At 64.4% G+C, this 54,604-nt stretch carries 55 protein-coding genes and 1 pseudogene (2 of these 56 running past the window's edge); 19 read left to right on the top strand and 37 right to left on the bottom strand.

Going from position 1 to position 54,604, the window contains the following annotated elements:
• The 3 genes in view from prpC to ACL9RJ_RS30165 are tightly spaced (at most 56 nt apart) and all read right to left on the bottom strand, a layout consistent with a single transcriptional unit that may run on beyond the window.
• A protein-coding gene (gene prpC / locus ACL9RJ_RS30155; RefSeq protein WP_017128042.1) for a bifunctional 2-methylcitrate synthase/citrate synthase crosses the window boundary here: on the bottom strand, positions 1–474 show its 5' portion. The gene continues 654 nt to the left of window position 1, outside the view; 474 of the gene's 1,128 nt are visible here — the first part of the coding sequence; it begins with the start codon at positions 472–474; its stop codon lies beyond the left edge, outside the window.
• Between the two features lie 56 nt (positions 475–530).
• Entirely contained in the window at positions 531–1,421 is an 891-nt protein-coding gene (gene prpB, locus ACL9RJ_RS30160) for a methylisocitrate lyase (protein ID WP_017128041.1), read from the bottom strand.
• A complete protein-coding gene (locus ACL9RJ_RS30165; protein WP_017128040.1) occupies positions 1,418–2,140 on the bottom strand; it encodes a GntR family transcriptional regulator in 723 nt (240 codons plus the stop codon). The genes prpB and ACL9RJ_RS30165 overlap by 4 nt, the downstream gene beginning before the upstream one ends.
• 294 nt (positions 2,141–2,434) lie before the next feature.
• Between ACL9RJ_RS30165 and ACL9RJ_RS30170 the strand changes: the two genes are divergently transcribed.
• The 4 genes from ACL9RJ_RS30170 (at position 2,435) to pabB (ending at position 7,016) form a co-directional block, all read left to right on the top strand.
• Entirely contained in the window at positions 2,435–2,974 is a 540-nt protein-coding gene (locus tag ACL9RJ_RS30170; RefSeq protein ID WP_177085218.1) for an ATP-dependent zinc protease, read from the top strand.
• A 5-nt stretch (positions 2,975–2,979) separates the two neighbouring features.
• Complete coding sequence (locus tag ACL9RJ_RS30175) at positions 2,980–4,512, top strand: inactive transglutaminase family protein (protein ID WP_422765939.1); 1,533 nt, start codon at positions 2,980–2,982, stop codon at positions 4,510–4,512.
• Positions 4,512–5,498: an alpha-L-glutamate ligase-like protein gene (locus tag ACL9RJ_RS30180; RefSeq protein ID WP_017128037.1), complete on the top strand. Its 987-nt coding sequence runs from the start codon at positions 4,512–4,514 to the stop codon at positions 5,496–5,498. The genes ACL9RJ_RS30175 and ACL9RJ_RS30180 overlap by 1 nt, the downstream gene beginning before the upstream one ends.
• A gap of 174 nt (positions 5,499–5,672) precedes the next feature.
• Complete coding sequence (pabB, locus tag ACL9RJ_RS30185; RefSeq protein WP_017128036.1) at positions 5,673–7,016, top strand: aminodeoxychorismate synthase component I; 1,344 nt, start codon at positions 5,673–5,675, stop codon at positions 7,014–7,016.
• A 4-nt stretch (positions 7,017–7,020) separates the two neighbouring features.
• Here pabB and thrH read toward each other — a convergent pair whose 3' ends face one another.
• Complete coding sequence (gene thrH, locus ACL9RJ_RS30190; RefSeq protein WP_017128035.1) at positions 7,021–7,638, bottom strand: bifunctional phosphoserine phosphatase/homoserine phosphotransferase ThrH; 618 nt, start codon at positions 7,636–7,638, stop codon at positions 7,021–7,023.
• A 174-nt stretch (positions 7,639–7,812) separates the two neighbouring features.
• Between thrH and ACL9RJ_RS30195 the strand changes: the two genes are divergently transcribed.
• Entirely contained in the window at positions 7,813–8,547 is a 735-nt protein-coding gene (locus ACL9RJ_RS30195; RefSeq protein WP_212810674.1) for a phosphoadenylyl-sulfate reductase, read from the top strand.
• A 76-nt stretch (positions 8,548–8,623) separates the two neighbouring features.
• Here the strand turns inward: ACL9RJ_RS30195 and cysB are convergent, their stop codons facing one another.
• The 6 genes from cysB to ACL9RJ_RS30225 all read right to left on the bottom strand — a co-directional run bounded on the left by cysB (position 8,624) and on the right by ACL9RJ_RS30225 (position 13,539).
• Entirely contained in the window at positions 8,624–9,598 is a 975-nt protein-coding gene (cysB, locus tag ACL9RJ_RS30200; RefSeq protein ID WP_017128033.1) for an HTH-type transcriptional regulator CysB, read from the bottom strand.
• A 112-nt stretch (positions 9,599–9,710) separates the two neighbouring features.
• On the bottom strand, positions 9,711–10,211 hold the full coding sequence (locus tag ACL9RJ_RS30205) for a universal stress protein (RefSeq protein WP_017128032.1): 501 nt from the start codon (positions 10,209–10,211) through the stop codon (positions 9,711–9,713).
• Between the two features lie 82 nt (positions 10,212–10,293).
• Positions 10,294–11,205, bottom strand: coding sequence for a 5'-nucleotidase (locus tag ACL9RJ_RS30210; protein ID WP_017128031.1), 912 nt, complete (start codon positions 11,203–11,205; stop codon positions 10,294–10,296).
• A 19-nt stretch (positions 11,206–11,224) separates the two neighbouring features.
• Positions 11,225–12,184 (bottom strand): putative 2-dehydropantoate 2-reductase, encoded by a 960-nt coding sequence (locus ACL9RJ_RS30215; RefSeq protein WP_017128030.1) that lies wholly within the window; start codon positions 12,182–12,184, stop codon positions 11,225–11,227.
• Positions 12,185–12,193: 9 nt separating this feature from the next.
• Entirely contained in the window at positions 12,194–13,156 is a 963-nt protein-coding gene (locus ACL9RJ_RS30220) for a putative 2-dehydropantoate 2-reductase (protein ID WP_212810672.1), read from the bottom strand.
• Complete coding sequence (locus tag ACL9RJ_RS30225) at positions 13,153–13,539, bottom strand: thioredoxin family protein (RefSeq protein WP_042936157.1); 387 nt, start codon at positions 13,537–13,539, stop codon at positions 13,153–13,155. Before ACL9RJ_RS30225 ends, ACL9RJ_RS30220 begins: the two co-directional genes overlap by 4 nt.
• Here ACL9RJ_RS30225 and ACL9RJ_RS30230 point away from each other — a divergent pair.
• Together ACL9RJ_RS30230 and ACL9RJ_RS30235 are read left to right on the top strand one after the other, a co-directional pair.
• The gene (locus ACL9RJ_RS30230) at positions 13,538–13,984 is read left to right on the top strand and encodes a PilZ domain-containing protein (protein ID WP_042936155.1); all 447 of its coding nucleotides are present in this window, start codon (positions 13,538–13,540) and stop codon (positions 13,982–13,984) included. The genes ACL9RJ_RS30225 and ACL9RJ_RS30230 overlap by 2 nt on opposite strands.
• Positions 13,985–14,109: 125 nt before the next feature.
• Positions 14,110–15,186, top strand: coding sequence for a 3-deoxy-7-phosphoheptulonate synthase (locus ACL9RJ_RS30235; RefSeq protein WP_017128026.1), 1,077 nt, complete (start codon positions 14,110–14,112; stop codon positions 15,184–15,186).
• Positions 15,187–15,255: 69 nt separating this feature from the next.
• Here the strand turns inward: ACL9RJ_RS30235 and ACL9RJ_RS30240 are convergent, their stop codons facing one another.
• A complete protein-coding gene (locus tag ACL9RJ_RS30240; protein ID WP_017128025.1) occupies positions 15,256–15,537 on the bottom strand; it encodes a GNAT family N-acetyltransferase in 282 nt (93 codons plus the stop codon).
• A 644-nt stretch (positions 15,538–16,181) separates the two neighbouring features.
• Between ACL9RJ_RS30240 and oprI the strand changes: the two genes are divergently transcribed.
• Positions 16,182–16,433 carry an outer membrane lipoprotei OprI gene (gene oprI / locus ACL9RJ_RS30245; RefSeq protein ID WP_003448337.1) on the top strand — a complete coding sequence of 84 codons (252 nt, stop codon included), beginning with the start codon at positions 16,182–16,184 and terminating at the stop codon, positions 16,431–16,433.
• 124 nt (positions 16,434–16,557) lie between these two features.
• Here the strand turns inward: oprI and ACL9RJ_RS30250 are convergent, their stop codons facing one another.
• The 3 genes from ACL9RJ_RS30250 to ACL9RJ_RS30260 form a co-directional block, all read right to left on the bottom strand.
• Positions 16,558–17,526 carry a L,D-transpeptidase family protein gene (locus tag ACL9RJ_RS30250; protein WP_017128024.1) on the bottom strand — a complete coding sequence of 323 codons (969 nt, stop codon included), beginning with the start codon at positions 17,524–17,526 and terminating at the stop codon, positions 16,558–16,560.
• Between the two features lie 121 nt (positions 17,527–17,647).
• A complete protein-coding gene (locus ACL9RJ_RS30255; protein WP_017128023.1) occupies positions 17,648–17,941 on the bottom strand; it encodes a hypothetical protein in 294 nt (97 codons plus the stop codon).
• Between the two features lie 55 nt (positions 17,942–17,996).
• Positions 17,997–18,602 carry an arylesterase gene (locus tag ACL9RJ_RS30260; protein ID WP_017128022.1) on the bottom strand — a complete coding sequence of 202 codons (606 nt, stop codon included), beginning with the start codon at positions 18,600–18,602 and terminating at the stop codon, positions 17,997–17,999.
• Positions 18,603–18,612: 10 nt separating this feature from the next.
• Between ACL9RJ_RS30260 and ACL9RJ_RS30265 the strand changes: the two genes are divergently transcribed.
• From ACL9RJ_RS30265 to greB, 3 genes are read left to right on the top strand one after another with little or no spacing between them, the layout of a single operon-like run.
• Positions 18,613–19,296, top strand: a complete 684-nt coding sequence (locus ACL9RJ_RS30265; protein WP_017128021.1) for an ABC transporter ATP-binding protein — start codon at positions 18,613–18,615, stop codon at positions 19,294–19,296.
• The gene (locus ACL9RJ_RS30270; RefSeq protein WP_103032961.1) at positions 19,296–21,800 is read left to right on the top strand and encodes an ABC transporter permease; all 2,505 of its coding nucleotides are present in this window, start codon (positions 19,296–19,298) and stop codon (positions 21,798–21,800) included. Before ACL9RJ_RS30265 ends, ACL9RJ_RS30270 begins: the two co-directional genes overlap by 1 nt.
• A gap of 35 nt (positions 21,801–21,835) precedes the next feature.
• On the top strand, positions 21,836–22,333 hold the full coding sequence (greB, locus tag ACL9RJ_RS30275; RefSeq protein WP_017128020.1) for a transcription elongation factor GreB: 498 nt from the start codon (positions 21,836–21,838) through the stop codon (positions 22,331–22,333).
• Between the two features lie 158 nt (positions 22,334–22,491).
• Here greB and ACL9RJ_RS30280 read toward each other — a convergent pair whose 3' ends face one another.
• From ACL9RJ_RS30280 to ACL9RJ_RS30290, 3 genes are all read right to left on the bottom strand, one after another.
• Complete coding sequence (locus ACL9RJ_RS30280; protein ID WP_017128019.1) at positions 22,492–22,800, bottom strand: class I SAM-dependent methyltransferase; 309 nt, start codon at positions 22,798–22,800, stop codon at positions 22,492–22,494.
• Positions 22,801–23,046: 246 nt separating this feature from the next.
• Positions 23,047–23,481, bottom strand: a complete 435-nt coding sequence (locus tag ACL9RJ_RS30285) for a DoxX family protein (protein WP_017128018.1) — start codon at positions 23,479–23,481, stop codon at positions 23,047–23,049.
• A gap of 103 nt (positions 23,482–23,584) precedes the next feature.
• Positions 23,585–25,021: a transglycosylase SLT domain-containing protein gene (locus ACL9RJ_RS30290; protein ID WP_103032962.1), complete on the bottom strand. Its 1,437-nt coding sequence runs from the start codon at positions 25,019–25,021 to the stop codon at positions 23,585–23,587.
• A 249-nt stretch (positions 25,022–25,270) separates the two neighbouring features.
• Between ACL9RJ_RS30290 and ACL9RJ_RS30295 the strand changes: the two genes are divergently transcribed.
• From ACL9RJ_RS30295 to ACL9RJ_RS30305, 3 genes are all read left to right on the top strand, one after another.
• A complete protein-coding gene (locus tag ACL9RJ_RS30295; RefSeq protein WP_017128017.1) occupies positions 25,271–26,077 on the top strand; it encodes a TatD family hydrolase in 807 nt (268 codons plus the stop codon).
• Between the two features lie 86 nt (positions 26,078–26,163).
• Positions 26,164–27,642, top strand: a complete 1,479-nt coding sequence (locus ACL9RJ_RS30300; RefSeq protein WP_017128016.1) for a methyl-accepting chemotaxis protein — start codon at positions 26,164–26,166, stop codon at positions 27,640–27,642.
• A gap of 84 nt (positions 27,643–27,726) precedes the next feature.
• Complete coding sequence (locus ACL9RJ_RS30305) at positions 27,727–27,960, top strand: hypothetical protein (RefSeq protein WP_017128015.1); 234 nt, start codon at positions 27,727–27,729, stop codon at positions 27,958–27,960.
• 327 nt (positions 27,961–28,287) lie between these two features.
• Here ACL9RJ_RS30305 and ACL9RJ_RS30310 read toward each other — a convergent pair whose 3' ends face one another.
• The 6 genes from ACL9RJ_RS30310 to ACL9RJ_RS30335 all read right to left on the bottom strand — a co-directional run bounded on the left by ACL9RJ_RS30310 (position 28,288) and on the right by ACL9RJ_RS30335 (position 34,278).
• Positions 28,288–29,085 carry an acyl-CoA thioesterase gene (locus tag ACL9RJ_RS30310; protein WP_017128014.1) on the bottom strand — a complete coding sequence of 266 codons (798 nt, stop codon included), beginning with the start codon at positions 29,083–29,085 and terminating at the stop codon, positions 28,288–28,290.
• A 149-nt stretch (positions 29,086–29,234) separates the two neighbouring features.
• Positions 29,235–29,999 carry a CHAD domain-containing protein gene (locus tag ACL9RJ_RS30315; RefSeq protein WP_017128013.1) on the bottom strand — a complete coding sequence of 255 codons (765 nt, stop codon included), beginning with the start codon at positions 29,997–29,999 and terminating at the stop codon, positions 29,235–29,237.
• A 6-nt stretch (positions 30,000–30,005) separates the two neighbouring features.
• The gene (locus ACL9RJ_RS30320) at positions 30,006–31,976 is read right to left on the bottom strand and encodes a transglutaminase TgpA family protein (RefSeq protein ID WP_422765940.1); all 1,971 of its coding nucleotides are present in this window, start codon (positions 31,974–31,976) and stop codon (positions 30,006–30,008) included.
• A complete protein-coding gene (locus ACL9RJ_RS30325; protein WP_422765941.1) occupies positions 31,973–32,956 on the bottom strand; it encodes a DUF58 domain-containing protein in 984 nt (327 codons plus the stop codon). Before ACL9RJ_RS30325 ends, ACL9RJ_RS30320 begins: the two co-directional genes overlap by 4 nt.
• Positions 32,926–33,843 carry an AAA family ATPase gene (locus ACL9RJ_RS30330; protein ID WP_017128010.1) on the bottom strand — a complete coding sequence of 306 codons (918 nt, stop codon included), beginning with the start codon at positions 33,841–33,843 and terminating at the stop codon, positions 32,926–32,928. The genes ACL9RJ_RS30325 and ACL9RJ_RS30330 overlap by 31 nt, the downstream gene beginning before the upstream one ends.
• A gap of 156 nt (positions 33,844–33,999) precedes the next feature.
• Positions 34,000–34,278, bottom strand: a complete 279-nt coding sequence (locus ACL9RJ_RS30335) for a hypothetical protein (RefSeq protein ID WP_017128009.1) — start codon at positions 34,276–34,278, stop codon at positions 34,000–34,002.
• Between the two features lie 195 nt (positions 34,279–34,473).
• Between ACL9RJ_RS30335 and ACL9RJ_RS30340 the strand changes: the two genes are divergently transcribed.
• On the top strand, positions 34,474–35,514 hold the full coding sequence (locus ACL9RJ_RS30340) for a patatin-like phospholipase family protein (protein ID WP_017128008.1): 1,041 nt from the start codon (positions 34,474–34,476) through the stop codon (positions 35,512–35,514).
• Between the two features lie 169 nt (positions 35,515–35,683).
• On the opposite strand, the gene ACL9RJ_RS30345 is transcribed toward ACL9RJ_RS30340, so the two are convergent.
• The 6 genes from ACL9RJ_RS30345 to kdpF form a co-directional block, all read right to left on the bottom strand.
• On the bottom strand, positions 35,684–36,379 hold the full coding sequence (locus ACL9RJ_RS30345; protein ID WP_017128007.1) for a response regulator: 696 nt from the start codon (positions 36,377–36,379) through the stop codon (positions 35,684–35,686).
• A gap of 36 nt (positions 36,380–36,415) precedes the next feature.
• A complete protein-coding gene (locus ACL9RJ_RS30350; protein WP_103032963.1) occupies positions 36,416–39,067 on the bottom strand; it encodes a sensor histidine kinase in 2,652 nt (883 codons plus the stop codon).
• Between the two features lie 145 nt (positions 39,068–39,212).
• Positions 39,213–39,764, bottom strand: coding sequence for a potassium-transporting ATPase subunit KdpC (gene kdpC, locus ACL9RJ_RS30355; protein WP_103032964.1), 552 nt, complete (start codon positions 39,762–39,764; stop codon positions 39,213–39,215).
• 131 nt (positions 39,765–39,895) lie between these two features.
• Positions 39,896–41,950 (bottom strand): potassium-transporting ATPase subunit KdpB, encoded by a 2,055-nt coding sequence (gene kdpB / locus ACL9RJ_RS30360; RefSeq protein WP_042936277.1) that lies wholly within the window; start codon positions 41,948–41,950, stop codon positions 39,896–39,898.
• 10 nt (positions 41,951–41,960) lie between these two features.
• Complete coding sequence (gene kdpA / locus ACL9RJ_RS30365; protein WP_017128002.1) at positions 41,961–43,670, bottom strand: potassium-transporting ATPase subunit KdpA; 1,710 nt, start codon at positions 43,668–43,670, stop codon at positions 41,961–41,963.
• 11 nt (positions 43,671–43,681) lie between these two features.
• A complete protein-coding gene (kdpF, locus tag ACL9RJ_RS30370) occupies positions 43,682–43,771 on the bottom strand; it encodes a K(+)-transporting ATPase subunit F (protein WP_017128001.1) in 90 nt (29 codons plus the stop codon).
• Positions 43,772–44,135: 364 nt separating this feature from the next.
• Here kdpF and ACL9RJ_RS30375 point away from each other — a divergent pair, with 364 nt between their 5' ends.
• The 3 genes from ACL9RJ_RS30375 (at position 44,136) to xopAW (ending at position 46,873) form a co-directional block, all read left to right on the top strand.
• A complete protein-coding gene (locus tag ACL9RJ_RS30375; protein ID WP_017128000.1) occupies positions 44,136–44,900 on the top strand; it encodes a response regulator in 765 nt (254 codons plus the stop codon).
• Complete coding sequence (locus ACL9RJ_RS30380; protein ID WP_103032965.1) at positions 44,900–45,958, top strand: sensor histidine kinase; 1,059 nt, start codon at positions 44,900–44,902, stop codon at positions 45,956–45,958. The genes ACL9RJ_RS30375 and ACL9RJ_RS30380 overlap by 1 nt, the downstream gene beginning before the upstream one ends.
• Positions 45,959–46,072: 114 nt before the next feature.
• Positions 46,073–46,873, top strand: a complete 801-nt coding sequence (gene xopAW / locus ACL9RJ_RS30385) for a XopAW family type III secretion system calcium-binding effector (protein ID WP_042936147.1) — start codon at positions 46,073–46,075, stop codon at positions 46,871–46,873.
• A 166-nt stretch (positions 46,874–47,039) separates the two neighbouring features.
• Here the strand turns inward: xopAW and ACL9RJ_RS30390 are convergent.
• The 6 genes and pseudogenes from ACL9RJ_RS30390 to ACL9RJ_RS30415 form a co-directional block, all read right to left on the bottom strand.
• Positions 47,040–48,086 (bottom strand): annotated as a pseudogene (locus ACL9RJ_RS30390) (AI-2E family transporter); the annotation flags it as partial.
• Positions 48,087–48,158: 72 nt separating this feature from the next.
• Positions 48,159–48,977 carry a DUF4892 domain-containing protein gene (locus ACL9RJ_RS30395; RefSeq protein ID WP_422765942.1) on the bottom strand — a complete coding sequence of 273 codons (819 nt, stop codon included), beginning with the start codon at positions 48,975–48,977 and terminating at the stop codon, positions 48,159–48,161.
• A gap of 129 nt (positions 48,978–49,106) precedes the next feature.
• A complete protein-coding gene (locus ACL9RJ_RS30400; protein ID WP_017127995.1) occupies positions 49,107–49,961 on the bottom strand; it encodes an alpha/beta hydrolase in 855 nt (284 codons plus the stop codon).
• Positions 49,958–50,767, bottom strand: coding sequence for an alpha/beta fold hydrolase (locus tag ACL9RJ_RS30405; protein WP_017127994.1), 810 nt, complete (start codon positions 50,765–50,767; stop codon positions 49,958–49,960). The genes ACL9RJ_RS30400 and ACL9RJ_RS30405 overlap by 4 nt, the downstream gene beginning before the upstream one ends.
• Positions 50,768–50,878: 111 nt before the next feature.
• Complete coding sequence (locus ACL9RJ_RS30410; protein ID WP_017127993.1) at positions 50,879–51,322, bottom strand: hotdog fold thioesterase; 444 nt, start codon at positions 51,320–51,322, stop codon at positions 50,879–50,881.
• Positions 51,323–51,346: 24 nt separating this feature from the next.
• A complete protein-coding gene (locus ACL9RJ_RS30415) occupies positions 51,347–53,002 on the bottom strand; it encodes an AMP-binding protein (RefSeq protein ID WP_422765943.1) in 1,656 nt (551 codons plus the stop codon).
• A gap of 345 nt (positions 53,003–53,347) precedes the next feature.
• Between ACL9RJ_RS30415 and ACL9RJ_RS30420 the strand changes: the two genes are divergently transcribed.
• Complete coding sequence (locus tag ACL9RJ_RS30420) at positions 53,348–54,016, top strand: pentapeptide repeat-containing protein (RefSeq protein ID WP_017127991.1); 669 nt, start codon at positions 53,348–53,350, stop codon at positions 54,014–54,016.
• A gap of 42 nt (positions 54,017–54,058) precedes the next feature.
• On the opposite strand, the gene sixA is transcribed toward ACL9RJ_RS30420, so the two are convergent.
• Entirely contained in the window at positions 54,059–54,508 is a 450-nt protein-coding gene (sixA, locus tag ACL9RJ_RS30425; RefSeq protein ID WP_017127990.1) for a phosphohistidine phosphatase SixA, read from the bottom strand.
• A protein-coding gene (locus ACL9RJ_RS30430) for a DUF4389 domain-containing protein (RefSeq protein WP_017127989.1) crosses the window boundary here: on the bottom strand, positions 54,505–54,604 show its final stretch. Its footprint extends 236 nt past the window's final position; only the last 100 of its 336 coding nucleotides appear in the window; its start codon lies off the right edge, out of view; it ends in the stop codon at positions 54,505–54,507. The genes sixA and ACL9RJ_RS30430 overlap by 4 nt, the downstream gene beginning before the upstream one ends.

A 54,604-nucleotide genomic window follows, 5' to 3' on the forward strand; every position in this document is an offset into this window, starting at 1 on the left:
GCCGCCAATCGATGGCTCGTCGCTGACGCAGTCGATGCGCTTGCCGTCGTGGCTGAAGCGATACCAGTAGCACATGATCGCCGGGAATGCGGCGAGCAGGCGGTCGGTCTTGTCGTGCTGTTCGGAGAAGTCCTTCTCCGGCTCGATGTTGCCCAGGAACGAGCAACCGGTGCGCATCACGTCCATCGGGTGGGCATCGGCGGGGATGCGCTCCAGTACTTCCTTGAGCGCTTGCGGCAGGTCGCGCAGCTTGCCCAGCCTGTTCTGGTAGTCGGCGAGTTGCGCCCGGGTCGGCAGTTCGCCGTACAGCAGCAGGTACGCCACCTCTTCGAATTGCGCATCGGCGGCCAGTTCACGCACGTCATAACCGCGATAGGTCAGGCCGGCACCGGCCTGGCCCACGGTGGACAAGGCCGTCTGCCCGGCCACCTGGCCACGCAGACCGGCACCGCTCAGTACTTTTGCTTCAGCCATTGCTCTCTCCAATTCTTGAATTTATTCGGGACCCGGCAAGTGGGGGTGATCAGGCTTCAGCCCTTCTTCTGGGCAAACAACGCATCGAGCTTCTGCTCGAAGGTGTGGTAGTCGATACGATCGTACAACTCCATGCGCGTCTGCATGGTGTCGATCACATTGGCCTGGGTGCCGTCGCGGCGAATCGCGGTGTAGACGTTTTCCGCCGCCTTGTTCATGGCACGGAACGCCGACAGCGGGTACAGCACCAGCGACACATCGGCGCCCGCCAGTTGCTCGACGGTGTACAGCGGCGTCGCGCCGAACTCGGTGATATTGGCCAGGATCGGCGCCTTCACCCGGCTGGCGAACAGCTTGTACATGTCCAGCTCGGTGATGGCTTCCGGGAAGATCATGTCGGCGCCGGCCTCGATGCAGGCGGCGGCGCGATCCAGGGCCGATTCCAGCCCTTCCACGGCCAGCGCATCGGTGCGCGCCATGATCACGAAGCTGTCATCGGTGCGCGCATCGACGGCGGCCTTGATGCGGTCGACCATTTCCTGCTGGGAGACGATTTCCTTGTTCGGCCGATGACCGCAGCGCTTGGCGCCGACCTGGTCTTCGATATGGATCGCCGCCGCGCCGAACTTGCTCATCGACTTGACGGTACGGGCGACGTTGAACGCCGAGGAACCGAAGCCGGTGTCGACATCCACCAGCAACGGCAGGTCGCAGACATCGGTGATGCGGCGGACATCGGTCAGCACGTCATCCAGCCCGGTGATGCCCAGGTCCGGCACGCCGAGGGAACCGGCGGCGACACCGCCACCCGACAGGTAGATCGCCTTGAAGCCGGCGCGCTTGGCCAGCAGTGCATGGTTGGCGTTGATCGCACCGACCACTTGCAACGGATGCTCGCTGGCGACCGCATCGCGGAAACGCTGACCGGGCGTGTTTTTCTGACTCATGACTCACCTCGTGGAGTGGCTGTCGGTTTCGCGCTGTCCTGGTAGTGACGCGCAATATTGCGTTTCGACGCGCCGATATGGCGGCGCATCAACAACTCGGCCAGTTCGCCGTCGCGATCGGCAATGGCATCGAGAATCCGGTGGTGTTCGGCAAAGGCCTGGCGTGGCCGGTTGGGCGTGGCGGAAAACTGGATGCGGTACATGCGCACCAACTGATACAGCTCGCCGCAGAGCATCTGGGTCAGGGTACGGTTGCCGGCCCCCTGGATGATCCGGTAGTGGAAATCGAAGTCACCCTCCTGCTGGTAGTAACCGACCCCCGCCTGGAACGCCGCGTCGCGCTCGTGGGTGTGCAGCACCTGGCGCAGTTCCTCGATCTCTTCGCTGGTCATGCGCTCGGCCGCCAGGCGACAGGCCATGCCTTCGAGGGACTCGCGGATTTCATAGAGCTCGACCAGCTCGGCATGGCTCAGGGACACCACCCGTGCCCCGACATGGGGCACGCGCACCAGCAGGCGCTGGCCTTCCAGGCGATGGATGGCTTCGCGCAGCGGACCGCGGCTGATGCCATAGGTGCGCGCCAGCTCCGGCTCGGAAATCTTGCTGCCAGGGGCGATCTCGCCCTTGACGATAGCCGCCTGGATGCGCCGGAAGACGTTTTCGGAGAGTGTCTCCGAATCTTCCTGGACAGTCACGACCGGCTCCAGCTCATCCAGCATATTGTCGACACCTTTGAAATCAATGATGCCAAAACTAGCCAATACAGCCGTCTCAGTCAAAGAATTAATTGGTATTGTCGACAATAGTCTAAGAGCGCCAGCAAACGCCCCCTGGTTGCAGAGACAGCCGACACCCAGCTTCCCCGGCGCTGGCGCCATAAAACCAGCATGCTAGAATGCCGCGCGCATCAAACGATGCCATGCCTGTCATCTTTATCTGACAGACGCACGAGGAAGCTTGCGCTGTATTGCCAGTCACCTTGAATCAAGATTGCCCGATACGCGCCAGGATTTATGAGACTCAAGCCCTTCCCCCTACTGCTTTTGTTCCTGCTCGGTCTGCCCGGCCTCGGCCTCGCCACCGAAAAGACCGTGTATGGCCTGAACGAGTATGCCAACCTGGTCGGGATCGACCTGGAAGTCGCGGCCAAGCTCGACACCGGGGCCAAGACCGCCTCTCTCAGTGCCCGTGACATCAAGCGCTTCAAGCGCGACGGCGAAAGCTGGGTACGCTTCTACCTGGCCATCGACGCGGCCCATTCGCACCCCATCGAACTGCCGCTGGCCCGTGTCAGCAAGATCAAGCGGCGCTCCGGCGACTACGATCCGGACGAGGACAAGGCCTATACCGCCCGCCCGGTGATTGCCCTGAATGTTTGCATGGGTACGGCTTTACGCAGTATTGAAGTGAACTTGACCGACCGAAGTGCATTCCAATACCCGCTTCTGATTGGCTCAGAGGCGCTCAAGCGCTTCGACGCGCTGGTCGACCCCAGCCTTAAATACGCTGCCGGCAAACCCGCCTGCACCGCCGACGCTCAAACCGCCGAGTAATTCGCATGCGTTCTCTTACCCTCCATCTGAAAATCCTCATCGCCGTCCTGGTGGCGCTGGGTATTTCGGTCACGGCCTATCAGATTTTCGTGCTGGGGATTCCGGTCACCGAGGATGCCACGGACGACCTGTGGAACATCGACGCCAAGGTGGAGTTCATCGCCGCGAGCAAGGACCCGGTGAAGATCCAGATGTTCGTGCCACCGCTGAGCCGCGACTACGTCAGCCTCAACGAGAGCTTCATTTCCAACAACTACGGCGTGAGCGTCAATCGCACCGACGGCAACCGCAAGGTCACCTGGTCGGCACGGCGGGTCAGCGGCAAGCAGACCCTGTATTACCGCCTGGTGCTGACCAAGCGCTACACCGGTGAAAAACCCAAGGTCAAGGGGCCGACCTTCCGCGACAGCATGGCCATCGAAGGCCCGGAAAAGATCGCCGCCGAAGCCCTGCTCGCGCCCATCCGCCAGCACTCGGCGGATGTCGAGACCTTCATCGGCGAAACCATCAAGCGGGTCAACAACCTCAACGACGACAACGTCAAGCTGCTGCTGGCGGGCGATCCGTCGACGCCGCACAAGGCGCAGATCATCGAACTGCTGCTGTCCATCGCCCACGTCCCGCTGGAAAAGGTCCACACCATCCGCCTGGTGGCCGACCAGCCGCAGACCCCGGAACTGTGGTTGCGCAGCTTCAATGGCAACGACTGGCTGTACTTCAACCCGGACACCGGCGAACAGGGCCTGCCCAGTGACCACCTGCTGTGGTGGACCGGCGATGACAACCTGATCACCGTCGAAGGCGGCAAGAAGGCCAGCGTCAATTTCAGCCTGAACAACAGCGAGATGAACGCCATCCGCCTGGCCAAGCTGACCGACGAGAACTCCGACGCCAACTTCCTCGAATACTCGCTCTACGGCCTGCCGCTGCAAACCCAGCAGACCTTCATGATCATGGTGATGATCCCGATCGGCGTACTGGTGATCCTGATCCTGCGCAACCTGATCGGCCTGCAGACCCTCGGCACCTTCACCCCGGTGCTGATCGCCCTGGCCTTCCGCGAAACCCAGCTGGGCTTCGGCATCGTCCTGTTCACCATCATCACCGCCCTGGGCCTGTCGCTGCGTTCCTACCTGGAGCACCTGAAGCTGCAGATGCTGCCGCGGCTGTCGGTGGTGCTGACCTTCGTCGTGGTGCTGATCGCCGCCATCAGCCTGTTCAGCCACAAGCTCGGCCTGGAACGCGGCCTGTCGGTAGCGCTGTTCCCGATGGTGATCCTGACCATGACCATCGAACGCCTGTCCATTACCTGGGAAGAGCGTGGCGGCGGCCATGCGATGAAAGTCGCGATCGGCACCCTGTTCGCCGCCTCCCTGGCGCACCTGATCATGAGCGTGCCGGAGCTGGTGTACTTCGTCTTCACCTTCCCGGCGATCCTGCTGATCCTGGTGGGCTTCATGCTGGCCATGGGTCGCTATCGTGGTTATCGCCTGACCGAACTGGTGCGCTTCAAGGCCTTCCTCAAGGACGACGCCTGATGTTCGGCCTGTGGAAAACCTGGAAGGCCCTGGAAGCCAAGGGCATCATGGGGATCAACCGGCGTAACGCCGACTATGTGCTCAAGTACAACAAGCGCAGCCTGTACCCGATCGTCGATGACAAGATCATCACCAAGGAACGGGCGATCAAGGCCGGTATCCATGTGCCGGAAATGTACGGCGTGATCTCCACGGAAAAGGATATCGACAAGCTCGGCGAGATCATCGGCGGGCGCAGCGACTTCGTCATCAAGCCGGCCCAGGGCGCCGGCGGCGATGGCATCCTGGTGATCGCCGACCGTTTCGAAGGCCGCTACCGGACGATTTCCGGACGGATCATCAGCCATGAGGAAATCGAGCACCAGGTTTCCAGTATCCTCACCGGCCTCTACTCCCTGGGCGGCCACCGCGATCGGGCACTGATCGAATACCGGGTGACCCCCGACCAGATCTTCAGGAGCATCAGCTACGAAGGCGTGCCAGACATCCGCATCATCGTGCTGATGGGCTACCCGGTGATGGCCATGCTGCGCCTGCCGACGCGCCAGTCCAACGGCAAGGCCAACCTGCACCAGGGCGCCATCGGCGTCGGCGTCGACCTGGCAACGGGCCTGACCCTGCGCGGCACCTGGCTGAACAACATCATCCGCAAGCACCCCGACACCACCAATGCGGTGGACGGCGTGCAACTGCCGAACTGGGACGGTTTCATGAAGCTGGCCGCCGGTTGCTACGAGCTGTGCGGCCTGGGGTACATCGGGGTGGACATGGTCCTGGACCAGGACAAAGGCCCGCTGATCCTCGAACTCAACGCCCGCCCCGGGCTGAATATCCAGATCGCCAACGACTGCGGCCTGACCACTCGCGCCCATGCCGTGGAAGCCCACCTGGAGCAGCTGGCCGCCGCCGGGATCAGCGAAACCCCGGAAGAGCGGGTGCGCTTCGTCCAGGACATGTTCGGCCACGTGCCGCCCAAGGGCGCCTGAACCCATGACTTTGCGGGAGCGGCATTGCCACATCATGCCCTTCCACAAAGCCACATAAGCCCTTCCCCAAAAAATGTGCGGCCATCGATATGCCCATCACCGACACCCCTCTAGGAGCGACGCCTGCAGGGGACTACAATCGCCGTCCGCGCGCCAAAGGCTGATCCGCCCCGCATGTTGACCTGCTCCGTACACCCGCTGCCCTATTCCCCCGATCCCGCCCGTTATTTCGCGGCGATTCGCCACGCCCCCGGCGCGGTGCTGCTCGACAGCGGCCGGCCGGCCGCCGAGCGCGGGCGTTATGACCTGCTCAGTGCCTGGCCGCTGGAGCAACTGGCGGTCCTGCCGAACGAGCCGGGCCAGGCTTTCCTGCGACGCCTGCGGGACAACCTCGATCGCCTCGGCGAAGCGACCCTGCCCGAGCCTTATGAGCTGCCGTTCGTCGGCGGGCTGATCGGTTATCTCAGCTACGATTTCGGTCGTCATCTCGAAGCGCTGCCCAGCAAGGCCCGGGACGACCTGCAACTGCCCGATGCCCGCTTCGGCCTGTACGCCTGGGCGCTGATCAGCGATCACCAGCAGGGCAGCAGCCAACTGGTCTTCCACCCCAGCGTGGCAAAAGCCGAGCGTGACCGCCTGATCGTTCTGTTCAGCCAGGCTCCGGCGGACGGACACGACGGGTTCCGGCTGACCACGCCGATGGCCGCGGACCTCGACGCCGAGACCTATCGCCAGGCCTTCGAGCGTATCCAGCAGTACATCCAGGCGGGCGATTGCTATCAGGTGAACTTTGCCCAGCGCTTTCGCGCGACCTGCCAGGGCGACCCGTGGATCGCCTACCGGGCCTTGCGGGCCGCCTGCCCGACACCGTTCTCCGGATTTCAGAGCCTGCCCGACCATGGCGCGATACTGAGCCTGTCACCGGAGCGTTTTGTCCGGGTCAGCGCTGGCCAGGTGGAAACCCGGCCGATCAAGGGTACCCGGCCACGGGGCAAGGATGCCGCCGAGGATGCGGCCAATGCCGCCGAACTGCTGGCCAGTGCCAAGGACCGCGCGGAAAACCTGATGATCGTCGATCTGCTGCGCAACGACCTCGGTCGCACCTGCCGGATCGGCAGCGTGCGGGTGCCGGAGCTGTTCAGCCTGGAGAGCTATCCGAACGTGCACCACCTGGTCAGCAGCGTGACCGGCGAACTGGCCGCCGGCCACGATGCCCTGGACCTGATCGCCGGTAGCTTCCCCGGCGGCTCGATCACCGGCGCGCCGAAGATCCGCGCCATGCAGATCATCGACGAACTCGAACCGACACGGCGCGCGCTGTACTGCGGCTCGCTGCTGTACCTGGACGTACGCGGCGAGATGGACAGCTCGATCGCCATCCGCAGCCTGCTGGTCAAGGATGGCCAGGTCTGCTGCTGGGGCGGCGGCGGGATTGTCGCCGACTCCGACTGGCAGGCGGAGTACCAGGAATCGATCACCAAGGTGAAGGTGCTGCTCGACACCCTGCAGGGCCTCTGAGCTACTAAAGACTCAGGGCGCGGTTCGACGCCTTGAGGAACTCCTGCTTCAAGTCGGCAAAGCTGTGCACCGCCGGGAACTGCGGGAACTCGCGGATCACATTGGCCGGTGCATGGAACAGGATGCCCACGTCCGCCTCGCCGAGCATGCTGGTGTCGTTGTACGAATCACCGGCGGCGATCACCCGGTAGTACAGGCTCTTGAACGCCAGCACCGACTGGCGCTTGGGGTCTTTCTGGCGCAACTGGTAATTCACCACCCGCCCCGTGTCATCGGTGACCAGGCGGTGGCACAACAGGGTGGGGAAACCCAGCTGGCGCATCAACGGCTGCGAAAACTCATAGAAGGTGTCCGAGAGGATCACCACCTGGAACCGCTCGCGCAGCCAGTCGACGAACTCGACCGCGCCGTCCAGCGGCTCGAGGGTGCCGATCACTTCCTGGATATCCGCCAGCTTGAGGCCGTGCTCGTCGAGAATCCGCAGGCGCTGCTTCATCAGGACGTCGTAGTCGGGAATATCCCGGGTGGTGGCCCTGAGCGATTCAATACCGGTTTTTTCAGCGAAGGCGATCCAGATTTCCGGAACCAGGACACCTTCCAGGTCGAGACAGGCAATTTCCACAGCACACTCCTTGATTGGGCGAACAGCCGGTTGCGCCGGCGGATCGGCGCAACCGGCACTCTAGCGGCTCATTCCCGGCGCCGCAACGCAGCGCAGCCGGCCCGCGTCCGCAGGATTTTGTTACTATTGCCGTCTATATGAGCGCAAAGCGCCACTGACTGTAGGAACCGCCTGATGAGCCAACCGTTCGACGTCGCTGAACTTGCCGCGACATACGCCAACAAATCCGCCCAGGACATCCTCAAGCTGGCCTTTGCCCAGTTTGGCGACGACCTGTGGATATCTTTCAGCGGTGCCGAGGACGTGGTGCTGGTGGACATGGCCTGGAAGCTGAACAAGAACGTCAAGGTCTTCAGCCTCGACACCGGTCGCCTGCACCCGGAGACCTATCGTTTTATCGATCAGGTCCGCGAGTTCTACAAGATCGACATCGAGCTGGTGTCCCCCGACCACAGCCAGCTCGAACCCTTCGTCAAGGAAAAGGGCCTGTTCAGCTTCTACAAGGACGGTCATGGCGAGTGCTGCGGCATCCGCAAGATCGAACCGCTGCGGCGCAAGCTGTCCGGCGTGACGGCCTGGGCCACCGGCCAGCGTCGCGACCAGAGTCCGGGCACCCGCAGCCAGGTGGCGGTGCTGGAAATCGACAGCGCCTTCTCGACCCCGGAACGTACCCTGTACAAGTTCAACCCGCTGGCACAGATGAGCAGCGAGGAAATCTGGGGCTACATCCGCATGCTCGAACTGCCGTACAACAGCCTGCACGAACGCGGCTTCATCAGCATCGGTTGCGAGCCCTGCACCCGCCCGGTACTGCCCAACCAGCACGAGCGCGAAGGTCGCTGGTGGTGGGAAGAAGCCACCCAGAAGGAATGTGGCCTGCACGCCGGCAATCTGATCGCCAAGAACTGAAGCGCAGCTTCAGGATCGTATCCCGCCCCCATGAAAAAGCCCCGAACCAGTCGGGGCTTTTTCCTGTCCGGGTGACTCAGTGCACCGGCAACTCGACGCCGTCGAACAGCTCTTCGAGTTCCTGCTTGTTGTGGCACTGGATGGCCTTGGCCATGACTTCGCGGGTCAAGTGCGGCGCGAACTTCTCGATGAAGTCGCACATGAAGCCGCGCAGGAAGGTGCCGCGACGGAAGCCGATCTTGGTCACGCTGGACTCGAACAGCTCGCTGGCGTCGAGTACCACCAGGTCCTTGTCGAGCACCGTGTCGACCGCCATTTTCGCGACGATCCCGACACCCAGGCCCAGGCGCACGTAGGTCTTGATCACGTCGGCGTCGGCGGCGGTGAACACCACTTTCGGGGTCAGGCCACGATGGCTGAAAGCCTCGTCCAGCTTGGAACGCCCGGTGAAACCGAACACGTAGGTCACGATCGGGTATTCGGCCAGGGTTTCCAGGGTCAGCTTCGGCAGCTTGGTCAGCGGATGCCCCTGGGGCACCACCACGCAGCGGTTCCAGCGATAGCACGGCATCATCACCAGGTCGCCGAACAGTTCCAGTGCCTCGGTGGCAATCGCGAAATCCACGGTACCGTCAGCGGCCATCTCGGCGATCTGCATCGGCGAACCCTGGTGCATGTGCAACGCGACATCCGGGTACTGCTTGATGAAATTGCTGATCACCGGCGGCAAGGCATAACGCGCCTGGGTATGGGTGGTGGCGATCGACAGGGTGCCCTTCTTTTCGTTGGAGAATTCCTGGGCGATCTGCTTGATGCTCTCGACCTTGCGCAGGATCTCGCCGGCGGTGGTGATGATCCGCTCACCGGCCGGCGTGACGCGGGTCAGGTGCTTGCCGCTGCGGGCGAAAACCTCGACGCCCAACTCGTCTTCGAGCAGGCGGATCTGCTTGCTGATACCCGGCTGTGAGGTGTAGAGGCTTTGGGCCGTCGCGGAGACGTTGAGGTCGTGGTGCGCCACTTCCCAGATGTAGCGCAGTTGTTGAAGCTTCATATGTATCCCTCAAAGCAGGTAGACGCCACAGGCAGCAGCGGCGATATATAACTATATGAATGGTTTGAAGAATAAATCTAGAACTTTTTTATCAATTCGTCGAATTTCCGGCTCAGCTATCGCTGTGCCGACGACGCTGCAACAGCGGCACGAGATAGACCGGCACCTGGGACAACTGCAGGACCCGCGCGGCGGTACGCCCCAAGTGTGCCTCCGCCCCGGTGCCATGACTGTGACTTCCGACAATCAACAAATCGACCGCCAGCTTTTGCGCCTGGGCAAGAATGACTTGTGAAGGATCCCCCTGGATCACCTGGACCGACTGGATCATCGCCAGGTCCTGCTGCCCTTCCCCCAACTCCTCGCGAAAGCTGTCCAATACCCGTTGCTCGATATTGGCCATCACGGTGTTAAGACCCTGGCTGTGCAATTCGTTCAATGCCTGCTCATCCAGGTAACTCTGCAACACCGACTCCGCGAACAAACCCATGGGTTCGACAGCATGCACTACATATAAGTCAGCCTTGAACGTTCGTGCCAGCCCGAGCGCATGCTGCATGACGTAAGGCGCATACAGGCCAAGGTCGGTGGCATACAGCATCGAACGAATCATGGGGGCCTCCTCGAGTGCCAGGATGGCGGAGATGGATTGAGCTTAGCAGCGCGTCGGGGAGTTCGGCGCCCTGCTGGTCGGGCTAATCCGGCAGCCGTTGCTCGTTGCTGATGCCATGGGGTACATGCCCGGTCGCGACCACTTCGCGGGCCTTCTCGCAATGCCCGGCCTGGTCGTCGAAAAACACATCGGCGGCGAAGGCTTCGAGGAACGCCGACTTTTCCAGGCCACCGAGAAACAGCGATTCGTCGAGGCGGATATCCCATTCGCGTAACGTGCGGATCACCCGTTCATGGGCCGGCGCGGAACGAGCCGTGACCAGGGCGGTACGGATCGGACAGGTCTCGTCGGGGAACTCGCGCTGCAACAGATTGAGCGCCGCCAGGAAGCCCTTGAACGGACCGCCGCGCAACGGCTCGCGCGCCGATTCGCGCTCGCTGGCCTGGAACGCCTCCAGGCCACCCAACTGGTAGATCCGCTCCGACTCATCGGAGAACAGCACCGCGTCACCGTCGAAGGCGATCCGCAGTTCGCCGCTGGCGGCACGCCGGGCGCCGCCGGAAAGGATGGTCGCCGCGGCGAAACCGGCGTCGAGGGCACTGCGCACATCCTCGGCGTGGGTCGACAGGAACAGGTGACAGCCAAAGGCCGCCAGGTACGGATAAGGGCTGCGGCCACCGACAAACGCCGCCCGGGAAATATCCAGGGCGTAATGCTGGATCGAGTTGAAGACCCGCAAGCCGGTGTCCGCGCTGTTGCGCGACACCAGCACCACCTCGACCCGGGCGCGACCGAGGCTGGCATTCAGGCTCAGGAGTTTCTTCACCAGGGGAAAGGCATCGCCCGGTTCGAGGATCTCTTCCTCATGCTCGATCTGGTATTTGCGATAGGCCTCGACCCCCTGCGCCAGATAGACCTTGTGGCTTTCACTCAGGTCGAACAGCGCCCGCGACGAAATCGCCAACACCAGCTTGTCACCCAGGCCCTTTGCCATGCTGTCTCTCCTGGCTGTTTCAGCCGTTGTGCGCGTCGATGAAATCCAGGGCCTGGTAGAGCGCGCGGATCCTGGGCAGCTCGCACCCGGCTTCCCGGGCGGCGGCCAGTGGCCGGGCATACACCGCCTCCAGTTCCAGCGGGCGCTTGTGCAGGAAATCGTGGTACATGCTCGGCCAGTAGTCCGGCATCTTTTCCGTGACCTTGAACAGGTGCTCGGCATAACCGCCGGGCAGGACATGACCGCAGGCCTCGGCGCCCTGCACCACTTCCGCCATCAGTGCCTGGATCAGCTCGCGGCTGCTGGCATCGCTCATCAAGGGCGTGGTACTGGCCCGCAGCAACACCGACAGGCCGTTGTAAGGCACGTTCCACACCAGCTTCTGCCAGCGCGCCTGCTGCAGGTTGGCCATGGCCTGGGACTCGATGCCGGCCTCGCGGAACAACCGCGCGCCCTCCTCGACCAGTGCCTGGCGAGCGCTTTCATCCTCGCGCAACGGACCGCTGTGATAACCGATGTTCACGGCGCCGAGGGCCTGGTGCACGACAGCGCCGGGGCCGCTGCGGTGTACACAGATGAAACACAGGCCGCCGAGCAGATGCAGCGAATCGGGCAACAACGGGCGCAACTCCTCCTCGACTTCCAGGCCGTTCTGCAACAGCAGGACCCTGGCGTCCGGTGCCGCGGCCTTGGCGATCAGCGGGGCGAGACTGGCATTGCTGGTGGTCTTGGCCCCCACCAGCAACCAGTCGCAGGGCGGCATGTCGTCGGCCGAGGCGTAGGCCTGGACCGGATCCAGGTGCAGCGGGCCATGGACGGCGCTGTCGATATGCAGGCCGCCGTCGGCCACCGCCGAGAACTCGCTGCGCAACAGAAAGTGCACGTCGAAGCCGGCACGCGCCAGCATCACACCGTAGAACCCGCCGATGGCGCCGGTCCCGATAATGCCGACCCGCGGCCTGGTCACTGAAACTGTCATGGCGACTCCTTACTGGGAAAGCTGTCGTGATTCGAGAAAACTCAATGCCTGGAGCAGTGTCTGCGTCCGCGGCATTTCGCAGCCGGCCTGCCGCGCCGCGGCCAGCGGGCGCACGTAGATCGCCTCCAGCTCCATGGGCCGACGGCGCCGATAATCGTGGTACATGCTCGGATGATAATCCGGGACCCTGGCCGCCATGTACATCAACTGCTCGATGAATCCCGGCGGCAACGGATAGCCGCAAGCACTGGCGGCCTCGGCCACTTCCTCCATCAGGCCCTGCACCAGGGCCCGGCTGTCGGGGTCGGCCATCATCCGTTCGGTGCCGCTGTCGAGCAGGACCGACAGGCCGTTGGTGGCAATATTGAGCACCAGTTTCTGCCAGCGCGCCTGCTGCAGGTCGTCGATCACCCATGACTCCAGCCCGGCCCGGCGAAACAGCCCTGCCGCGGCTTCCACCACCGCTCGCCGTGCCGGCTCGTCCGCCGCCGGACCGCTGTGATAGGCAATGTTGACCCCGCCCATGGCCTGATGCACCACCACGCCGGGGGACTCGCGATGCACGCAGTTGAGGCACAGGCCGCCCAGCAGGTGCAACTCGTCGGGCAGTGCCAGGCGCAACCGTTCCTCGACCTCCAGGCCGTTCTGCATCAGCAGGATGCCCGCTCCGGGCGCGGCGATATCGGCCAGCGATGCCAGCAACCGCGGATCGTCCAGCGCCTTGGTGCAGATCAACAGCCAGTCGCAGCGCGGCAGGTCCTGCGCGGCGACATAGGCCTGGACCGGATTGAGGATCAACCGGCCATGGATCAGGCTGTCGAGGAACAGGCCATGGGCAGCCACCTGTTGAAATTCGCTGCGCAGCAGAAAGTGCACATCGAAACCGGCGCGGGCCAGCATCACCCCGTAGAAAGTACCGATGGCCCCCGTACCGATAATACCGATGCGCGGGGAAGCCCCGTGCTCTGTCATGGCAACTCCTCTGGAATGCCGGCCAATGCCCGTTCCAGGCCTTCGGCAAGCGCGTTCAAGGTCAACCGGCAACGCAAGGCGCCGTAGAACTCGCCATCCCTGACCACGAACAGCGCCGGCAGGTGAAACACTTCATAACGCTGGACCAGCCCGCCGTTGTCACCGGCATCGATCCAGCACAGGCGCTCCACCGCCAGTCCCAGGCCCGGCAATACTTCGCGGGCGAAACGGCAGGAAGCGCAGCCGACACTGGTGAAGATAACCAGGGAAACACCTGGCAGGGCCAATAAATTCCGGTCCGCGTCAAAATCGGACAACTCCAGTCCCTTCACTATACTGGGGGGAAGTTTTTGCGGTGACCCGCACAGGGAGTCGTTTGTCATGGTGCGTTTTCTACCTCATCCCGTAGACGTTCCAGTAAAACTGACCTTGCTCGAACATTCCTGCATTTCCCGCCATCGGTTGCGAACCCTCAGCCTCGGCGGCATCGCCTGCCCCTCTCCGCGGGCCTGGCGGCATGGCTCGGCCCTGGAAATGTGCATTCCGAGCCTGGGCGAAGCCGCATGTTACTCCGGCTACGTGGCCTGGTGCCTGAAACGCAAGCATGCGTTTCTGGTGGGCATCGCCTTTGTCGACGAACAGACCCTGTTCGGCGCCCGCATGAGCGAACAGATCTGCCAGATCGAACGCTACCGGCGGGTGCGCGAACAGCAGAATGCCCAGCCGCAGAATATCGAGGCGATTGCCCAGGAATGGGTGCAGCAGCATGCCAGCGATTTCTCCCACGCCAGCCTCGAACAGCCATTTATAAGGGCTTTACTGGATTAAACAGGCCGCTGCCCATTGCCCGGCCACGGTCTAACGCGCTAAGGTTCCGCTCCCCGACACGCTCAATCGCTGTGCTCCGCCGCGCGGGGCTGGCGGCCGGCACCTGTGACCTGACGAGTAACACGATGGCTGATTTACCGATCAACGACCTTAACGTCGCCTCCAACGAGACGCTGATCACGCCCGATCAGCTCAAGCGTGACATTCCCTTGAGCGAGGCTGCCCTGCGCACCGTGACCAAGGGCCGCGAGGTGATTCGCAATATTCTCGATGGCACGGACCATCGCCTGTTCGTCGTTATCGGGCCCTGCTCGATCCACGACATCAAGGCCGCCCACGAGTACGCCGAGCGCCTCAAGGTGCTGGCCGCCGAAGTCTCCGACAGCCTGTACCTGGTGATGCGTGTCTATTTCGAGAAGCCGCGGACCACGGTCGGCTGGAAAGGCCTGATCAACGACCCTTACCTGGATGACTCGTTCAAGATCCAGGACGGCCTGCACATCGGTCGCCAATTGCTCCTGGACCTGGCCGAGATGGGCCTGCCCACCGCCACCGAAGCCCTTGACCCGATCTCGCCGCAGTACCTGCAGGACCTGATCAGCTGGTCGGCCATCGGCGCGCGCACCACCGAATCCCAGACCCACCGTGAAATGGCCTCCGGCCTGTCCTCGGCAGTCGGTTTCAAGAACGGCACTGACGGCGGCCTGACCGTGGCGATCAACGCCCTGCAGTCGGTTTCCAGCCCGCACCGCTTCCTCGGCATCAACCAGGAAGGTGGCGTGTCGATCGTCACCACCAAGGGCAATGCCTACGGTCACGTGGTCCTGCGCGGTGGCAACGGCAAGCCGAACTACGACTCGGTGAGCGTCGCGGTCTGCGAACAGGCCCTGGCCAAGGCCAAGATCAAGGCCAACATCATGGTCGATTGCAGCCACGCCAACTCCAACAAGGACCCGGCCCTGCAGCCGCTGGTGATGGAGAACGTCGCCAACCAGATCCTCGAAGGCAACCAGTCGATTATCGGCCTGATGGTCGAAAGTCATCTGAACTGGGGCTGTCAGGCCATTCCGAAAGACCTCGCCGACCTGCAATACGGCGTGTCCATCACCGATGCCTGCATCGACTGGGAAAGCACCGAGAAAACCTTGCGCAGCATGCATGCCAAGCTCAAGGATGTGCTGCCCAAGCGGACACGCAGCTGATGGCGGATTGATCTGCCGCACACAAAAACGCCGGGCAATGCCCGGCGTTTTTGCAGGTGTTCGATTGACTCAGATCTTCGCGGCGTGCCGCTGATGACGTTCCATGTAGCGCTCTACATAGGAGCAGGAAGGAATCACCGTATACCCCATGCGATCGGCGTACTCGAGCGCCTGTTCGGTCAGGGCCGCCGCAATGCCTCGGCCACGCAACGCGTTGGGCACGAACGTGCGGTAGATATCCAGGGTCTGCTTACCCAGGTCCATATAGGTCAGGTAGGCACGATGACCGTCCACATTGGTCTCGAACTGATGACCAGCCTGGTCATGGTGGATGGACAACGCCTCGCTCATCACTACTCCTCGCGGGTCTTGGTATTCGACCCTACCTTACCGATCTTTTTCCGGCGAAGGAACCACTACGCCACCCCGTGCCGATTTGGACAACGAGAAAAGCCGACCGCTCCCTGAAAAACCGAGCACGTATCAAATAGTAGGCACCCTTGGCCCAAATGCTCAAGACACGCTCGTCACGTGCTCTATCACCGCTTCGATGATAGCGCGGCCGAACACACCCTTTGGGTGGAAAACCTGAACACGGGCTGAAGATTGCCGGAATGTTGTGCTGTTATGACGAGCGCCCTTGGTTAAAGTCACTTTTCATTTAGCAAAAGAGCCTCCCCCGCCGCGACGACGGTAGAGAGCAAGAGTCATCCGCTACTGTTAGAACGACTCTTAGATGCACACTGGCGACACGTCGCTGATGGCACACTAGTGCACTTGAAGATCGCACAATGCGCTCAGAACAGGGTCTACAGCTGCATATTTTTTATACAGGATCATGAAAAGTTAGCTGAAAAATATTCAGCATCAAGAATTTTTTTTGCTTCTTGCGTTACGTCAGTTTACTTACTACAAGTAATGGGTAGTATGTACGCCGGCTATTTCCTCACTCTGGGGTTATGGTCATTAATAGAAAGTCCTTGAAGGGGAACACGATGAACAACGTTCTGAAATTCTCGGCTCTGGCCCTGGCCGCTGTTCTGGCTACCGGTTGCAGCAGCGTATCCAAAGAAACCGAAGCTCGTCTGACTGCTACTGAAGACGCTGCTGCTCGTGCTCAGGCTCGTGCTGACGAAGCCTACCGCAAAGCTGATGAAGCTCTGGCTGCTGCTCAAAAAGCACAACAGACTGCTGACGAAGCTAACGAGCGCGCTCTGCGCATGCTGGAAAAAGCAAGCCGCAAGTAATAGTCCCTCGGGGCTGTTATCAAGCCGATCCATCTTTGGATCGGCTTTTTTATGCCCGTGTGTTTTCCATGGCGCATAAAAAACCCGCCCGGACAGCAGTGCCCGGGCGGGTCGATTGAAACCGTTACTGCTGCAGGTCGATAGGCGCGTTCGACACCAGCGGCGCCGCACCCGGCACGGCGATTTCGGTCGGCAGGCCATCTTCGGCGGCGACCACGTCACGCACCTCGTCCCAGTTCACCCGCAGGTTCTTCGCCAGGTCGTCACGCTTGAGCAGGGCGTTGATCACCGCGGTGTGCTTGTCGACCACCGACGGGTTGCCGTTGTCATCCAGCGGCGTGTGCGCCTCCAGGTAGACCTTGCCGCCACTGATGCCGAACTTGTAGGCCTCGTTGATGATCCGTACCGAAGTACCGACCGGCACCATGCCGGCCATTTCCAGCACGTTGTTGTTGAACATGCGGAAGCAGCCGTGGCTGGTCCGGGTACCGATACCGAACTTCATGTTCGAACCATGGATCAGGTAGCCCGGCGTACCGAGGGTGAACTTGAACGGCCCCAGCGGGTTGTCCGGACCGGCCGGCACCACGTTGGGCAGCGGATCGCCGTTGGCGGCGTGTTCGGCCTTGATCGAGGCCGGCGGCGTCCAGGTCGGGTTCGGCGTCTTGGCGGTAATGGTGGTGTGGGCGATCGGCGAGCCCCAGCCCTCGCGCCCGATCCCCAGCGGGAAGGTGTAGACCACGTTCCGGCCTTTCGGGAAGTAGTACAGGCGATACTCGGCCAGGTTGATCACGATGCCTTCGCGCGGCCCGGGCGGCAGGATGAAGCGGGTCGGCAGGACGATATCGGTGCCTGCCCCCGGCAACCAGGCATCGACGCCCGGGTTGGCCGCGACCATCTCCGAATAGCCCAGGTCGTAGGTGGTGCCCAGGTCGGCAAAGGTATCTTCATACTTGGCCTTGATCACCTGGACCTGGCCGACGATGTCCTCGCCCGGTGGTGGCAGCGGCAATTCCAGCGCGCTAACGGGACCCGCCGCGCACAGGGCGGCAATGGACAGGCAACGGGTGACGGCAGGAAAGCGCGACAACATCCGGGAAATCCTTCGCATGATCAACGGAAAAATAAAACGCGATTGTACACCGACGCCGCCCCGCAGCGGGAGGTCGTCCCCGAGGACATTAGCAGCGCTTCAGCTGGCAGACAGGCAGGTTTTACAGTTCGAAACGCAATTCCGGCCAGATCGGCGGCGTACCACGCTTCTGCGATTCGAGAATCGCCCGGCACAGCGGGCACAGGCGCTGGTCGCGGAAGATCGACTTGTCCACCCCCGACCAGCGTGGCTGCGCGGGCAACAAGGTGCCGCAGAGCGTCCGATCGGCGGAGCCGCCCAGCTCAAGCTGACGCGTGACCAGGTGCACCCGCACTTCCTGGCAGGCGAACAGATCCAGCTGTTCGTCGGGTTCGATCAGTTGATAGGCAAATAGGGACCAGGCGGGACGCTGCATCGGGGGCTCCAGATCGGGGGCGCCACCTTAGCCGAAAAACCGTCGCTAAAAAAGCTCAAAGCAGCGGTTTCAGGGTCGGCCAGACGTTATCGAGCAACTTGCCCTGACCGGCGGGCGCCGGGTGGATGCCGTCGGCCTGCATCAGCTCCGGATGACCGCCCACACCGTCGAGGAAAAACGGCACCAGCGGGATGTTCTTCTCCTGGGCCAGGGTCGGATACACCTCGGCAAACGCCTTGACGTAGCGCGCGCCATAGTTGGGAGGCAGTTGCATGCCCAGCAGCAGGACCTTGGCACCACTGGCCCGGGACTGGTCGATCATCGATGCAAGATTTTGTTTCAATTGCGTTGGCAGTTGTCCGCGCAGGCCGTCGTTGCCCCCCAGTTCGAGAATCACCAGGTCCGGCTTGTGCTCTGCAAGCAGCGCCGGCAGCCGCGCCTGGCCTCCGGCACTGGTGTCGCCACTGATCGAGGCATTGACCACCTTGTCCTGGAAACCCTCGTCCCTGAGGCGCTTTTCCAGCAGCGACACCCAACCGACACGGGTATCCAGGCCGAAAGCCGCGCTGATACTATCGCCAACGATCAGGACTGTACCCGCCGCCGCGTTCTGGGCCATGCACATCAAGGCCAGGCCGGCACTCAAAAACCACACTCGCATCGGATTCTCCATGGGCGAAAGCATTCTCACCGCGCAGAACCTTAGCAAAGTGGTTCCCAGCGCGGAAGGTGAACTGACCATCCTGCACCCTTTGAGCCTGACATTGAACAAGGGCGACAGCCTCGCCATCGTCGGCGCCTCCGGTTCCGGCAAATCCACCCTGCTCGGCCTGCTGGCCGGCCTCGACCTGCCCAGCAGCGGCGAAGTGACCCTGGCCGGGCGTGCCCTGAGCAGCCTGGACGAGGACCAGCGTGCACGCGTGCGCGCCGAACACGTCGGTTTCGTGTTCCAGAGCTTCCAGTTGCTCGACAGCCTCAACGCCCTGGAAAACGTCATGCTGCCGCTGGAACTGGACGGCCGCAGCGACGCCCGCGAGCGCGCGCGCCACCTGCTGGAACGGGTCGGCCTGGGCCAACGCCTGACCCATTCGCCGCGCCAGTTGTCCGGGGGCGAGCAGCAACGGGTGGCCATCGCCCGGGCCTTTGCCGCCGAACCGGATGTACTGTTCGCCGACGAGCCGACCGGCAACCTCGACAGCCACACCGGCGAACGCATCAGCGACCTGCTGTTCGAATTGAACAAGGAGCGCGGCACCACCCTGGTGCTGGTGACCCATGACGAACGCCTGGCCCACCGTTGCCGGCGCCTGATCCGCCTTGAAGCCGGCCAGCTGGTCGGCCCCCTGGAGCCTTGATGGCACGCCTGCCGCTGTTGCGCCTGTTCAGCCTCGCCACCCGCCAGCTCCTGCGCGATGCCCGTGCCGGCGAGTTGCGGGTACTGTTCTTCGCCCTGCTGGTCGCCGTGGCGGCCAGCACCGCCATCGGCTATTTCGGCGCCCGCCTGAACGGCGCGATGATGCTGCGCGCCACCGAATTCCTCGCCGCCGACCTGGTGCTCGACGGCACTTCGACAGCCCGCCCGGAGCAGATCCAGAGCGGCCGCGACCTCGGCCTGGAGCATGCGCGGATCGTCGAATTCTCCAGCGTGATCGCCACCGACAACGGCATCCAGCTGTCGAGCATCAAGGCCGCCGACGACCGCTACCCCCTGCGCGGCGAACTGAAAAGCGCCGCCGAGCCGTTTGGCGCCGAAACCGCCGGCGGCGGCCCGCGGCCCGGCGAGGCCTGGGTCGAAGCCCGGCTGATGACCGCGCTGGACCTGAAGATCGGCGACAGCATCGATGTCGGCATGAAGACCGTGCGCCTGGCCCGGGTGCTCACCTATGAACCGGACCGGGCCGGAAACTTCTACAGCCTGACCCCACGCGTGCTGATCAACCTCGCGGACCTGGAAGCCACCGGCGTGGTGCAGCCCGGTAGCCGGGTCAACTACCGGGAGCTCTGGCGCGGCCCGGCCAGCGCCCTGCTCACCTACCGCGACCTGATCAAGCCGGGACTGGCGGCGAACCAGCGCCTGCTCGATGCCCGCGACGGCAACCAGCAGATCGGCGGGGCCCTGGGCAAGGCCGAGCGTTACCTGAACATGGCGAGCCTGGTGGCGGTGCTGTTGTCCGGGGTGGCCGTGGCCCTCAGCGCGACCCGCTTCGCCGCCCGCCGCTTCGATGCCAGCGCCCTGCTGCGCTGCCTCGGGCTGTCGCGCCGGGAAACCATGGCCCTGTTCAGCCTGCAACTGGCGATCCTCGGCCTGCTCGCCAGCATCAGCGGCGCCCTGCTCGGCTGGCTCGCGCAGTTGGGACTGTTCTATCTGCTGCACGACCTGTTGCCCGCCGATGTGCCGCCCGGCGGCCTGATCCCGGCCATCGCCGGGATCGGCACAGGCCTGGTGGCCCTGGCCGGTTTCGCCCTGCCGCCACTGGCCGCGCTGGGTCGGGTACCGCCGCTGCGGGTACTGCGCCGCGACCTGTTGCCGATCCCGGCCAGCACCTGGCTGGTCTACGGCACCGCACTGCTGGCCCTCGGCCTGATCATGTGGCGCCTGAGCCTCGACCTGGTGCTGACTTTCGCCCTCCTCGGCGGCGGCGTGATTGCCGCGCTGGTGCTCGGCGGCCTGCTGCTCCTTGGCCTGCAAAGCCTGCGCCGGCTGCTGGCCGGCGCGGCGCTGCCCTGGCGCCTGGGACTGGGCCAGTTGCTGCGCCATCCACTGGCCGCCGCCGGCCAATCCCTGGCCTTCGGCCTGATCCTGCTGTCCATGGCACTGATCGCGCTGCTGCGTGGCGAGTTGCTGGACACCTGGCAGAACCAGTTGCCCAAGGACGCACCGAACTATTTCGCCCTGAATATCCTGCCGGCGGACAAGGACGGCTTCCGTGACCACCTGATCAAGCTGTCGGCCCAGTCGGCGCCGATCTACCCGGTGGTGCCGGGCCGCCTGATCAGCATCAACGGCGAGCCGGTGCAGGAGATCGTCAGCAAGGATTCCAGCGGCGACCGCGCGATCCAGCGCGACCTGAGCCTGACCTGGGCCGCCGACCTGCCTCCGGGCAACCTCCTGACCGCCGGCAGTTGGTGGTCGGGCCAGCCGGACACCGATATCCCCGGTGTCTCGGTGGAAGCCAAGGTCGCTGACAGCCTGAAACTCAAGCTCGGCGATCACCTGGTCTTCACCGTCGGGGGGGCCAACCGCGAGGCGCGGGTGACCAGCCTGCGCAGCATCAACTGGGACAACTTCCAGCCGAACTTCTTCATGATCTTCCAGCCCGGCACCTTGCAGGACCTGCCGGCCACCTACCTGACCAGCTTCTATCTGGCGCCAGGACATGACAAGGATATCGTCGAGCTGTCCCGGGCCTTCCCGGCGGTGACCATCCTGCAGGTCGAAGCCCTGCTCGAACAGCTGCGCAGCATCCTCGCGCAGGTCACCATCGCCGTCGAATACGTGTTGCTGTTCGTCCTCGCGGCGGGCATGGCGGTGCTGTTCTCCGGCCTGCAGGCGACCCTCGACGAACGCATTCGCCAGGGTGCGCTGTTGCGCGCGCTGGGGGCGGAGCGGCGCCTGCTGGTCAAGGCCCGGCGGATCGAGTTCGGCTTGCTCGGCGCGGCCAGCGGCCTGCTGGCGGCACTGGGCGCGGAACTGGTGAGCCTGGTGTTGTACCGGTTTGCCTTCGACCTGCCCTGGCACCCTCATCCGTGGCTGTTGCTGCTGCCGCTGATCGGTGCGTTGATGGTCGGTGGCGCGGGTGTCTTCGGCACCCGCCGGGCGCTGAATGCCAGCCCGCTGACAGTGCTGCGCGAGGGCTGATAGACTCGCGCCCCCGTTAACCTGATGGATCGACGATGAGCCGTTACCGCCCGCCCCGCACCGCCGGCACCGCCCTGATCACCCCCGAGGGCGAGGCCCGCATGCGTGCCGAACTGCACGAGTTGTGGCACGTGCGGCGGCCACAGGTCACGCAGTCGGTCAGCGAGGCGGCCGCCCAGGGCGATCGTTCGGAGAACGCCGAATACACCTATGGCAAGAAGATGCTGCGCGAGATCGACAGCCGCGTGCGCTTCCTGACCAAGCGCCTGGAAAACCTCAAGGTGGTCGGCGAGCGCCCGAGCGACCCGAACAAGGTGTACTTCGGGGCCTGGGTGACCATCGAGAACGAGGACGGCAAGGAATCGCGCTACCGCATCGTCGGTCCCGACGAACTGGATCTCAAGCTGAACCTGATCAGCATCGACTCGCCCCTGGCCCGCGCCCTGATAGGCAAGGCGCTGGATGCCGAAGTCCGGGTCATGACACCGACTGGCGAGCAGTTGGTGTACATCACCGCCATCGACTATCCCTGAAGACACACTGATCGATCCCCCGAAACTGTCGATCGTTCCCCCGCTCCGCGTGGGAATACAACCCGTGACGCTCCGCGTCACAGATCTACAGCGGACGCAGAGCGTCCCGAGAGGCATTCCCACGCGGAGCATGGGAACGATCATCACCTAGTCTTTGTTCAGCGCCGGGTAATCAGGCCCTGGCGCGCCACCCGGGTCAACTGCCGGATGACCGCTTCGGCCTGCTCGGCCGCAGGCGACTGGATCACCGCGAGGTCGAAACTGTTATCGGCAAAACGCTCCAGGGAATCACCGTCTTCGACGAACTGGATCAGGAACGCCGAGGCACGGCCCTTGCGCCGTGGCCAGCCATCGAGATAACGCAGCAGCGTCGGCTGGTGTTTGCCGCCCAGGAGGATTTTCGGATTGCGATCGGGAAGGTTGGCCGTGATCGGCGCCAGACGTACAACGGGGCGTGGGTTGTTCAAAGTGCGTGTCTCCGCCTCAACGATCTGCCGGGCAGGTGTGAGGCAACACCGAACCAGCGCTTTAGCGGTATTTCGAAGCCTGGATCAGGCTTCTGTCGGAGATCGTTCGACTCCCCTGGCGCCCCGCAAGTAGCTGTTTAAATCGGCGCATAATCAATATCCTAGAGAACCGCGCGGGCCGCTGTCAAGAATCGTGCCCAACGAAAAAGGCCCGCTGCTGCGGGCCTCATCGAACCATCCTCGCGCCTACCTGGCGATGGCCGCGTCGGCCGAGAGCTTGCCGGCCCCTTCGAACAGTACCGCGATCGTGCCGCCGAGCAGGGCCAGGGCGAACTCGTAGCCGTTGTTGGCCATGAACAGGCCGTTGTGGATATGCACCGAGAAGATCGCCACCAGCGAGAGAAACGCCAGGCCCAGTGCCGCCGGGCGCGCCAGCAGGCCGATGATCAGGGCCAGGCCGCCGAAGAACTCGGTGCCGCCGGCCAACAGGGCCATCAGGTGACCTGGTGCCAGGCCGATGCTTTCCATCCATTGCGCGGTGCCCGCCAGGCCGTAGCCGCCGAACAGGCCGAAGAGTTTCTGCGAGCCGTGGGCGGCGAAGATGATGCCGACGAAGATCCGCAGGACAGTCAGGCCGTAGCCGGCACGGGTGCTCAGAACGCGTTGGGTCAGTGTGCTCATGGGATGAATCCTTATTCAAATGTCGGGTTGATGGGCGTCATATTAATCAGTTTATAAAATGACAAAAGCGCAAAAACCGCTGTATAACCATCGAATTTATCGATTACTTCCGTGAGGCAATTTTTCGCCCGTTGCCTTCCAGCGCATGGCCTTCCAGGGAGCCGCGCTCCCGGTCGAATGCCAGGTAGTACTTGTTCACACTGTTAACATAGTTGACCGAAGCCATTCCTACCTGCTCCATCGCCACCCGTTCGACCTGGAAGAACCACTGGTTGGGATTCAGGCCACGCCGCCGGGCTTCGGCCCGCATGCCCTGGACCCGCTCCGGCCCCATGTTGTAGGCCGCGAGGACAAAGGCCATGCGTTCGCGCTCGTTGAGCTTGGGACTGGAGAAGAACTTGCGCCGGATCATCGCCAGGTACTTGGCCCCGGCCTGCACATTGTTATCGACATTCTGGATATTGCCGACGCCGACCCGCTGCGCCGCCGAAGGAGTGATCTGCAACAGCCCGGTGGCACCGCTCGCGCCACGGGCATTGGGGTCCAGCGTCGATTCCTTGAACGCCAGCGCCGCCAGGTTCAGCCAGTCGATACCCTGGGCCTGGGCATGACGTTGCAACACCGGCCGCAGCTTCTCGAGCTTTTGCCGATCGGACCTGGCCAGCGGGTAATGCACCTGATACAGGCGCCGGTAGATCCGCAGGAATGCCACATCCTGGTCGGAAGGCGATTTGTAGGTCTTGAAAAAGCGGTCGACGCTGGCCAGCAGCATCGACGCGTCGCGTCGCACGAACCAGTGCATCTCCCCCGGCTCGCTGACCAGCACCTGCTTGTCGAAGCGCAACTTGGGCATGATCTTGGCCCAGCGCTCGGCAATCGGCTGTTCGACGATGGTCAGGTGGAAAATGCCGCCCTGGACCATCTCCAGCACATCCTCCACGGCCAGACTCGGATCGACCCACTCGATCTTCACCGGCGGCAACTTGCGCAGCGCCAGCTTCTGGTTGATCTGGTTCACGGCATCGCCGGCGGCGCTGCCGGTGGTCAGGGCCAGGGTCCGGCCGGAAAGCTGTTCGAGATGGCTGAAGCGTTTTTCGCCCTTGAGCCCCACCAGCAGCAAGGGCACCGGATTGCCGATCGGCTCGCTGGCACTCACCGCATGCCCGGGCTGCGCCTCGAGCAATTCACCGGGCGCGACCAGGTCCCCTTCCCCACGCTGCAACGCAGCGAGCAACTGGTCCTTGGCCTTGGGAATGATCTTGAAGGTGATTTCCTGATTGTCGCGGGCGTGCCCGTTGAGATACAGCTCGAAGGCGCGCAGCCGGTGGTACTCGACGCCGATCGCTTCGCCCTGGACTTCCCCGGAACTGTTGCGGCTCTGGTTGACCAGCACCCGCAGAACCCGGCTGCCGCGGATCTCCGCCAGGTCGCGGACCTTGCCCGGCTGGCCGATTTCCAGGGGACCGGCCAGGCGCGCGACCGCCGGCAGCGGCAGCAGCAAGGACAGGCACAGCAGGAGCAACAGCGAGGGTCGCTTCATCCGTTCTCCGGAAAGAATACTGTCCCGTCTCAAGCGTCATGACGTGACGTCATTGCTTGATAGGGAGCGACAGAAATCGAGCGTCTTTGAACGCAAAAAAGTGCGGAAGACTGGCACAGCAACGGAGGTGGTGCCAACCGATGCTTTCTTCCGGCTTTAAAAGACAGTCATAACTCGTTGTAGTTCTTGGTTTTTATTATAAATCTACAGCTCTGATATGCTTTCCGGCCTGTGGCCTGAGGTAGCACCATGCAACTCATCGATATCGGCGTCAACCTGACCAACCCCAGTTTTGCCGGAAAACACCAGGAAATACTGGACCGCGCCCATGCCGCCGGGGTCTGCCAACTGGTCCTCACCGGCACCAGCATCGAGGGCAGCGAGCAGGCCCTGGAGCTGTGCCGAACCCTGGATGAAAGCGGTCGCCAGTTGTTCGCCACCGCCGGTATTCACCCCCACTCCGCCAGTGACTGGAGCGCCGACAGCGCCGCTCGTCTGAAAGCCCTGCTCAAGGAGCCGAACGTCTGTGCGGTGGGTGAGTGCGGACTGGACTTCAACCGGGATTTCTCCCCGCGCCCGCAGCAGGAGAAGGTCCTCGAAGAACACCTGGCCCTGGCGGTGGAGCTGCAGTTGCCGGTGTTCCTCCATGAGCGCGACGCCAACCCGCGCCTGCTGGAGATCCTGCGCGACTATCGCGACCGCCTGCCCGCCGCCGTGGTGCATTGTTTCACCGGCGAGCAACGGGCCCTGTTCAGCTACCTCGATCTCGACCTGCATATCGGCATCACCGGCTGGATCTGCGACGAACGCCGTGGCACCCACCTGCATCCGCTGGTGAAGGAAATTCCCCGCGGGCGCCTGATGCTCGAAAGCGACGCACCGTACCTGTTGCCCCGCAGCCTGCGGCCGAAACCGAAAAACGGTCGCAACGAACCGGCCTACCTGACCGAAGTGCTGCGGGAAGTCGCGCTGCATCGCGGCGAAAGCGAAGCCGACCTGGCCGCCCATAGCACCGCCTGCGCCCGGGCGTTCTTCGGCTTGCCGTCGATTGCTTGATCCATATCAAGAAGCCTCTTCCTGAGTAGCGGCACAATAGTGGCACCTTGCCAAAATTGTTTCCGCTCAATCAGAGAAGACCTTCCATGGGTGCCTGGCTCAGCAACATCTCATTGAAATACAAATTCTGGGCCGTCAACGCGGTGGCCTTCGTCACCACGCTGCTGCTGGTGCTGTACGCGGTACAGCTCGAACAGCAGGCCCGCACCGATGCTTCGCGCAGCGCCGCCCAGGCCCAGGCGCGCCTGCTGGCCGCCTGGCCCGCCACCCAGGCCCTGCCCGAGGGCGACAACCTGTTGCTGTTCCAGGCTGGCCAGACCCCGACCCTGAACGGCCAGATGCTGCCGCGCCTGAGTGACGCCCAGGGCTGGGTCGCCTACGACTACATGCCGCTGTTCGGCGAGAACCCGTTGCTCGGTGCCGAGGTCGTCAACCACGGCAGCCAGCGGGTAGCCGTGCTCGCCCATGCACCGAGCCTGGCGCAGGTGTTCAGCGAGCGCTTCGCCAACTACGCCATTGCCGTGTTCATCCTGATGCTGGCGATGCTCGGCGCCTCGCAGTTGCTGATCCGCTTTCTGCTCAGCCAGCTCAATACCCTCAAGGACGTGATGCTCCACGTCGAGAAAACCGGCGACCTGTCGGCCCGCGTGCCGCTGGCCTGCAAGGATGAAGTCGGACAGATGGCCAGCGCCTTCAATGCCATGCAGGCCGGCTACCAGCGTGTGGTCGGCACCGTCGCCCGCACCGCCGCGCAACTGGACGTCGGTGCCGCGCGGCTGGCCTCGAGCATGAACGATGTGCGCCACGGCATGCTCGGCCAGCAGAGCGAGACCGACCAGGCCGCCACCGCGATCAACGAGATGTCGGCGACGGTCTATCACATCGCCCAGCACGCCGGCGCCACCCGCGATCTCTCGCAGACCGCCGACACCCTGGCCGGCAGCGGCCAGGCGGTGGTCAGCCGGGTGCAGCAATCGATCGCCGGACTGTCCAGCGGCGTGCAGCAGACCGCCGAGATGATCCAGCGCCTGGCCGAGGACAGCCAGAAGATCAACGGCGTGGTCAGCGTGATCCACAGCATCGCCGAACAGACCAACCTGCTGGCCCTGAATGCCGCCATCGAAGCGGCCCGGGCCGGGGAAATGGGTCGCGGTTTCGCGGTGGTGGCCGATGAAGTGCGCAACCTGGCCAAGCGCGTGCAGACCTCCACCGACGAAATCACCACCATGGTTTCAGCCCTGCAGTCCGGCACCCGCGATGCCGTGGACTTCATGCAGGAGAGCTCGTACAAGGCCGATGACTGTGTGCAACAGGCCCAGGAAGCTGGCGCGGCCCTGGCCGAGATCACCGGTGCGGTGGCACAGATGCGTGAAAGCAACACCCAGATCGCCGTGGCCGCCGAGCAGCAGAGCCAGGTCGCGGAGGAAATGAACCGGGCGGTGGTGAGCATCCGCGACGTCACCGAGAACACCGTGCAGCAGACGGTGGACTCGGCCACCACCAGCAATGAACTGGCGACCCTGGCCGGTGAGCTGAGCAAAGCCATTGGCCAGCTCAAGCTATAGAATCGATAGCAAGAGTTGATTCGCCGCCGAGGTTTGCCCGGCCTATCCTTGGTTCATCGAAAACATGAACCAAGGAGCATAACCATGGGCAAACGTCACCCCCACCTTCCTGCCTGGCAATGGCGCGTTGCGCCGAACACTTCGAACGACGGCACCCGCGAAGGCATGCATCTGCTCTCGGTGATCCTGTTTGCCCTGGCCTTCCTGCTGGTCGCCTCGGGCGTGTTCAGCGAAGACCCGACCAACGTGGCCATCGGTGTGATCGGCCTGGTGGCGGCCTACAGCCTCAGGCGCAAAGGGCATACGCTCGAAGCCTGAACCTTTCCTTGCCGATCATTGTCGATCGTTCCCACGCTCCGCGTGGGAATACGGCCCGTGATGCTCCGCGTCACCTGTAGAGCGGACGCAGAGCATGGGGACGATCTGGTGGTGTGGGAGTGGGCTTGCCCACGAAGAGGCCGGTACATCCGCCACATTTCCCGTGGCACGAACATCGTCTTCGCGGGCAAGCCCGCTCCCACAACAAGCCCGAGCATGGGAACGATCTGGTGGTGTGGGAGTGGGGTTGCCCACGAAGAGGCCGGTACATCCGTCACATTTCCCGTGACACGAACATCGTCTTCGCGGGCAAGCCCGCTCCCACATTCAGCCGAAAACGGTCACGGTCTGCCGGCTCAGGGCGATCAGCCGATCGTCCGGACTCCACAGCGCCGCCGCCACATGCCCGTAGCCGTCGCGGGCGTGCTCGATCACCGCCAGGTACTTGCACCAGTCCAGGGTATCGAGCGCCAGCAACGGCTGGACGAACTCCACGGTCCAGGTCAGGGTGCTGCCCGCCGCCAGCTTGTTCAGGTGCGGCAACAGCGCCGGCGGCCAGGCGTCCACCAGGGCCAGCAAGTGGGCTTCGGTCAGGGGTTCCTGCTTGACGTCGCCGCGCAGGCGAACCCAGCCGCCCATTTCCCGGGATGTGTTGCCGGTGAACGGAAAGCCACCGACACCCCAGCGCATGGCCAGGTGGCGCATGAACTCCGGTGTCACGCCCTTGACGTAGGGCAGTTCCTGGCACTTGTCCCAGTGCTTCATTTCCGGGGCCGGCTCGGCGCCCACGTCCACCGCCGATTCACGGGACGCACCGAAACTGCCCTGGACCAGGGTCACCACCTGGCCCTTCTGCACCGCCCGCCCGAGCACCTGGCTGACCGCCTTGCCTTCGCGCAGCACCTCGACTTCGAAGGTCACCGGGACTTCCGGTTCGACCGGACCGACAAAGGTCACCGCCAGTGAACGCAACGGACGCTCGGCCGGCACGCGGGCACGCAGGGCTTCGTACTGCAGGGCCACCACCAGGCCGCCGAACGTGGCGCGCCCCTGCCCCCATTCGGCCGGAATGGTCAAACCCTGCGGGTCGCGACGGACCTCATCAAGCAAATCTGAAAAGCGCATGCACACCTCGGCTGGCGAAAAATTCCCTGGGCCCTGGCGCGAGCCCTGCGGCTCGAAACCAGGACAGGGATGAATCTTAACCAGCCCGTCCGCGGGATACAGCGCTCATACCGGCCAAACAGCCTGTCAAACAAGTCAGTTGCAGCCGGTCAGTTGAAACAGGTCTCGCTCAGCCGATCGAGTACCCGGTCGGCCTTGCCCTCGGCCCGCGCCATGGCGCTGCGCCAGCCACTCACGCAAGGCTGCAGGTCCGGCTGCTGCTCGGCCTGCAACAACCATTGCCAGCAATCGTGCCAGTCGCCAAGCGCCTCCTGGGCCGCCTTGAGCTGCTTCAACGCCGGCGCCGGCAGGCGATCCAGTTCCGGGTAGGCCTCGGCGGCGTAACGCACCCGCTTGATCAGCAGGCGCAGGCGATGGCGGTCGTGCATCGGATCATGCAGCGCCTGGTCGAGAGCGTCCCACTGTTTCGCCAGGCGCTTTTCGATGCGCTTGCGCAACCCCCTGAGCAGCCCCTGATACTGCGAGGCACGCAAGAAACGCGGGAAGGCATCGAGGGTGCTGAAGAGGTTCTTCAGCTCATCGCTGCCCGCCACTTTCCAGTAATCCTCGGACAACTGCGCGGTCCGCCGGGCCGCCGCGACATGATGCCCCTGCCGGTGCAGATAGGCCGCCAGCACCTCGCGATCGCGGATCGGCGTGGTCAGCCGCCCCACCTCGGCCGCCGCCTGCTCCAGTTGCTCGACACCCGGCAACCCGCGCAACGGCCGCAACAGGCTGCGCAGGCGTCGGACGGTGGTGCGCAGGTCATGCAGCCCCTCGTCATCGGTCAGCGCATCCACCCGCGCATGACAGGCCAACAGGCGTACTTCCAGGCTCAGCACCTGAGCCACCAAGCGATCTACCAGGACCGACATCGACACTCACTCCCAAATCGAACTTCCAAGACTGCGACGCAATGACCGCAACACCTGTTGCAATGCATCCATCGACGGGATCTGGTCAGCATAGCGCTGCCTGATGAACAACCGGGTGAACTCGCGGATAAGCTCGGCCTGGCGAGGCAACTGCCGGGCCGCGCGCTCGGCGAACGCCGCCGGGCCCTCGCCCGGCTCGCGCACCAGGCCGCGGCGCGCCAGCAGTTTTTCAAAGGCCGCGAATAGCCGTAGCTGCGGGTCGGCCTTGGCCTGCCAGGGACGCAACAACCACAACGCCAGCAGCGCCAGGATCAACACCAGGCCGACCGGCAGCATCAGCCCGGCGAGATCGCCGAACCAGCGTCCCATCAGTTTGAACTGCTGCTCGCCCTGATACCCCAGGACCCAGCGCTGCCAGCCGTAATTGAGATTATCCCAGCCCAGGCGCAACTCATTGAGCCAGGTCAGATGGCGGTAGCGCAGCGGCGAGAAAACCGAAGCCCCGGGCGCACCTTCATCCGCGGCCAGGGCCTGCTCCAGGCCCTGGTCGATCCGTTCCGGCGCCACCGCGTAGGTCGGATCGACACTGCGCCAGCCCTGTCCGGCCTGCCAGTATTCGACCCAGGCATGGGCGTCGTACTGGCGCACGGTGAGGAAATTGCCCGCCGGGTTCAACTCACCGCCCTGGTAACCGGCCACCACTCGCGCGGGGATACCCGCCGCGCGCAACACGTAGGTCATGGCACCGGCAAAATGCGCGCAGAAGCCCTGGCGGCTGTCGAACAGGAAGGCATCGATACTGTCCGCGCCCAGCGTCGGCGGCTTGAGGGTGTAGTGATAGGGCTCGTCGTGAAAATGCGTGAGCAGTGCCGCCACCAGGTCCCGGGGCTGTGGATAACGTTGCCGCAGTTCCGTGGCCCACTGCCGGGTGCGCGGGTCGCCCTGGGCGGGCAGTTGCAGATCCTGGCGCCGGGCCCGCTCGTTGAGCTGGAGATCGCGCGCGACCTGCGGCCAGGAACTGGCCCGGTACAGCAGCGCCTGTTGCACCGGGCGCTGGTGCTGCAGGCGATAGTCCGCCAGTTGGCGCACATCGCCCTGGTCGCTGCTGGCGACATCCAGGGTCGGCAGCCAGGGCTTGCCGCTCGGCTGCAGGATCACGCTGTAGCGCCAGGGCTCGCCACTGGCCTGCCATTTCGGCGCAGGACTGAAAGACACGCCCGGCGACTGGCTCCAGCGCTGGCCATCGAACTGCTCCAGGGTCAGGGCGCGCCAGTACAGTGCCCGACGCGGCGGCAGCGGCCCCTCGAAACTGGCGCGGAACGCCAGTTCGGCGGAACGGCCGAGCTCGGCCACCTCGCCGGGCGACATGCTCTCCGCAAGCCCGGTCATGCCCTTGTCGCTCGGCAGCGGCAAGGACCACAACGGCGCAATGCGCGGGAAAAACAGGAACAGCAGGAGCATCAGCGGCAACGCCTGCGCCAACAGGACCGCGGCCAGCTTCAGCGTGGCCGCCGGGCGGGTGCCGGGGCCCTGCTGCAAACCGATCAGGGCCGCCAGCAAGGCACCGACCGGCAAGAGGCTGTAGGCCGCCCACGGCAGGCTGTCTTCGAACAGGTAGGCCACCGCCACGCAAAACAGCCCGAGGAAGATCAGCACCAGCGCATCGCGACGGGTCCGGGTCTCCACCAGCTTGAGGATAAACATCGCCACCAGCAGCACGGCACCGGCATCCAGGCCGATCAGGCTCTTGCGCGAGAGCCAGATGCCGGCGATGGTCGCAACCAGCAACAGGACTTCCAGCACCTTGCCGGGAAACCGCGCCCGCATGCGGTAGACCTGGATGCGCCAGATCGTGCAACCGAGCCAGAACGCGACCATCCACACCGGCACATGCAACCAGAACGGCAGCATCACCAGGGCCTGGGCCACCAGCAGCCAGACCAGGCTGGCCCGGGAAATCAGCGGCGCACTGCTCATGGGTTTTTCCCGAACAGCGCCAGGGCCCGCAGGCAGGCCTCGCAATGGGCCGCGCCGGAATCCGTGGCGAACCGCTGCCCGGGCAACTGCAAGGCGAACGGCTCCTGGCGCCGGGAAAACTCCAGTACCCAGTAGCACAGACGCGACAGGCGCTGCTCGACATCACCACCCAGCGCGAGGAAATCCAGGCAGCGCTCGCGCCCCTCAAGGCGGGCGAAGTCCTTGATCAGCAGCCCCTGGCCTCGGGAATAGGCCTTCCAGTGCAAGCGTCGCCAGGAATCGCCGGGCTGGTAGGACTTCAAGCCCTGGTAGTCATCGACACCCTGGCCGTGGGCCCGCACGCCTTCCTCCTGCTCATCGTCGGGCACGCTGGCGAGGCTCGGCAGCTCGCCTTCCAGGGGCTGTGGATAAACCAGCACCTGCTGGCCGAGATCGACCCAGCTCCAGGTCCGCAGGATGCCCAGGGGGAAGCTGCTGCGCACGCCGATACGCGGAGCCGGCAACCAGCCGCGGACCTGGGTCGCATGCGTCAGTTCCAGTTCGCAGAATCCCGCCGGCGGCACATCCACTACCTGTGTCGGCGGCGTCGACCAACCCAGCTGGATTGCCTGGTGGCTTTTCCCTGCACTTTCCAGGCGCACGACAAAACGTGCCTCTTCACCGACAAACACCGCCGGCCCGACCCCGGCGCTCAGCACCAGACCACTGAGGTTGCGGTAGGTATGCAGGATCGCTACGACGAACACCGACAACAACAGGAAACACAAAGCGTAGGCCAGGCTGTTCTGGTAATTGATCGCCACCAGCAGGATCAGCAGCAACAACGCCGCAAAGACACCGCCGGCGCGATTGGGCATGATGAAGATGCGTCGCTGGGTCAGTTCGATCCGTGCCGAGGGCGGCAGGCGCCGGCCCAGCCAGGCCTGCCAGGCGGCCCGCAGTCGGCCGGTCAAAGCGCCGGCACCTCGCGCAACAACCATTGCACCAGCGCACCACCGCCCAGCCCGGCCGGATCGGCGCGCTCGCGCAGGCGATGGCTGACCACCGACGGCAGCACCGCCTGGACATCTTCCGGAATCACATAGTCACGCCCGGCCAGCAACGCCCAGGCCCGGGCCGCGGCGAGGATCGCCAGGCTCGCCCGCGGCGAGAGGCCCCAGGCGAACTGCGCTTCACTGCGGGTCGCGCCGACCAGGCGCAACACATAGTCCACCAGGGCATCGCTGGCCCGGACCTGCTTGACCTCCTGCTGCAACGCCGCCAGTTCGTGGTGACTGAGGATCGGCTGCAATTGCGGCAACAGGTCCCGGCGCGAGGCCCCGAGCAGCAGTGCCTTTTCCGCCGCCCGGGCCGGATAGCCGAGGGACACGCGCATCAGGAAGCGGTCCAGCTGCGACTCGGGCAAGGCAAAGGTGCCGCCCTGGCTGGTGGGGTTCTGCGTGGCGATGACAAAGAACGGCGAGGGCAACGGGCGGGTGGCGCCTTCGATGGTCACCTGCCCCTCCTCCATCGCTTCGAGCAACGCGCTCTGGCTCTTGGGCGTGGCGCGGTTGATTTCATCAGCCAGCACCAGCTCGGCGAAGATCGGCCCCGGGTGGAAGACGAAACGCCCGCTGTCCTTGTCGAACACCGAGGTGCCGAGGATATCGCTGGGCAGCAGATCGGAGGTGAACTGGATACGCTGGAAGCTCAGGCCAAGCACCTTGGCCAGGGTGTGACTGAGGGTGGTCTTGCCCATGCCGGGCAGGTCCTCGATAAGCAGATGGCCGTCGGCCAGAAGACAGGTGAGGGCCAGGCGAACCTGGGCATCCTTGCCCAATACCACCTGGTTGACAGCCTGCAGGCAGGCTTCCAGTTTACTGCGCATAGGCAGACATCCAAACGCGGGGAGACGCCGGGAATACTACATCCTTTGCCCGCTCAATGATCGCTCCCATGCTCTGCGTCGCAGAGCGGACGCGGAGCGTCCGGCGAGGCATTCCCACGCAGAGCGTGGGAACGATCCTCGACCATCCTCAGAGACTCAACGCCCGGCGCGCGACTCGCGGATGTAGAAACGCGCCTTCTCGGCCTTGGCCGAACAGCCCTCGTAGGCTTCGAACTGTTGCTGGGTCTTGGCCCCGGTCAACAGCGACAGGGCCTTGGAGTAACTCACGGTGCCGGCAAAGCCTTCGGCCTTGGCCAGGTCAAGCTCACGCCAGGCGGCATCCAGCTGGGTTCCGCAGCTCTCGCGGTAGGCCGTCTTGCCCGCGCAACCCGCCAACGCCAACGCAATCAATGGCACACAGATCCAGGCTTTCATCGATGACACCTCAAGATAAAGAAACAGTCGTGCAGATTATGACGGTGCGCCGGGCAAAAAGTGCCTTGCCCTGCTCTACAAGCTTAGCTAATCAATATGAAGATAAGGCGCATTCGCCTGATCGGGCACACGTGGCGATTGTACCCCGGTGCCGGGTAAGCGCATTGTTAGCAACCGGCCGTTAAGGAATCCATGATGAAGAAGCGTGTCGCATTGGTGTTGGGCTCGGGTGGGGCCCGGGGTTATGCCCATATCGGGGTGATCGAGGAAATCGAACGACGTGGTTATGAAATCGCCTGCATCGCCGGTTGCTCCATGGGCGCGGTGGTCGGTGGTATCTACGCCGCCGGCAAGCTCGACGAGTACCGCAACTGGATCGAAAGCCTGGACTACCTCGACGTCCTGCGCCTGGTGGACGTGAGTTTCCGCCTGGGGGCGATCCGTGGCGAAAAGGTCTTCGGCCAGATCCGCAAGATCGTCGGCGAGATCAATATCGAAGACCTGCGCATTCCCTACACGGCCGTCGCCACCGACCTGACCAACCAGCAGGAAATCTGGTTCCAGGAAGGTTGCCTGCATCAGGCCATGCGCGCTTCGGCGGCGATCCCCAGTCTGTTCACGCCGGTCATGCAGGGCAATCGCATGCTGGTCGACGGCGGCATCCTCAACCCGCTGCCCATCGTGCCGGTGGTGTCCAGCCACTGCGACCTGATCATCGCCGTCAACCTCAACTCGACCAACCAGAAGCACTATCAACTGCCGGTGATCCAGCGCCCGCCGGCCTTCAAGAGCCGCTTCAACAGCCTGCTCAGTTCCATGGGATCGCGCCTGCCGTTCCGACGCAAGCAGGCCGAGGAACTGCTGCGCCTCGAACAGCAGACCCTGGCCGCCGAATCCGCGGATATCGCCAATCCCTGGCTGGAATCGGCGGAACCCGAGGCCCAGCAACCGGCGGCGGCACCACAGGCCGCCGGCGCGCCGAAGTCCGCCACCGGTTCGTTCATCATCGACAATGTCGGCCCGGCTTCGCTGCTGGACCTGATCAACCAGAGTTTCGAGGTGATGCAGACCTCGTTGGCGCAATACAAGATCGCCGGCTATCCACCGGATATCCTGATCAACGTGCCCAAGCGCGTGTGTCGCTTCTTCGAGTTCTACAAGGCACCGGAACTGATCGCCCTGGGTCGCGAGATTGCCCGCGACACCATGGATCGTTACGAGGAAGACCGGCGCTGAGGCTGCACAATCTGTGTTGGGGGTTGAGCAGGCCCCCTGTGGGAGCGGGCTTGCCCGCGAAGCCTTTCGCGATCTCAGGGGCCTCTTCGCGGGCAAGCCCACTCCTACACAAGCCGATTCCTGCATAAGCCCTGCACACGTCAGCCGATTCCCGGCAGGAAAGTGCCGTTCAACCCTGGCTATCGAGCAGGCGATAGCCGACACCGGCCTCGGTGACGATAAAGCGTGGCTGGGTCGGATCGTCCGCCAGCTTCTGGCGCAGGTGCCCGACCACGATCCGCAGGTAGTGACTGTCCTCGGTATGGGTCGGCCCCCAGATATCCTTGAGCAGTTGCTGCTGGGTGATCACCCGTCCGGGATGGCGCGCCAACTGGGCGAGCACCGCGTACTCCTTGCGCGTCAACGCCACCTCGGCACCGTCCAGCAGCACCCGCCGATAGGCCAGGTCCACGGTCAGCGGACCGAACTTCAGGGCGGCTTCCTGGGTTTCACCGCTGGGCGCCTGGCGCAGCAAGGCGCGGATTCGCGCGAGGAACTCCTGGATACCGAAGGGCTTGGTCACATAGTCATTGGCGCCGCCGTCCAGGGCCTGGACCTTCTGCCCTTCGCTGGCCCGCACCGACAGCACCAGCACCGGCGCCGTGGACCATTCGCGAAACTCGCGCAGCACCTGCTGGCCGTCCATGTCCGGCAGGCCGAGATCGAGTACCAGCAGGTCGGGCTTGTTCAGCGCGGCATGGGCCAGGCCTTCGGTCCCCGTGCCGGCCTCCAGCACCTTGTAGCCCTGGGAGGCGAGGCTGATGCGCAGGAACTTGCGGATCTGCGGTTCGTCGTCGATGACCAGGATGGTCGAGGTCTGGCTCATGGTTGAAACATCGTGGCGAGGGTTCGCCAAAGCATATCAGGCTTCACTTTCAAATCCCGGTTGCTCCTGCAAGGGAAGGAATAACGTAATACAGGTGCCACGGCCGTCGATACCGTCATCGACGCCGATATGCCCGCCGTGGGCGCCGACCATGCCCTGGCAGATCGCCAGGCCCAGGCCGGTGCCCTGGCCGCCGCGATCGCCACGGGCGGCGGTGTAGAACATATCGAAGATCTTCGCCCGCTCCTCTTCCGGGATCCCCGGGCCTTCGTCGCTGACGGCAAAGAACAGCTCGCTGTCGGTGGCCCCGGCACGCACCTGCAGGCGACCATGCTGCGCGGAAAAACGCGCGGCGTTTTCCATGACATTGATCAGCGCCTGTTCGATCAGCGCCGCATGCACGTAGAGCAACGGCAATTCCGCCGGCACCTCGGTGCTCACCTGCAACGGCGCGAGGACCGCCCGCAGGCGGTTCAGCGCGCTACCGACGATGTCCGCCGGCGACACCCAGTCCCGCGCCAGCTTCAGCGCGCCATGGCCCAGGCGCGTCATGTCCAGCAGGTTCTGGATATAGCGGTCCAGCCGCTCGGCCTCGTCGCGGGTGCCTTCCAGCAGTTCCTGGCGATCGGCCAGGGGAATCGCTTCGCCCAACGCCAGCAGGCTGTCGATACTGCCGCGCATCGAGGTCAGCGGTGTGCGCAGGTCGTGGGACACCGACGCCAGCAAGGCACTGCGCAACTGCTCGGTTTCGCCATGCAGGCGCGCCGCCTCGAGGTCGTCGGCCAGTTGTGCCCGGGCCAGGGCCTGGGCCAGCGGCTGGCTGAGGGCGGTCAGCAGGCGACGGCGCTGGCCGGTGAGCTGCTGGCCTTCCCGCGGACGCACGCCAAGCAGCGCCAGCGGCCCCTCTTCCACCGACAACGGCCACCACCACCAACTGCCGGAAGGCAAGGTGCCGGTGCCCATCCCCGCCGGCTGATCGTGCTGCCAGGCCCAGTCGGCCGCCGCCCGTTCGAATTCGGAAAACTGCAACGGTCCGCCGGTCTCGACCTTCCAGCCGCCCTGGCCATCGCGGTTGAGCAGGCACAGCTCCAGCTCCTCCCAGCCACTGAGATGCTGCGACGCGGCACTGATCACCGCCTGGCGGTCGGTGGCGGCGGTCAGCTTGCGCGACAGGTCGAGCAGCTCGGTGGTTTCTTCCTGGGTATCGCGCAGGGCCTGCAATTGCCGGCGCTGGCGTGCCGCCAGGTTACCGGTGAGTGCCGCCATCATCAGGAAGAACAGCAGGGTCAGCACATCCTCTTCACGCTGGATGGCGAAGGAGAAGTTCGGCGGGATGAACAGGAAGTCATAGGTCAGGAAGGACAGCACCGCGCAGGCCAGGGACGGGCCGAGACTGCTGCGCACAGCCACCAGCAGCACGGCGGCGAGAAACACCAGCGAGATATTCGGTAACGGCAACACACTGGCCACGCCCCAGGCCAGGGCGCTGGCCAGCACCGTCGCCAGCAGCGCCAGCAGGTAGTCGAGCCAGACCACGCTCTGCGGCTCGCGCACGCGCGGCTGGCGTTGCTCTTCCTGGCTGTCGAGGACGTTGATTTCCAGGCCCCGGGCATTGCGCAACAGCCGCGCCGCCAGGCCACCGCCGAACAGCCGACGACGCAGGCGCCGGCGCGACTGGCCGACCAGCACCAGGCTGGCCCGGCGTTCGGCGGCATGCTGGATCAGGGTCTTGGCCACTTCCCCGGCCCGCAGCAGCACCACTTCGCCGCCCAGCCGTTCCGCCAGTTGCTGGGCACTCTGCAGGCGCAGTCGCGATTGTTCGTCGCGGGCCCTGCCGTTATCCACATGCACCAGGCTCCAGGGCAGGTGCCGGCGTTGCGCGACCCGGCTGGCGTGACGCACCAGGCGCTCGGCCTGGGCATCGCCGTCGACCCCCACCAGCAGGCGTCCACGAATGGCCGGCGCGGCCTGGCCGAGGGTCCGGTAGCCCTGGGCCAGATCGTTGTCGACCTGGGCCGCGGCGGTCTGCATCGCCAGTTCGCGCAGGGCGGTGAGGTTGGTCTGGGTGAAAAACGCATCGATCGCCGCCCGCGCCTGTTCCGGCACATAGACCTTGCCGTCGCGCAGGCGCTCCAGCAGTTCCCGGGGCGGCAGGTCGATCAGCAGCAGTTCGTCGGCCTCCTGCAGGACCCAGTCGGGCAGGGTCTCGCGCACCTGCACCCCGGTGATCCCGCGCACCTGGTCATTGAGGCTTTCCAGGTGCTGGACATTGACCGTGGTGAACACGTCGATACCGGCGGCCAGCAGTTCCTGGACATCCTGCCAGCGCTTCACATGGCGACTGTCGGGGGCATTGCTGTGGGCCAGCTCATCGACCAGCACCAGTTTCGGCCTGGCCTTGAGCAGACCGTCGAGGTCCATTTCCTCCAGCACCACGCCACGGTACTCGGAGCGCACCAGGGGTTGTTGCGGCAAACCACCGAGCAGGGCCTCGGTTTCGGCCCGGCCGTGGGTTTCCACCACCCCGGCGATCAGTTTCACGCCCTGGCGCAACTGCGTATGGGCGGCCTGCAACATTGCGTAGGTCTTGCCCACGCCCGGGGCGGCACCGAGGAACACCTTGAGCCGGCCACGACCGTCGCGGGGCAGTTCTGCTAACAGCGCGTCGGCGCGACCGGAATCACTCATGTCTTGGGGTCTCACTTGTGGAGCCGAGCCCCCTTTGTAGGAGCCGGCTTGCCGGCGATGCGATCATCTGGCCAACATTATTGTCGCCTGGAAAATCGCCATCGCCGGCAAGCCGGCTCCTACAAGGGAGGTTGTGCTTGTAAGGTTATTTCGCGATATCAGCCAGCGCCGCATTCAATGCAAGCACATTGACCACCGGCGGGCCAATCAGCGGTTGTTCGATATGCGCTTCCAGCAATTTCTCGACGGTCGCCGCCGGCAGGTTGCGCGCCTGCGCCACCCGCGCCAGTTGATAGCGAACCGCCGCCGGTGGCAAGTGCGGATCGAGGCCGCTGCCAGAGGTGGTCAGCGAAGCCAGCGGCACCGGGCCCTGGCCGGGCACGGCCTGCTTGGCCGCGTCATCGAAAATCCGCGTGGCCAGCGCCGGGTTGCTCGGCGACAGGTTGCTCGCGCCACTGGACACGGTGGCAAAGGCCCCCGCCGAAGGACGCGGGTGAAACCAGGCATCACCGGTGAAATCCTGGGCGATCAGGGCTGAGCCGCGCACCTTGCCATCGGCATCGCGCACCAGGCTGCCATTGGCCTGTCCCGGGAAAACCGCCTGGGCCACGCCGGTGACCACCAGGGGATAGGCGACACCGGTAATCAGGGTCATCAACACCAACAGGCTCAAGGCCGGACGCCATACAGTAGACATGTTCAATTCCTCGAATTCAGGGAGATGATCGTTCCCACGCTCTGCGGGAGAACGATCGACTGCAGGAGCCAGGGGCCTCATCGCCGGCAAGCTGGCTCCCACAGTTTTCATACGCGGGCAAACCCGCAAACTCACACCAGATGCAACGCCGTCAGCAGCAGGTCGATGGCCTTGATGCCCACGAACGGCACCAGGATCCCGCCCAGGCCATAGATCAGCAGGTTGCGCCGCAGCAAGTGCGCGGCACTCGCCGCCTGCACCCGCACACCGCGCAGCGCCAGCGGGATCAGCACGACGATGATCAGGGCGTTGAACACGATCGCCGAGAGAATCGCGCTCTGCGGACTGGCCAGCTGCATGATGTTGAGCACGCCGAGCTGTGGATAAATCGCCGCGAACAGGGCCGGCAAGATCGCGAAGTACTTGGCCACGTCGTTGGCAATCGAGAAGGTGGTCAGTGCACCGCGGGTCACCAGCAACTCCTTGCCGATCTGCACCACGTCCAGCAGCTTGGTCGGGTCGCTGTCGAGGTCGACCATGTTGGCCGCTTCCCGCGCGGCCTGGGTGCCGTCATTCATCGCCATGCCGACGTCGGCCTGGGCCAGCGCCGGGGCGTCGTTGGCGCCGTCGCCGCACATCGCCACCAGGCGGCCGTCGTTCTGCTCCAGGCGGATGCGCGCCAGTTTCTTCTCCGGCGTCGCCTCGGCCAGCACGTCGTCCACCCCGGCTTCCGCGGCAATCGCCGCCGCCGTCAACGGGTTGTCGCCGGTCACCATGACAGTACGGATCCCCAGCTTGCGCAGTTCGGCAAAGCGGTCGCGGATCCCCGGCTTGACCACGTCCTTGAGGTGGATGGCGCCAAGCAGCTTGCCATTGGCGCAGACCAGCAACGGGGTACCGCCGCTCTGGGCGATCTTGTCGATCTCCCGGGACAGCGCCGATTGCAGGTCGCCGCGTTTCTGGCCGATGAAGCTCAACAGTGAATCCACCGCGCCCTTGCGATAGATCCGGCCTTGATGGTCGACACCCGACAGACGTGTCTCGGCGCTGAACGGCACCGCGATCAGTTCCGTCGCGGCCGGTTCCTGTTGTGGATAAAGGTCGCGCAGGTATTCGACGATCGACTTGCCTTCGGCGGTGTCGTCGGCCAGCGAGGCCAGCAAGGCCCCCTCGGCCAGTTCGCGGACATGCACGCCCGGGGCCGGGTGGATCGCGGTGCAGCGACGGTTGCCGAAGGTGATGGTGCCGGTCTTGTCCAGCAGCAGCACATGCACGTCACCGGCGGCTTCCACCGCCCGACCGGACTTGGCGATCACGTTCAGGCGGACCAGGCGGTCCATCCCGGCGATACCGATGGCCGACAGCAGGCCGCCGATGGTGGTCGGGATCAGGGTCACCAGCAGCGCCACCAGGAACACCAGCGGCAGATTGCCGCCAGCGAAGTGGGCGAACGGTTGCAGGGTCACCACCACCAGCAGGAAGATCAGCGTCAGGCCGATCAGCAGGATGTCCAGCGCGACTTCGTTGGGGGTCTTCTGGCGCTTGGCGCCTTCCACCAGGGCGATCATGCGGTCAAGGGTCGATTCACCGGGGTTGGCGGTGATACGCACCAGCAACCAGTCGGACACCAGCCGGGTGTTGCCGGTCACCGCCGAACGATCACCACCGGACTCGCGAATCACCGGAGCCGATTCACCGGTAATCGCCGCCTCGTTGACCGCCGCGATACCTTCGATCACCTCGCCGTCACCGGGAAGCATTTCCCCGGCTTCGACCCGGACCACGTCGCCTTTGCGCAGGCTGGCGGCAGGCACCACCTGGAAGCTGCCGTCGGCCTTCTTGCGCCGCGCGCTGAGACCTTCGCTGCCGGCCTTGAGGCTGTCGGCGCGGGCCTTGCCACGACCTTCGGCAAGGGCCTCGGCGAAGTTGGCGAAGAGCACGGTGAACCACAGCCAGAGGGCAATCTGCGCGGACACGTAGGTCGGTACGGCCGTATCGGGCACAACGCAGAGGATCGTGGTCAGGATCGCGGTCAGTTCCACCACCAGCATGACCGGCGCCCGTTGCAACTGACGCGGATCGAGCTTGACGAAGGCTTGCACCAGCGCCGGACGCCACAGATCGGCGATCGCGGTCTTGGGCTGTTCGACGACAGCAGGTTTTGTTGCGGGAAGAGGCATGTTCATCATCAGGTCCTCAGCTCTTGAATCCAAGGGCAGCCATACTCAAATGTTCTGCAATCGGCCCAAGGGCCAGGGTCGGCAGGAACGTCAGGCCACCCACCAGCAGGATGGTCACGGTCAGCAGGGTGACAAACAGCGGGCCATGGGTCGGGAAGCTGTTCTGGCCGATCGGTGCGGTCTTCTTCATCGCCAGGCTGCCGGCCAGGGCCAGTACCGGGAGGATGTAGCCGAAGCGACCGAGCAGCATGCTCAGACTCAGCATCAGGTTGTGGAACGGGGTGTTGGCACTGAAGCCACCGAACGCCGAACCGTTGTTGGCACTGGCCGAGGTGTAGGCATAGAGCAACTGGCTGAAACCATGGGCGCCGGGGTTGCTGATCGCGCCGGCCGGGCCTGGCAGGCTGGCGGCAATCGCGCCGAGCACCAGGGTGCCCACCGGCATCACCAGCAAGGTCACCACCAGCAGTTGCACTTCCTTGGCCTGGAGCTTCTTGCCCAGGTATTCCGGAGTACGACCGATCATCAGGCCGGCAAGGAACACCGCGATCAGGACGTTCAGCAGCATGCCGTAGAGGCCCGCGCCGACACCGCCGAAGATCACCTCGCCGACCATCATGTTGGCCAGCGCGACCATCCCGCTCAGCGGGCTGAGGCTGTCGTGCATGGCGTTGACCGAACCGTTGGACGCCGCCGTGGTGGCCACTGCCCAGAGTACGGTGCCAGTAGTGCCGAAACGGCTTTCCTTGCCTTCCATCGGCGCGCTCTGTTCCACCACCGGGTTGTTCAGGGTCGGGTTCGGCTGGTACTCGGCGTACAGCGAGACCGCGCCACCGATCAGCAGCAGGGCCATCATGCAGGCCATGATCGCGCGGCTCTGGCGCAGGTCCTTGACGTAGTGGCCGAAGGTGAACACCAGGGCCGCCGGGATCAGGATGATCGAGACCAGTTCGAACAGGTCGCTCCAGGCCGTCGGGTTCTCGAACGGATGCGCCGAGTTGACCCCGAAGAAGCCACCGCCGTTGGTACCCAGTTGCTTGATCGCGATCTGGCTGGCCGCCGGGCCGAGGGGGATCACCTGGTCAGCGCCCTGCAGGGTCACGGCGTTGACGTAGTGGGCAAAGGTCTGCGGTACGCCCTGCCAGACCAGGAACAGCGCCAGCACCAGGCACAGGGGCAGCAGGCCATAGAGGGTGGCGCGGGTCATGTCGACCCAGAAGTTGCCCAGGGTCGCCGCCGAACGCCGCCCGATACCACGGCACAGCGCGACCAGCACGGCCAGACCGGTGGCGGCGCTGACGAAGTTCTGCACGGTCAGGCCGACCATCTGGCTCAGGTAGCTCAGGGATGCCTCACCGCTGTAGCTCTGCCAGTTGGTATTGGTCATGAAGCTGATGGCGGTGTTGAACGACAAAGTCCACTCCAGACCCGGCAGGTTCTGCGGGTTGAGTGGCAGGTACTGCTGGAACAGCAGGATCGCGAACAACAGGAGGAAACCCGCCAGGTTGAAGACGAGCAAGGCCAGGGCATATTTCTGCCAGCTCTGCTCGGCCTTTTCATCGACCCCGGACAGGCGATAGCAAGCCCGCTCCACCGGCCCGAGCACCGGGCTCAGCCAGGTACGCTGACCTTCCATCACCTTGTAATAGAAGCGCCCCAGGAAAGGGGCCGGGACCAATACCAGCGCCAGGAAGGCCAGGATCAGCAAATAGTCATAACTGTGCATAACCGCCGCTCCTAGTTCCGATCCGCGCGCAACAGCGCAACCAGTAGATAAATGAACAGTGCCACTGCCAGCAGCAGTGACACCCCGTCCAGAATGCTCATGGGATTTCTCCGTGGTACGGCGATTGCCGCGTGTGGAGTCATTGTCGGAAGGAAGGCTGTAAAGGAACGAGAGCGACGCCCGGGGCGATGCGTAAAGAAGGCGTAAAGACTGAGTTTACGTAGGCATTACGCCCTAGAATCCGCAGGACGCCGACGCTGCCCCGCTCCCGACAAGGCTGCTGGCGTCCCCGGCTTTGTATCGACGCCGATACACAACCGACAACCGGCCAACACCCGGCGCCTGTAGCTTCTGGCGCAGCTACACTTGAAATGGACTCCCCGCCTTCGGGCCGGGGCTCTATCGTGCAACAATCTCGCGAGGGCCTCTGGTGCTTCGCGGCTTTACCGGCAGATAACCACACGCATGCAGAACACTCCCGCTCCTCTGGCTGATGTCAACAAGCCGCTCTCTCCGGGCGATGACAGGCGCTGGAATGTCCGCGCGCTGATCGTCGACGACGATATCCCGATCCGTGAACTGCTGATCGACTACCTGGCCCGCTTCAGCATCCAGGCCATCGGTGTCACCGACGGCGCCGCGATGCGCCAGGCGCTGCAGCTGGAAACCTTCGACGTGGTGGTCCTCGACCTGATGCTTCCGGGCGAAGACGGTTTGTCGTTGTGCCGCTGGCTGCGTGCCGAATCGGATATCCCGATCTTGATGCTGACCGCCCGCTGCGAACCCACCGACCGCATCATCGGCCTGGAACTGGGCGCCGACGACTACATGGCCAAGCCCTTCGAGCCGCGCGAGCTGGTGGCGCGGATCCAGACCATCCTGCGTCGGGTGCGCGACGACCGCACCGAACAGCGGGCCAATATCCGCTTCGACAACTGGCGCCTGAACAGTGTGCTGCGCCAGTTGATCGCCGACGATGGCCTGGTGGTGCCGCTGTCGAATGCCGAGTTCCGCCTGCTCTGGGTCTTTATCGAACGCCCGCGCCGGGTGCTCAGCCGCGAGCAGTTGCTCGACGCCGCCCGCGGTCGCTCGATCGAAGCCTTCGATCGCAGCATCGACCTGCTGGTCTCGCGTCTGCGACAGAAACTCGGTGACGATCCGAAATCGCCGCAGTTGATCAAGACCGTGCGCGGCGAAGGCTATCTGTTCGACGCGAGAGACATCGGCTGATGCGCCCACGCTTCAACACGCTGTTCGGTCGTTTGTTCGGCGTGTTGTTGCTGGCCATTGTCCTGGCCCACCTGCTGGCCTTCCTCTGGTTCCGTCATTACGGTGGCGGCCCGCCGCCACCGCCGCCTCGTCCCCCGGCGGGCATGTCGGAAAACTTCGACCCACGCTTCCCGCCGCCGCACATGCGCGGTCATCGACCGCCACGGCCGTGGTTTGGTGGGCCGGTGGTGCCCCTTACGTTCCAGTTGATCGCCCTGGTGATTGCCGCCTGGTACGGGGCCAAGCTGCTCGCCCGGCCGATCCAGCGCCTGAGCGATGCGGCCGAGCGCCTGAGCGAAGACCTCAACAGCCCGCCGCTTGACGAAACCGGTCCGCGGGAAGCCCGGCAGGCAGCCGCGACGTTCAACCTGATGCAACAACGCATCCGCGAACAGGTACAGCAACGCGGGCGGATGCTCGGGGCGGTGTCCCATGACCTGCGCACGCCGTTGTCGCGCCTCAAGCTGCGCCTGGAGCAGATCGACGACGCCAGGCTGCAGGGCCAGATGCGCCAGGACCTGAACGACATGATCGGCATGCTCGACGCCACCCTGAGCTACCTGCACGAACAACGCACCAGTGAAGCCATGCAATGGATGGACGTGCAGGCGCTGGTGGAGTCGATTTGCGAAAACGCCCAGGACCAGGGCGCCCAGGTCCGTGCCAGCGGCCATTGCGCGCCGCTGCTGGTCCAACCCATGGCCCTGCGTTCCTGCCTGAACAATCTGATGGACAACGCCCTGCGTTATGCCGGCGATGCGTTGATCACGCTGGAGGACAGCCGGCGGCAGTTGATCATCCGGGTCATCGACCACGGCCCCGGCATCGCCGCCGAAAAACGCGAGGCGGTGTTCGAACCCTTCTATCGCCTGGAGGGCTCGCGCAACCGCAACTCCGGTGGTGTCGGCCTGGGCATGACCATCGCCCGCGAGGCCGCCCAGCGCCTGGGTGGCGAATTGACCCTGGAAGAAACCCCTGGCGGCGGCCTGACCGCCGTGGTCGCCCTGCCCCGCGCCTGATCGCTGTGTGTACCAGCCGGTACAAAGCCCACATACCCTCGACACCTGCCATTGGGAGTCTGCACAAGCCGGTGCACCGCCACCGGCTTTGCCAACACTTAGGGAGTGAGCACCATGATCGGTAGCGTCAGTAGTTTATTGAGCTACGTCGGCTCCAGCAGCACGACGACGGCCACCCAGCGCCAGCAACAATTCCAGAAGCAACTGCTTGCCAAGCTCGATACCAACGGCGACGGCGCCATCAGCCAGGATGAGCTGAAAACCGCCCTGGCGAACAAGCCCGACAGCAAGCTGCTGAATAACCTGAGCCAGGACTTCGCCTCGCTGGACACCGATGGCAACGGCAGCATCAGCACCGATGAACTGTCGGCGATGAAGCGTCCGGAACATGGACACCACGCCCCCGACACCCAACTGGCCGACGCCCTGCTCAAGTCCCTCGACAGCAATGGCGACGGCTCCGTCAGCAGCGACGAACTGGCGGCCGGCCTGACCAATGCCGGCAGCACCGCCGACAGCGCTTCGCTGTTCTCGGCGCTGGACAAGGATGCCAGCGGCAGCATCAGCACCGACGAACTGGCCGCCGCGCTGGCCCCACCGCCGCCACCGCCACAACAGTTGTCCGGCAGCGATCTGTTCACTCAACTGGACAGCAACGGCGATGGCAGCATCAGCCAGGCTGAACTGACCAGCGCACTACAGGGCACTGACAGCAGCACCACCACCGCCAGCACCCGCGAAACCACCAGCGCCCTGCTGCTCAAGGCCCTGGCCAATACCGGCGGCACCACCAGCACCAGCCAGACGGCCCAGGACAATATTGCCGAAGCCCTCAGCCGCCTGATGGTCGGTCTCAACAGCCAGTATCAGCAGCGTGGCGCGACGGCGACCGGCAGCACCGCTGCCGCGGCGTGATCCCCCTGTAGAAAAGGACTTGTGGGAAGCGGTGTTTGTGTGGGAGCAGGCTTCTGTGGGAGCAGGCTTCTGTGGGAGCGGGGTTGCCCGCGAAAGGGCCCGCAAAAGCACCAAAAACCCCACGGGCAAGCCCCCTCCCCCAAACCCTGCATCCGCAAGCCCAGGGCTTTTCTTCCCGCCGCCCCTGGCTCGCACTCCAGTCGAGCAGCAGGCTGTAGGCCACCGCCAACAGGGTCGGGCCGATAAACAGGCCGATAAAGCCGAAGGCGATCAATCCGCCGAATACCCCCAGCAGCACGATCACCAGAGGCAGGTTGCCGCCGCGGCTGATCAGGTAAGGCTTGAGCACGTTGTCCACGCCACTGATGATGAACGTGCCCCAGATCCCCAGGAATATCGCCATGCCGTACTCGCCTTTCCAGGCCAGCCAGGCCGTGGCCGGGATCCACACCAGCGGCGGGCCCATGGGAATCAGGCTGAGCAGGAAGGTGGCGATGCCCAGCACCAGCGCCCCGGGCACCCCGGCGATGAGGAAGCCGATCAGTGCCAGCACGGCCTGGGCCGCCGCCGTACCGATCACGCCGTTGACCACCCGCTGCACCGTACCGGCCACCAGTTCCTGGTAATAATCGGCGCGCTCGCCGATCAGCCGCTCCAGCAGGCCATGGACAAAGGCCGCCAGGCGCGGGCCGTCGCGATAGAAGAAGAACACGAAGAGAATGCTCAGGGTCAGTTCGAGAATGCCGCCGCCGATCTGCGCGCTGCGGGCCAGCAGCCAGTTGCCGACCTGCCCCAGGTAAGGCTTGATCGCCAGCATCAGCGCCGCGCCCTGCTGATCGATGGTGTTCCAGGCGCCCACCAGCCGCTCGCCGACAATCGGCACCGAGGCCAGCCAGGTCGGCGCTTCCGGCAGGCCATCGACCTGGACATCCTTGATAAAGGCCACCGCATCGCGCACATGGTCCGCCAGGTTGAGCCCCAGCCACACCAGGGGCGCGGCCACCAGCAACATCCAGCCCAGGGTCAGCAGGCCGGCGGCCAGCGACTCGCGGCCACCGAGCAGGCGCGTCAGCAGGCGCATCAGCGGCCAACTGGCAAAGGCCAGCACCGCGCCCCAGAACAGCGCCGACCAGAACGGCGCCATCACCCACAGGCTGGCGCCGAACAGCACCAGGAGCAGTATCTGCACCAACAGCCGATCATTATTGAGCATGGGGATTCCACGAAAGAGATCAGAAAGGAAAGTCTAGGCGAACACACGGGCGTGTGTCCGCCACTCCTGCCGCTACCGCAACAGTTCGAGGTGCAGGCCGCCGGTGCTGCTGTCGCCCAGTTCCAGCCGCGCGGCCCTGACACCCTTGGCCACCAGGGCCTGGCGCCAGGCTTCGGCGGCAGCCCCGGACAGGCTGACCCGCGACGTGGTATCCAGGTTCAGGCCACGGGAAATCAGGGTGACCCAGGTGTCCTGCGGCTCCCCGGCGAGTTTGGGGAAATCGAGCTTGCCGGTGTCACGCAACTCGCGCAACAGGGTCGCCGAGGTCGGCAGCAGCTCACCCAAGGGGGCGCTCGCGGCAAACTGCTCGACGTGCAGGTACGCACGGCGATTGCCCCGGGTAATGCTGTACAGCGCCACCAGCGAGTTGTCGTGCGGCGCGGCCAGGCGCAACAGCAGGTAGGCCTGCTGGTCGTCGGCGCCGGACAGCACCGCATTGCCGAAGACCTCGTTGGCCCACAGGCTGTTTTCGCCACAATCCCGTGCCTGGCACCAGAACAGCAACTGCGCGCCCTCTTTCTGCAAGGCTTCGCGGGCCGCGGTGAAGGCCTCGTTGGCGGTCCGTTCCGGCGGCAACTCGTAGGTCACCGAGGTCATCTGCCCACGGGCATTGACCTGGCCGTCGCTGCGCAAGCGGTTGCTGATCTTGCGGATCGAGCTCTGTGGATAAATCCGCTCCAGCTCGGTCGGCGCGCGGTAGTCGACGATCTGCGCGTCGGGCAGGCGCGGCACGGGCGGCAGGTCATGGCTGCCCGGTACATCGGCGGCCAGGAGCACGGAACTGAAACACGCCAGGCCCAGGGCGCTGGCAAGGGCTGTGGATAACTTCATCAAATCGGCGGCGCCTGAATGCTGGGCACTGATGCCGGAGCGTGGTGACACGAAGTCGCGGTGGTGTCGAGATCTGGCATGGTTGTCTCCCTTTCAACCCGCCAAGCCTCGACAGTTGCCGGGCGCAAGTCAAGGAATGGCGAAGAAGCGATTGAAACAGTCTGCAACAAGGACCGCCCCGGCCTCGTCGTTCAGGTGCAGATGATGGCCGCCGGGCAGCACTTGCTGGTTGAAGGGTAGCTGCTCCAGCAGACTCCGGTGCTGGGCCAGCATGCCTTGTTCGGCCACCACCAGTTGGGTCGGGCACGCCACCCGGTGAACAAAGGCCATGGCCTGTTCTTCGGTCAGGCGCAGGGGCGAGGCCAGGGTCAGGCGATTGTCGCTGCGCCAGGTGTAGCCGCCGGGCACCGGCATCAGCCCGCGCTGGGCCAGCAGTTCGGCGGCTTCGCGACTGACCGCCACCAGGCCTTTCATGCGCGCCTCGACGGCCAGGTCGAGGGTCTTGTGCAGCGACTTGCGCTTGTCCTGCAGTTTCAGTTGCGCCTGCAGGGCCATGCCCAGGCGCTCGGCGGCATTCTCGCCCTTGGCCGTCGGCGGGATCACCCCGTCGATCAGCGCCAGGTGCGTGACCCGCTCGGGCAATGCGCCGGCCAACACCACCGAGACGATCGCCCCGAGGGAATGCCCGAGCAGGCCGAAACGCTGCCAACCCAGTTGTTCCGCCACCTGCAACACATCATGGACGTAGTCCCACAGGGCATAGCCGGCACCGACCGGACGGTGCCCGGAATGCCCGTGACCGGCCATGTCCAGGGCGATGATGCGCAGCCCCTTGAGCCGGGGTGCCAGGCGCGCAAAGCTGTTGGCGTTGTCCAGCCAGCCGTGCAGGGCGATCACCGGCAGGCCGTCTTCCGGACCGAACAGGTGGGCCGCCAGCTCGATATGCGGCAGGCTCAGGCGGACTTCCTCGACCGCCGTGCTCATGCCCGGCGTCCTTCGGCGGCACGCCGCTGCCAGCGGGTGAAAATGTCCTTGAGCAACTGGGCGGTGTCCTGCGGGCGTTCCAGGGGAAACATGTGACCTCCGGGCATGCTCAGGGATTCGCCCAGGGGCAGGCGTCCCACGGAACGGGTGTGATGACGCATCACCACGCGGCTCGAACGGCCACGCACCACCGCCAGCGGCACCTTCAGGTGCCGGGCCAGGCCCGGGCTGGTATGGGGCACGCCGCGGTAGATACTGATTTCGGTGGCCGGGTCGAAGCTCAACCGCAGGCGATCGCCCTCGGGGCGCAAGCCATGTTGCAGGTAGGCATCGAAGCATTCCGGGTCGAAACCGCGAAACAGGGTCTTGCCGGAAAAATACTGGCGGGCCGCTTCCAGGTCGGCGAACTCCTCGCGTCGCCCCAGGGTACGCCCGGCCGGGGTCAGGCGGTCGATAAAGCCCAGGCGCTTGGCCGCGCGGATCACCCACTGGTCGGCGCGGGTCAGTACCGGTGAATCGAGCATCACCAGGCCTTTGTAGAGTTGCGGGCAGCGCAGGGCCGCGTGCAGGTGCAGGACCCCGCCCAGGGAATGGCCGACGCCCCAGACCGGTTCGGGCTGCTGTTCGAGGTGATGGATCAGTTCGTCGACCAGGTTGCGCCAGTTGTCGTCCACCGGGAAACGCGGGTCATGGGCATGCTGTTGCAGGTGTGCAACCTCATACTCCGGCGACAGGGCGGCGAACAGCTTGCCATAGGTGCCCGAAGGAAACCCGTTGGCGTGGGCGAAGAACACATGTTGCGACATACCGGAACCACTTCATGGAAAACAGGTGTTCATTGTCGGCAGGACGTCCGCCGCCAGCAATGACCGTAACTGCCAGGAATGATGACAGTCCGGCCATGGCCATGGCGCCTGTCAGCGGTTCGGCGGCGTCTGTCCCAGCGGCACTACCGCCATGGTCAGGCGCGAGACGCAGTTGGTCTTGCCCTCGTCGCTGCTCAGGCGGATATCCCAGACATGGGTGGTGCGGCCGATATGGACCGGCGTCGCCACCGCCGTCACCCGTCCGCTGCGCACGCCGCGCAGATGGTTGGCATTGATTTCCAGGCCGACGCAGTAGTACTGGCTGGTGTCGACACACAGGTAGCTGGCCATCGAGCCGACGGTTTCCGCCAGCACCACCGAGGCGCCGCCATGCAGCAGGCCGAACGGCTGGTGAGTACGGTGGTCGACCACCATGCTGGCGGTCAGTGACTGCTCGTCAAAGGCTTCGAAGCGAATGTCCAGCACTTCGCTGATGGTGTTCTTCGCCGAGGCATTGAGTTGGTCGATATTCGGAACGGTGCGCCACAGGGCCATCTTGCAATCCTCAGTTTTTATTTGTCATTCCTGCCACAACACGGGCTGCCCGTGCTCGCTCCACGCCTGGAACCGTGCGCCGTAGCACTGCTCGATCACCGGGCGCTTGAGCTTCAGGGTCGGCGTCAGAAAGCCGTTTTCAACCGCCCAACTATCTTTCACCACCACCAGCGCACGCAAGCGCTGATGTTTGTCGAGGGCCTGGTTGACCTCCTCCAGCAAGGTTTCCAGCCCTGCCTGCAAGCTCGCCCGGGGAACCTGGGCAGCTGCGGCCGAGAGCACGCAGAGGCCCAGCGGGGCCGGCAAGCCGTCACCGACGACGCAGACCTGTTCGAGCCAGGTATTGGCCGCCAGGAGGTTCTCGATGGGCGCCGGGGCCACGTACTTGCCCTTGCTGGTCTTGAAGATTTCCTTGAGCCGCCCGGTCAGCCGCAGATTGCCCAGGGCATCCTGTTCCCCCTTGTCGCCGGTGCGCAGGAAACCCTCCTCGGTCAGGGCTTCGGCCGTCTTGAGCGGATCCTTGTAATAACCGAGCATGGTCGCGCCGCTGCGAACCAGCACCTCGCCCTGCTCGTCAATCCGCACCTCCACGCCCGGACAGGGCTGGCCGATCCACCCCGACACATGCTGGCCGCCCCGGCAGACATGGGAGTAGCCGCTGTTTTCGGTCATGCCATAGACCTCGCGCACCTCCAGCCCGAGGCGCCGATACCAGTGCAGCAGCTCCCGCGTCACCGGTGCCGCGCCGGACAGCGCGACGCGCAGGGCATCCAGCCCCAGCCCGGCGAGAACCTTGCGGCCGACCTGCCGCCCGAGCAGCGGCAGGCGCAGGAGCAGGTCCAGTCGCGCCGGCGCGATCCTTTCATGGACGCCCATCTGGAATTTGCTCCAGATCCGCGGCACGCCGAACATCGCCGTCGGCCGCGCACGCCTGAGATCGACCAGGAAAGTGTCCAGGCTTTCGGCGAAAAACACCGTCTGCCCGGTGAAGAGCGACGCCAGCTCGACAAACATCCGTTCGGCCACATGGCACAGCGGCAGGTATGACAGCAGCCGGTCTTTTTCCCCCAGGCCGAACAGCCCAATCGCATGATTGGCGGCAAACGACAGGGTCGCGAAGCTGTGCATCACGCCTTTGGGCTGGCCGGTGGTGCCGGAGGTATAGATCACCGTCGCCAGTTGCTGCGCGGCGGGCAGCGGGTCGTCCTGGATCGGCGAACAGGCTTGCAGGTCGGCCCAGCGGAAATCGAAATCCCCCGCCGGGCACAGGGGCAGGCTGATGGTCGGCAGGCCGGCGGGAAGCCCCGGCTGCATGGCCGGCCAGTCATCGAGCTTGCCGATAAAGGCCAGCGCGGCCTCGGCGTGCCCGAGCACCTGGGCGACGGAGTCGGCCGTCAGGTTGGGGTACAGCGGCACCGAGACATGGCCGGCCATCCAGATCGCCAGGTCGGCAATGATCCAGTGGGCACAATTCTTCGAGATGATCGCCACATGGCTGCCCTGGGGCAACTCCCGGGCCCGCAGCCAGTGGGCCGCGCAACGTGCCTGGTGACCGACCTCGGACCAGCTCAGGGTCTGCACCTCGCCTCCGCCCAGCGGCTGGACCAGGTAAGCCTGGCGGGGATGGCGAGCTTCGCGCTCGTAGAAGACTTCCAGGGGCAAACGAAAAGCGGCAGACATAAGACTCCCTCCCTTGTTCTTATTCCGGATAAAAACCAACCAAGCACTTGCTTGGCCGACTATTTCACGGGCACGCCGACACCGCAAGCCCGGCGATATCGTTCCCGGTCGGGAAAAACGGGTGGAATCTGATAGCAGGCCGACGGCGGATCGCGTCGAATTTCCGGTTTCCCAGCCCCTTACGAGACGTTCATGTCAACGATAGGCAGCCTTTTTCGAAGCTTGATCCCTGTCCGCAGCCCACGAACACAGCAGGCACAGCAGCCGGTATCGCCCGCATCGCCGGCGCACGCGCACCGGCAGCCCATGCCGGGAGCCTTTGCGGCAGCCCCCCTCGAACAGCACATGGCCGTGCTGGGACTCAAGGACTGTCTGTCGTCGGCGCAGGCGTTCCTCGGCGGCGTTCCCGACCTGCGCCGTTACCCCCTGGGTGGGCTGCTGGAATTGATGGTGGCCTGCACCGGCCGTTTTCCCGGCATCCTGCAAAGCTGGGACGGTGTGCCGCTGGAAGGCGGCGGACGGGTGTCCCTGCATGTGGAAAAGAAGCTGTTCGACCTGCGGGTGCCGTCCACGCTGTCGCCGTCACTGACCCGGGCGATGAAGCTGTGCGCCTTGAATATCGCGGCAAGCGGCCGATATCCGGGGGACGCGCTGCCCTTCCACGACGTCGATACCCGGCTGCCGTTGAGGAACTGGCACAAGGACGCCATCTGCCAGGTGCTGCGCACGCTGCAGGTGACCAACGTCAACATGATCGGGGTCGACCTGAGTGGCGGCGACCTGGCGGGAGTGCGTTTTTTCGGCCAGTACCACGGAGCGAACTTCATGGCCGCCAATCTCAAGGGCGCCCTGTTGTCGAGTGGCTTCAAGGGCAACAACTTCGATCATAGCGACCTGCGCCACGCGATGTTCTCGGGGTACTTCGAGCACTGCACCTTCAAAGGCGCCAAGGTCAATACGGTGACCTTGAAACAGGCCAGGACCGAGCTGATCGGCGCGGTACTGACGCCATGAGGTAACGGACGGCGCCCGCTTCCGGCGCCGTCCACGAGCCTGTCAGGGGTGACGGACGCTGTTGAGGGTCATGCCACCGGCCAGCGGCCAGTCGCCTTCCAGCTCCGCCAGGCTGGCGGTGCTCATCGGCTGGGCAGTGCGCAGGTGGCCGTCTTCGAGCAATCCGATCAGGCTGCCCACCAGCGGTTGATGGCTGACCAGCAGCAGGTTGTCGGGCGTATCCAGGTGCTCCAGCACCCTCGACGGATGGGTCTCGGGGGTCAGCCAGGGCACCGTGATGATCTCCGGCTCGAACCCCAGGGCTTCGCGTACCAGTTGCGCGGTCTGCTGGGCCCGGACATAGGGGCTGGCATAGATTGCCGTCAGTGGCTGACCGATCAGGTGCGCAGCACTGCGCAGCACTTCCTTGCGGCCATGGGCGGTGAGGTTGCGCTCGGCATCGCTGCGCACCTGCGGCTCGGCTTCACCATGACGCAGCACCCATAACTTCATAGCTTGGGTTCCTCGTCACGGGCCGGGTGGGCAGCCGGCGGCACGCTGTGCGGGGCTTCGCCCTCGGGCGCGCGGGGTGTCGGCCAGTCGGCGAAC

This window comes from Pseudomonas sp. Mn2068 (genome assembly GCF_049319725.1).
In the GTDB taxonomy this organism is placed as follows: domain Bacteria; phylum Pseudomonadota; class Gammaproteobacteria; order Pseudomonadales; family Pseudomonadaceae; genus Aquipseudomonas; species Aquipseudomonas gingeri.

Excerpts from the sequence above, each read along its gene's own strand:
- ACL9RJ_RS30225 (WP_042936157.1), bottom strand. The coding sequence starts at position 13,539 with ATGACAAACGACTCCCTGTGCGGGTCACCGCAAAAACTTCCCCCCAGT.
- ACL9RJ_RS30305 (WP_017128015.1), top strand. The coding sequence starts at position 27,727 with ATGGGCAAACGTCACCCCCACCTTCCTGCCTGGCAATGGCGCGTTGCG.
- ACL9RJ_RS30210 (WP_017128031.1), bottom strand. The coding sequence starts at position 11,205 with ATGGCAAAGGGCCTGGGTGACAAGCTGGTGTTGGCGATTTCGTCGCGG.
- ACL9RJ_RS30315 (WP_017128013.1), bottom strand. The coding sequence starts at position 29,999 with ATGTCGGTCCTGGTAGATCGCTTGGTGGCTCAGGTGCTGAGCCTGGAA.
- ACL9RJ_RS30310 (WP_017128014.1), bottom strand. The coding sequence starts at position 29,085 with ATGCGCTTTTCAGATTTGCTTGATGAGGTCCGTCGCGACCCGCAGGGT.
- ACL9RJ_RS30220 (WP_212810672.1), bottom strand. The coding sequence starts at position 13,156 with ATGACAGAGCACGGGGCTTCCCCGCGCATCGGTATTATCGGTACGGGG.
- ACL9RJ_RS30255 (WP_017128023.1), bottom strand. The coding sequence starts at position 17,941 with ATGCAGCGTCCCGCCTGGTCCCTATTTGCCTATCAACTGATCGAACCC.
- oprI (WP_003448337.1), top strand. The coding sequence starts at position 16,182 with ATGAACAACGTTCTGAAATTCTCGGCTCTGGCCCTGGCCGCTGTTCTG.
- kdpC (WP_103032964.1), bottom strand. The coding sequence starts at position 39,764 with ATGTCTACTGTATGGCGTCCGGCCTTGAGCCTGTTGGTGTTGATGACC.
- prpB (WP_017128041.1), bottom strand. The coding sequence starts at position 1,421 with ATGAGTCAGAAAAACACGCCCGGTCAGCGTTTCCGCGATGCGGTCGCC.
- ACL9RJ_RS30270 (WP_103032961.1), top strand. The coding sequence starts at position 19,296 with ATGGCACGCCTGCCGCTGTTGCGCCTGTTCAGCCTCGCCACCCGCCAG.
- ACL9RJ_RS30175 (WP_422765939.1), top strand. The coding sequence starts at position 2,980 with ATGCGTTCTCTTACCCTCCATCTGAAAATCCTCATCGCCGTCCTGGTG.
- ACL9RJ_RS30195 (WP_212810674.1), top strand. The coding sequence starts at position 7,813 with ATGAGCCAACCGTTCGACGTCGCTGAACTTGCCGCGACATACGCCAAC.
- ACL9RJ_RS30260 (WP_017128022.1), bottom strand. The coding sequence starts at position 18,602 with ATGCGAGTGTGGTTTTTGAGTGCCGGCCTGGCCTTGATGTGCATGGCC.
- ACL9RJ_RS30285 (WP_017128018.1), bottom strand. The coding sequence starts at position 23,481 with ATGAGCACACTGACCCAACGCGTTCTGAGCACCCGTGCCGGCTACGGC.
- ACL9RJ_RS30240 (WP_017128025.1), bottom strand. The coding sequence starts at position 15,537 with ATGAGCGAGGCGTTGTCCATCCACCATGACCAGGCTGGTCATCAGTTC.
- ACL9RJ_RS30235 (WP_017128026.1), top strand. The coding sequence starts at position 14,110 with ATGGCTGATTTACCGATCAACGACCTTAACGTCGCCTCCAACGAGACG.
- ACL9RJ_RS30165 (WP_017128040.1), bottom strand. The coding sequence starts at position 2,140 with ATGCTGGATGAGCTGGAGCCGGTCGTGACTGTCCAGGAAGATTCGGAG.
- ACL9RJ_RS30410 (WP_017127993.1), bottom strand. The coding sequence starts at position 51,322 with ATGGCCCTGTGGCGCACCGTTCCGAATATCGACCAACTCAATGCCTCG.
- ACL9RJ_RS30405 (WP_017127994.1), bottom strand. The coding sequence starts at position 50,767 with ATGTCGCAACATGTGTTCTTCGCCCACGCCAACGGGTTTCCTTCGGGC.
- ACL9RJ_RS30415 (WP_422765943.1), bottom strand. The coding sequence starts at position 53,002 with ATGTCTGCCGCTTTTCGTTTGCCCCTGGAAGTCTTCTACGAGCGCGAA.
- greB (WP_017128020.1), top strand. The coding sequence starts at position 21,836 with ATGAGCCGTTACCGCCCGCCCCGCACCGCCGGCACCGCCCTGATCACC.
- ACL9RJ_RS30230 (WP_042936155.1), top strand. The coding sequence starts at position 13,538 with ATGGTGCGTTTTCTACCTCATCCCGTAGACGTTCCAGTAAAACTGACC.
- kdpF (WP_017128001.1), bottom strand. The coding sequence starts at position 43,771 with ATGAGCATTCTGGACGGGGTGTCACTGCTGCTGGCAGTGGCACTGTTC.
- sixA (WP_017127990.1), bottom strand. The coding sequence starts at position 54,508 with ATGAAGTTATGGGTGCTGCGTCATGGTGAAGCCGAGCCGCAGGTGCGC.
- ACL9RJ_RS30300 (WP_017128016.1), top strand. The coding sequence starts at position 26,164 with ATGGGTGCCTGGCTCAGCAACATCTCATTGAAATACAAATTCTGGGCC.
- ACL9RJ_RS30340 (WP_017128008.1), top strand. The coding sequence starts at position 34,474 with ATGAAGAAGCGTGTCGCATTGGTGTTGGGCTCGGGTGGGGCCCGGGGT.
- ACL9RJ_RS30250 (WP_017128024.1), bottom strand. The coding sequence starts at position 17,526 with ATGTTGTCGCGCTTTCCTGCCGTCACCCGTTGCCTGTCCATTGCCGCC.
- ACL9RJ_RS30205 (WP_017128032.1), bottom strand. The coding sequence starts at position 10,211 with ATGATTCGTTCGATGCTGTATGCCACCGACCTTGGCCTGTATGCGCCT.
- ACL9RJ_RS30265 (WP_017128021.1), top strand. The coding sequence starts at position 18,613 with ATGGGCGAAAGCATTCTCACCGCGCAGAACCTTAGCAAAGTGGTTCCC.
- kdpB (WP_042936277.1), bottom strand. The coding sequence starts at position 41,950 with ATGAACATGCCTCTTCCCGCAACAAAACCTGCTGTCGTCGAACAGCCC.
- ACL9RJ_RS30335 (WP_017128009.1), bottom strand. The coding sequence starts at position 34,278 with ATGAAAGCCTGGATCTGTGTGCCATTGATTGCGTTGGCGTTGGCGGGT.
- ACL9RJ_RS30320 (WP_422765940.1), bottom strand. The coding sequence starts at position 31,976 with ATGAGCAGTGCGCCGCTGATTTCCCGGGCCAGCCTGGTCTGGCTGCTG.
- ACL9RJ_RS30290 (WP_103032962.1), bottom strand. The coding sequence starts at position 25,021 with ATGAAGCGACCCTCGCTGTTGCTCCTGCTGTGCCTGTCCTTGCTGCTG.
- kdpA (WP_017128002.1), bottom strand. The coding sequence starts at position 43,670 with ATGCACAGTTATGACTATTTGCTGATCCTGGCCTTCCTGGCGCTGGTA.
- pabB (WP_017128036.1), top strand. The coding sequence starts at position 5,673 with ATGTTGACCTGCTCCGTACACCCGCTGCCCTATTCCCCCGATCCCGCC.
- ACL9RJ_RS30330 (WP_017128010.1), bottom strand. The coding sequence starts at position 33,843 with ATGCGCAGTAAACTGGAAGCCTGCCTGCAGGCTGTCAACCAGGTGGTA.
- ACL9RJ_RS30295 (WP_017128017.1), top strand. The coding sequence starts at position 25,271 with ATGCAACTCATCGATATCGGCGTCAACCTGACCAACCCCAGTTTTGCC.
- ACL9RJ_RS30170 (WP_177085218.1), top strand. The coding sequence starts at position 2,435 with ATGAGACTCAAGCCCTTCCCCCTACTGCTTTTGTTCCTGCTCGGTCTG.
- xopAW (WP_042936147.1), top strand. The coding sequence starts at position 46,073 with ATGATCGGTAGCGTCAGTAGTTTATTGAGCTACGTCGGCTCCAGCAGC.
- ACL9RJ_RS30395 (WP_422765942.1), bottom strand. The coding sequence starts at position 48,977 with ATGAAGTTATCCACAGCCCTTGCCAGCGCCCTGGGCCTGGCGTGTTTC.
- ACL9RJ_RS30180 (WP_017128037.1), top strand. The coding sequence starts at position 4,512 with ATGTTCGGCCTGTGGAAAACCTGGAAGGCCCTGGAAGCCAAGGGCATC.
- ACL9RJ_RS30420 (WP_017127991.1), top strand. The coding sequence starts at position 53,348 with ATGGCCGTGCTGGGACTCAAGGACTGTCTGTCGTCGGCGCAGGCGTTC.
- ACL9RJ_RS30345 (WP_017128007.1), bottom strand. The coding sequence starts at position 36,379 with ATGAGCCAGACCTCGACCATCCTGGTCATCGACGACGAACCGCAGATC.
- ACL9RJ_RS30400 (WP_017127995.1), bottom strand. The coding sequence starts at position 49,961 with ATGAGCACGGCGGTCGAGGAAGTCCGCCTGAGCCTGCCGCATATCGAG.
- ACL9RJ_RS30380 (WP_103032965.1), top strand. The coding sequence starts at position 44,900 with ATGCGCCCACGCTTCAACACGCTGTTCGGTCGTTTGTTCGGCGTGTTG.
- ACL9RJ_RS30325 (WP_422765941.1), bottom strand. The coding sequence starts at position 32,956 with ATGGTTGTTGCGCGAGGTGCCGGCGCTTTGACCGGCCGACTGCGGGCC.
- cysB (WP_017128033.1), bottom strand. The coding sequence starts at position 9,598 with ATGAAGCTTCAACAACTGCGCTACATCTGGGAAGTGGCGCACCACGAC.
- ACL9RJ_RS30215 (WP_017128030.1), bottom strand. The coding sequence starts at position 12,184 with ATGACAGTTTCAGTGACCAGGCCGCGGGTCGGCATTATCGGGACCGGC.
- ACL9RJ_RS30375 (WP_017128000.1), top strand. The coding sequence starts at position 44,136 with ATGCAGAACACTCCCGCTCCTCTGGCTGATGTCAACAAGCCGCTCTCT.
- ACL9RJ_RS30350 (WP_103032963.1), bottom strand. The coding sequence starts at position 39,067 with ATGAGTGATTCCGGTCGCGCCGACGCGCTGTTAGCAGAACTGCCCCGC.